The sequence below is a fragment of the Maribacter sp. 2-571 genome (assembly GCF_050589625.1).
Taxonomy (GTDB): domain Bacteria; phylum Bacteroidota; class Bacteroidia; order Flavobacteriales; family Flavobacteriaceae; genus Pelagihabitans.
The window spans coordinates 57,672-115,342 of record NZ_JBNGOP010000011.1 but is presented as its reverse complement, the minus strand read 5'-3'; the positions used below and the strand labels follow the sequence as shown (position 1 = coordinate 115,342).

The window sequence follows — 57,671 nt, the reverse complement described above, 5'->3', positions numbered from 1 at the left end:
ACCCAAATATGTTGCCACCTCAAGAATTTGGGACAATGACCATAAGGCCCGAATTGATCGGCACATTGCCGAAAGAGGCGAGCGGTGGCTATCCGTTACGGAAGAAAAAGTACTTTCAAAGGTTATCCATGAAGGAGAAACGGTAGTAATCGATTGTGTTACGCTTTGGCTCACCAATTTTTTTTCGGACACCAAAAATGATGTGGAAAAAACACTGGAACAAGCAAAGAAAGAATTTAAAAAACTACTTGATATTAACGCCACTACCATAATCATATCCAACGAGATAGGAATGGGAGTCCATGCCGAAACGGCTGTAGGAAGAAAATTTACGGAAGTGCAAGGTTGGATGAACCAGTACATTGCAAATTATGCTGAAAAAGCAATTTTAATGGTATCGGGAATACCGGTAACAATCAAAAAATAGGCCTCATATGGAGTTTAATATTTCACCGTTGAACCGATCTCTTGAGCAGAAGCTACAACATAAAATAGATCAAAAAACCAAGCCATCCGGCTCTTTGGGAGTACTGGAAAAGCTTGCGTTACAAATCGGACTGATCCAAAACACCGTTACACCAAGGATAGAAAACCCCAGCATATTGATTTTTGCCGGGGACCATGGCATTGCAAAAGAAGGCAAAGTGAATCCCTTTCCCCAGGCTGTCACTGCTCAAATGGTCTATAACTTTTTAGAAGGCGGAGCCGCGATAAACGTTTTTTGTAAACAAAACAACCTTGCGCTTCGGGTCGTAGATGCGGGTGTAAACCATTCCTTTTCAAATACAACGGGACTGATCGATGCCAAAATAGCGTTCGGAACAAAAAATTACCTCACACAAATGGCAATGACTTTGGCACAATGCAAGCAAGCTATTCAAAAGGGCGCGGACATCATGACCCAGTTGCATGCAGAAGGATGCAATACCATTGGTTTTGGCGAAATGGGAATAGGTAACACCAGTGCGGCGGCACTTCTTATGAGTTACTATACAAAAATGGATATCAAAGAATGTGTAGGTGCGGGCACGGGTCTTTCCAAAAAAGGTATTTTACAGAAGACACAACAACTCCAAAAAGCGATTGAAAAGCACCGACCCAACGAACCAATGGAAGCATTGGCAACCTTTGGCGGTTTTGAAATCGCTATGATGACGGGGGCCCTATTAAAAGCCGCTGCTCTACATTGTACCATTATCGTAGATGGTTTTATAGTAAGTGCCGCACTATTGGCCGCACATGCAACGGAAAAAAATATTTTGGACTATTGTATTTTTGCCCATTCTTCAGGAGAACAGGGACACTCAAAACTATTGGGGTTCCTTAAAAGGAAACCCTTATTGAACCTGCAATTACGTTCGGGAGAAGGTACAGGGGCAGCCTTGGCATTTCCTTTGGTACAATGCGCAACGGGCTTTTTAAACGACATGGCCAGTTTTGAGCAAGCAAAAGTGAGCAGTATATGAAAAAGGAAATCGACATTTTTTTTACCGCACTTATGTTTTTCACCAGAATTCCATGCCCAAAATGGATTACCCATGATCCGGGCTATCTGCAAAAAAGTGCCAAGTATTTCCCCCTTGTAGGAACGATTGTCGGAAGTATTGGTGCGCTGGTTTTCTATGGTTCATCTATGATCTGGTCCAAAGAAATTGCCCTATTATTGAGTATGGTCGCTACCATTTATACCACAGGAGCCTTTCACGAGGATGGCTTTGCCGATGTATGCGACGGTTTTGGTGGGGGGTGGACAAAAGAAAAAATACTGGTAATCATGAAAGATTCCCGTTTGGGCACCTATGGTGTCATAGGGATTACAATGGTCCTAGCGCTGAAATTCTTGGCCCTTTGTCAAATTTCCACTCCATTGGTACCTTTTGTATTGGTTGCGGGCCATTCGGCTAGTAGGTTCATTGCAACAACCCTTATTTTCACGCACCCATACGTTCGTGAAGAGGACGAAAGCAAAGCAAAGCCCGCAGCGCAAAACCTTACGGTCACCCTATTGCTGATATCCTGTTTTTTCGGTTGTTTGCCACTTCTTTTTTTTCAAACAGGTTGGGTGTTTTTGCTACTGATCCCCATGTATCTATCAAAATTATACCTTGGGCAGAAATTCGGCAAATGGATAGGTGGGCAAACCGGAGACTGCGCAGGAGCCGTACAACAACTCTCAGAACTTGTATTTTATCTTAGCGTTATTGTATTATGGAAATTTATTTAGTCCGACATACCACTCCCGCAATTGACAAAGGTATTTGCTATGGCCAGACCAATTTGGATGTTACCGATAGTTTTGAAACAGAATATAAAGCGGTTCACAAAAAAATATCGTTTGCTGAAGGCATGCAAGTATTCAGTAGTCCCTTAAAGCGATGTAAAAAACTAGCGAATACTTTTGACGAAGCGGTTGTGGAGGACGCCCGTTTGATGGAACTCAATTTTGGGCAATGGGAAATGAAAGCTTGGGACCACATTCCCTCGGAAGAAATAACCCCTTGGATGAACGATTTTGTTACCCTTCCGGCACCTAGTGGAGAATCCTATGTTACCTTACAAAAAAGAATGGTCTCTTTTTTGAACGAGCGTATTCTACCCGCTCAAAAATCTTTGATAATTGTGTCCCACGCCGGACCAATACGGGCGTTACTCGCATACATTAAGAAAATTCCGTTAAAAGATTCCTTTGCAATTCAACTTAATTACGGCCATGTCGTTCATTTGTCTTACAAAGACGCTACTTTTAATATTGAAAAAGGACTTCAAATAAAATGACCCATGAAAAGGAGTAAACGGATATTCTCGATTATTTTTTTATTTGCCCTTACCGCTATCTGTCATTCCTGCAAAAATGAGGTAAAAACAAGTCCATTAAAAGCTGTAAAAAAACATAGCAAAACTGCTATAGATCATGCCAAAGGCTTTACAATGGAAAAAATGGCCACCGGAGTAACGCTATTAAAAGTAAATTCCCCTTGGCCCAATGCGGAGGACACTTATACGTATGCGTTGGTCCCAAAAAGTAAGATGGCACACATCACTTTGAACGCCGACGCTTACGATGCCATCATATACACGCCGGTAGATCGAATCGTGGTTACGTCGACCACCCATATCCCGGCCCTGGACGCCTTAAATGTTCTTGATCATTTGGTAGGGTTTCCCAATACGGATTTTGTTTCCTCTAAAAAGGCCCGGTCTTTAATCGACAAGGGCACGATAAAAGATTTGGGTAACAACGAAACCCTTAACCCCGAAATGACCTTGGCACTGAAACCTGATGTAGTCATCGGTTTTGGGATCAACGACCAAAACAAAGGGTACAACACTTTGCAGCGGGCTCGTATACCTGTCGTGTACAATGGGGATTGGACGGAGCGAACGCCATTGGGAAAAGCCGAATGGATCAAGTTTTTTGCTGCCTTTTTTGATACCGAAAAAACTGCCGACAGTCTCTTTCGCGAAATTGAAACAAACTACGAACAAGCGAAAAATATGGTCAAAAATGTCAAAAAAACACCAACGGTACTTAGCGGTGGTCTCTATAAAGATGTTTGGTACGTGGCCGGTGGAAAAAGTTGGATGGCAGCCTTTCTAAACGATGCCAATACCAATTACCTATGGCGCGAAACCAAGGAAACGGGTAGCATTCCATTAAGTGTAGAAAACGTTTTGGAACGAGGTACAAATGCCGAATTTTGGTTGAACCCCTCCATGCATACCTCCTACTCCGAAATGAAGGCCGCCAACCGGCATTATGGTTGGTTTGACGCCTTTAAAAATGAAAAGGTATTTTCGAATGCAATAGCCAAAGGACCAACGGGAGGGTTACTTTTTTACGAATTGGCGCCCCAGCGGCCCGATTTGGTTTTAAAAGATTTGATCGCTATTTTCCATCCGACGGTATTGCCCGATCACCAATCGGTTTTTTTTAAGTCTTTACACTAAACGATGCGGACTACCAGCAACAGATATTCTTTCCTACTGCTTGGTACGGCTTTGCTTTGTAGCCTACTCCTAAACGTTAGCCTAGGATCGGTAAACATCCCTTTTAAAGCCCTCTTGAACATTCTTTCTGGGGAGGCATCTAACGAATCATGGTCCTATATTATTTGGGACTACCGCCTCCCCAAAGCCTTTACCGCCATATTGGTCGGAAGCGGTCTGGGCATCAGCGGTCTTCTAATGCAGACCTTATTTCGCAATCCCTTGGCCGGGCCTTTTGTTTTGGGGATAAGTTCCGGGGCCAGCTTAGGTGCGGCCTTATTGCTACTGGGCGGAACCTTGTTATCGGGGGGAACCGCTTTTTATTTGGTGAACGACCTAACGGTAATCCTTGCGGCAAGTATTGGAAGTTTTATTGTATTGTTCGCCGTAATCCTTGTGGCCACAAGAATTAGGGATACCATGGCCCTGCTGATCATTGGTTTGATGTTCGGCAGCATTACCGCGGCCATGGTAAGTGTACTTTCCTATTTTTCCAGTGCGGAACAGCTCCAACAATTCATTTTTTGGTCCTTTGGAAGCGTAGGGAACTTAAGCTGGAACCAAGTTGCACTGCTTTCGGGAATCGTTATATTGGGTACTTCTTTGGGCGTATTATCCATAAAGGCGTTGAATGCCTTATTGCTGGGGGAGCACTATGCCCAGAGTATGGGTATCCGGTTAAAAAAAACCAGATACCTGATACTAGCGGCAGCAGGGCTACTTGCAGGTGGGATTACGGCTTTTGCCGGTCCCATCGCCTTTGTCGGGCTTGCGGTTCCACACCTTGCCCGCCAACTCTTTAATACCAATGACCATAAAATTCTGATTCCGGCCGTGTTTCTTTATGGAGCGATTTTAATGTTACTTTGTGATGCCGTGGCACAATTGCCCGGTTCCGCATCAGTACTTCCGATAAATGCCATTACCAGTATCATTGGCGCGCCCGTTGTCATTTGGCTATTGCTCCGTAAACGTAACATAGTGTTTTAACGCATACCTGAAAAACCATCAAGACTAAAGAACAACATATTACTCTGAGTACTACAAAGCTGGCCATAGGTTACGGAGCGGAACCTATTATAGGCGACATTACATTGGACCTACGGGCAGGTGAGTTATCGGCAATGGTCGGCGGTAACGGTGTCGGAAAATCGACCTTGTTACGGACCCTGGGAAACATACACCCCTCGCTTTCTGGGGAAATTAAGATAAATGGTGTTCCGTTACCCCAATTAGCCTCTGAAAAGGTTGCTACCACTATAAGCCTGGTATTGACCGAACCTTTGGCCACAAAAAATTTAACCGTATCGGAATTAGTGGCCCTTGGCAGACAGCCCTATACCAACTGGATAGGAACACTGACCAAGAACGATACACAAAAAATAGCGGAGGCCATAAAAATGTTGGACCTAGGGGAACTTAGCCAAAAAAAGTGCCATACGTTAAGCGATGGACAATTGCAGCGCGTATTGATTGCAAGGGCTTTGGCGCAGGATACCGATATCATGTTGCTGGACGAGCCGACCACCCATTTGGATTTCTATCATAAGGTCGGTATCTTCAAACTTCTCAGAAGTATTGCCCATAAAACGAACAAGACCATTTTTTTTACCAGCCATGAGATAGAAATGTGCCTGCAGCTCTGTGATACCTTGCTTATCCTCAATGGAGCGGACAACCCTTTCGGAAAACCGTCCGAGCTTACGAAAAACGGACATCTTGATACCCTTTTTCCATCGGACACCGTAGTCTTCGATGCAAATACCAATAGCTTTCGCATACAAAAGTAAGCCTATGGACGTCTCACTTTTTCCGGGTGATCCCGTATCTTTACGGGAAACACCGCTCGTTGCAATGGACCCATATTTGATCTATACATTACTTACCCTTTTGTGCTTGGCATTAGGGTATCTATTAGGGGTTTACATCCAAAAACTAAAGACGCAGTCGCACCAAAGCGCATTGCACGAAAGGGAGCAACAGCTCCGTCAAAGCCTGACCGCTCTGGAAGATAGGCTGGCCGATTCGGAAGAACACAAAAATCGGCTACAGCAGGAAAAAGAAAATTTGGGCAACCAACTCGTCCGTACAGAAGCCGATATGGAAAACCTACGATTGAAAAATAGGGAGCAAAAAGAGGAGGTGGAGCAATTGCAAGAAAAATTCACCAAAGAATTTGAAAATTTGGCCAATAAGATATTGGAGGAAAAAAGCTTGAAGTTTACCGAAAGAAACGAAAAGAACATCAAGAACATTTTGACACCGCTAAACGAAAAAATACAACTTTTCGAAAAAAAGGTAGAAGAAAGTCAAAAGGAAAACATCAGCATCCATTCCGCCCTAAAAGAACAACTACTCAATTTACAGTCGCAAAACCTAAAGATTACACAGGAGGCCGAAAACCTGACCAAAGCCTTGAAAGGGGACAGTAAAATGCAGGGAAACTGGGGAGAACTGGTATTGGAACGGGTTTTGGAGAAGTCGGGACTGGAAAAAGATCGGGAATATTCCGTACAACAGCATTTTACTACGGCAGAAGGGAACCGTGTATTGCCCGATGTAATCATACACCTTCCCGATGGAAAAAAAATGGTCGTCGATTCAAAGGTTTCGCTTACCGATTATGAGCGCTATGTAAACGAGGAAGATGACGATTTGAGGGCCCGCCATTTGAAAGATCACATCAATTCCCTAAGAAGACATGTTGACCAACTTTCCGCAAAAAAGTATGAGGACCTTTATGAAATGGAAAGCCCGGACTTTGTACTCTTGTTCGTACCCATAGAACCCGCTTTTGCGATTGCCATCAATAATGACAACTTGTTGTACAATAAGGCATTTGAACAAAATATCGTTATTGTAACACCGTCTACCCTATTGGCGACCCTACGCACTATCGACAGCATGTGGAACAATGAAAAACAACAACGGAACGCCATAGAAATTGCACGGCAGGCGGGAGCGTTGTACGATAAGTTTGAAGGTTTTGTAACCGATTTGACCAAGGTGGGGAAAAAGATGGACGAGGCAAAATCGGAGTATAAAGGGGCCATGAACAAACTAGTGGAAGGTCGTGGTAACATCGTTATCAGTATCGAAAAGCTGAAAAAGATGGGGGCAAAGGCAAAAAAATCGATTCCCGACCCCATTTTAAAGCGGGCCCAGGAAGACGATTTTGAAGAAATAGGGAAGGTTTAGTGAGTGGTTAGTGGTTAGTGGTTAGTGGTTAGTGGTTAGTGGTTAGTGGTTAAAAAATAAAAATTAAAAAACTGGTTGAAAAATAGCAAATTTAAGTCATCTAACGGCCGTACCTCTTATATACAGCACTTCTTAACAAATTCCTAGGACACCGTAAAAACAATACATGAAGAAAATAATTACAATAGCAATTTTGGGCCTTATGGTCATATTGGCGGTATACTACGCCTTCATTTATTTTGTTCCCTATAGCGAAGGGGTACGCTCTGGCGAGCTGATAAAAATTAGTCACAAAGGGGTAGTAGTAAAAACTTGGGAAGGGGAAATTAGTCAAGGCGTTTCCGGGGCGCAAATTTTTACTTTTTCCGTACTCGACAAGGACGAACAAGTTATCGAAAAGCTTCAGGAATATCAGGGGAATTATGTAAAACTACATTATACAGAACGTTTTGCCACTTTCTTTTGGCTGGGCGATACCAAATATTTTGTAACCCAAGTTGAAAAAGAGCGGTCGCCACATTTGAGAAATTAAGGGTGTGCAATGAGCAGAAACTTTTGGTTTACTCATTTTCAGAGCGCAACAAAATCTTAAACAGATGAAAGAATACAAAACGGCCAGGGAGTCAAGGGTATCGATTACCGAATTGATGCTACCCTCCCACTCCAATTTTGGGGGCAAAATCCACGGTGGCCATATTTTAAGTTTAATGGATCAAATAGCGTTCGCCTGCGCCTCCAAACATTCCCAAAAATACTGTGTGACCGCATCGGTGAACCGGGTCGATTTTTTAAGTCCGGTAGAGGTCGGTGAACTGTTGACCCTTAAGGCATCTATCAACTATACCGGCCGTACCTCAATGGTTGTGGGTGTTCGCGTGGAATCGCAAAACGTGACCAGCGGAAAAAAAAGGCATTGCAACTCCTCCTACTTTACCATGGTCGCCAAAGATGACGAAGGAAACAGTACTCCCGTTCCGGGACTTTTAGTACAGGACGAACAGGGCATTCGCCGTTTTGCAAGGAGCAAGTTCCGAAAGGAGGCCGCTTTTAAAAGGGATACCAAATTTGACGAAAACAACTTTGACGCTTCCAAATACCAAAATGGATTGGCCGATGAAAATCTTAAGATAGCACTCAAGTAATACCATTTTAACATTGAAATTGTACGTATAGAAATAGAATTATTTTTTAGGTATTCAAGGCGAAAAATGGAAGCATAGTCGTAGCTACGGTTAGATTCCCAGTCAAGCTGGGGACAGGCTTTTTAAAGAAGAATAACTGAAAAAGAAACCATTTATTAGTGCTATTTCAAAGTTAAAATGTTTTAAGCCCTTGGGCCGCCTCAGCGTCCAAAAACCAGAGCAACTTCTGACTTTTTGGGGCTACCAAAGCTGCAGGGTATGCTTCGAACGAACCCTTTTTATGGATGATCTCCGCTACCTTTGGGGCCTTGTTTTTACCGGTGACCAAAAAAGCGACGATAACCGCATTATTGATTAGCTTGCCGGTAATGGTAATACGCTTTTGCCCGCTATCGGGATGTGTGGCCACTTCGCAGTACTTTTCAGATTGCCAAAGGGCGATTTCATGTGGAAAAATGGAAGCGGTATGCCCGTCATCCCCCATCCCCAATATGACCAGGTCAAATTGCGGAAGTCCGTCCACGGAAGGCAGATGGTCTTCCAACAGCGCGGCATAACGGGCCGCCTCTTTTTCAGGATCGTCCTCCCCAAGCACCCGATGTACGTTTTCTTTTGGAATCTTAATTTTGGACAACAGATGGGTCTCTGTCATCTTATAATTGCTTTGATCATCTTCCGGAGGAACACAGCGTTCGTCGCCCCAATACAAATGCACCTTGGACCAGTCGATATCGGCCTGAAAGTTGGCGGCCAGTTCATCAAAAACTACTTTGGGCGTACTACCGCCCGATAAAGCGATGTGCACCGTTTTTCTCGATGAAATCAAAATGGCCAAATAACGGGAAAAATCCACCGCAACATTTGCCTTGTCCGTTGCTATTTTTGTTTTCATTTACAAGTATTACCGAAACGTTTGTTACGCTTCACATTTACTATTCTACCGAAACTTTCTTTTGGGCCGTAAAAAGTATCGCCTTTTTTAAGTTTGTTCGGCCGTGCTAACAAATGACGCAGAATCCCGGATCATCCGCCAAATTTTTGCTCGGATTGCGCCATTCCCCTATTCCTTCGATCAGATCATGGCTGTTTTCAGGCCCCCATACCCCCGCAGAATACCCGTAGACCTTCTCGTCCGAATTTTTCCAATACTCCAAAATGGGATCTACAAATTCCCAAGCGGCCTCTACTTCATCTGCCCGTGCGTACAATGTAGCATCACCCTGCATGGCATCTAACAATAACCGCTCATAGGCTTCCATAACATGGGTCTCGGCCAAACTGGAATAGTAAAAATCGAGGTTTGCCCGTTCTACTTTAAACCCTTGACCGGGAACCTTTACCCCAAACTTGATCAAAATACCTTCATCGGGCTGTATGCGTATGACCAATTTATTGGCCTTGTCGTTAACCCCGGCATCCCTAAAAATTTGGTGGTGCGGCGATTTAAAATGGATGACCACCTCGGTTACTTTTGTCGGCATACGCTTGGCCGTACGTACGTAAAAGGGAACATCGGCCCATCGCCAATTGTCTACAAAAAACTTAATGGCGGCAAACGTTTCCGTGGTAGAATCGGGATCCACTCCTTCTTCTTCGCGATATCCGTTTACCCGCTCACCATCGATGGTCGAGCTGACATATTGTGCGCGTATGGTGTTTTCATGTAGTGTTTTGGCATCACGCATCACCCGTAAAGATTTCAAGGCCTTCACCTTTTCGTTTCTAATCTCCTCGGCATTTGCTCCTATAGGCGGTTCCATAACCACCAAGGATACTATCTGCAGTAGATGGTTTTGAAACATATCCCGCAAAGCGCCCGATTTATCATAATAGCCTCCCCTTTTTTCGACACCACCGCTTTCCGCATTGGTGATCTCCACATGGTGAATATAGTTTCGGTTCCAAAGCGGTTCAAAAATGCTATTGGCAAAACGGGTGACGAGCAGATTCTGTACGGTCTCCTTTCCCAAATAATGGTCGATTCTGTAAATCTGCGGTTCTTTAAAATACTTGTGAAGTCCGTCATTCAATTGCTTGGCGGTTTCCAAGCTATAGCCAAAAGGTTTTTCAACAATCAATCGTTTCCATCCCTTTTCCTCGGATGCTAATTGTTGTTCGCTGATATTTTTGGCAATCGCCTCATACAAGCTTGGCGGTGTTGAAAGGTAAAAGATATAGTTATGGTCCGTGCCGTGTTCGCTGTTCAAGGTCGTGATGCGTTCGGCCAACTGGGTGTACTCGGTATCATAATCGCTACCCAGGTCCGTATAAAAAATCTTGTTCGCAAACGCCTCGATCACATCGGCGGCGGCTTCCTTTAAATCGTTCTTTAAGTAGCTGCTTTCCAACACTACCCGTTTTCTAAAGTCTTCATCGGAGAGGTTGGACCTGCTTGCCCCAAGTACTACAAAGTTTTCGGGCAGGTGTCCCCCTTTGAACAAATTGTATATGGCAGGCACTAGTTTTCGTGCGGTGAGGTCGCCCGAGGCGCCAAAAATAACGAGCATTTGATTAGCTGTCTTCTTCATTTACTTGCTTCTATATAATATTCCGTAATGGGAGCCCCTCCCATTATTTAAATATAGCCAACCTGTCGGAGTTTCCAAGTCAATGGCGCTTAAAACTGAATATTTTCATTTAATTTTGAAACAAGCGACAGTAGCACTAACATATCCGTAAAAGAAATGAAAAAAGCATACGATTTTGGTTTGATAGGTCTTGGGGTAATGGGACGCAATTTTATATTGAACGTGGCCGATAACGGTTTTACGGCCTATGGTAATGATCTTGATGAGGAGAAGGTAAACGCTTTAAGGGAAGAAGGCGGCGATTTGGACAAGGTAAACGCTACTACCGACGTAGCCACCTTTGTAGCCGCGCTATCGAAACCCAGGAAAATCATGATGCTCGTTCCTGCAGGGAAGATCGTGGATGCGGTAATCGAAGGACTATTGCCACATATCGATGCGGGCGATATTTTGATTGACGGCGGTAACTCCTTTTTTACCGATACCGATCGGCGCGAGGCCTACCTTAGCGAAAAAGGAATCCACTTTTTTGGTGCGGGGGTCTCGGGAGGTGCAAAAGGAGCCCGCAAGGGACCCAGCATCATGCCCGGAGGCTCTAAAGAAGGGTATGCCGCCGTACAACCTATTTTTGAAGCGGTATCCGCGAAATACAAAGGAGAACCCTGTGTTGCGTATTTGGGACCAAAGTCTGCCGGAAACTATGTTAAAATGGTGCATAACGGCATCGAATATGGTTTGATGCAGCTTACCTCGGAAATTTACGACGTACTTAAAAAAGGTGGGGATTTTTCCAATGATGAACTGCATCGCACCTATAGCAACTGGAACGAAGGACGTTTACAGTCTTTTTTAGTAGAGATCACCTCTGAAATATTTGAACAGGAAGACCCACTTGGTGATGGAAGACTGGTCGATCAAATTCTGGACAAGGCCAAACAAAAAGGGACCGGAAAATGGACTTCACAAAACGCCATGGATCTTGGAATACCGGTACCATCCATTGATATTGCCGTTAGCATGCGCGAGATTTCCGCCCTAAAGGAAGAACGGGTACGGGCAGATGCGTTGTATGACAGGCCGCAGGTTAAAAAAATGGACAAGAAGGTGTTGGAAAAACTTTCGGAAGAAGCGCTGTATTTCGCCTTTATCATCACCTACGCCCAAGGGCTCCATCAATTGGCAGATGCCTCTAAAGAATATGGATATGATGTGGATATTGCCACCATTGCAAAAATCTGGCGTGCAGGTTGTATTATTCGGGCCGGGCTATTGGCCGATATTACCGAGGCATTCAAAGAAGATGCTTCCCTGCCAAACCTTTTGTTGTCACCATCCTTTATCGAAAAGGTAAGGAGTACCGTTGGTGCAGCACGAAAATTGGTCGCTTACGGTGCCGAAAATGGCATTCCGTTGCCAGCGCTATCAAACTCCCTTACCTATTTTGACGCCTATACCTCCTCCCGCTTGCCACTCAATGTTATTCAGGCACAACGCGATTATTTCGGGTCCCATACCTATGAGCGGCTCGACAGGGAAGGCATTTTCCATACCGAATGGGAGGCTTAACGGAATTCTGGAGTGAATTGCGATTATGGGGTATATAGCGGTTATTGGGCCATTCCGCACAACGGTTTTATACCATTTCTGGTGTTAGTAGGCTAAGCAATCTAAATCGTTTCCAAAAAATGCCAAAAACGAAATACAGCATTTATGTAATAGAACTTTCGAAACGGGTATTTACGGAAGACAGAAGGTTCCGCGAGGCCAATCCGCAGTTTAACGGGGTATTGCAATGCCTCTACGTAGGAATGACCAGCAAAACCCCTAAAGAACGTTTTGCGCAACATAAAAACGGATACGTTAACAAAAAGGGACACGGACTTGCCGCCAAAATCGTTCAAAAATATGGAATGTATTTGAGATCCAGTCTGTACCAACATATTTCCTCCATTGATTCAAGGGCGGAGGCATTAAAAATGGAAGCTACCTTGGCACTGGAGCTTCGACGCAAGGGATATGCGGTCTGGTATAATTGATATCATTTTAACTTTGAAACGGTATAAGGCGAATCAACAATGGTATGAAATGAGCAGAAACTTTTAGTTTCTTCATTTTCAGAAAACAGTAAAATTTTAAACAGATGAAAAAAGTATTGGTTCGGCTCGCTTCCCTCCTTTTTCCGAATAGGGTCGTAAAATTTGCCTTCAACCAACTGTCCAATCCGCAAGTACGAAAATTACGGGGCCATGAAGTAGCCGTTCTGGAAAAAAGTACCAAGGAAACCCTTGCCTTTAAAACCCATAGCATACAATGCTATCGATGGGGAGATGGTGCCGAGCGCGTTTTGCTCGTCCACGGCTGGGAGGGGCAAGCAGGAAATTTTTCGGACTTTATCGCCCCTTTGCTTTCCAAGGGTTATACGGTATATGCCTTTGACGCTCCCTCGCACGGGTATAGCAGCCGCGGCAACACCAACCTTTTTGAGTTCACGGAATTGGTAGGCCTTATGATACAAAAATACCGGGTAACCAAACTGATAAGCCATTCCTTTGGTGGCGTTGCCGTTACCTATGCGCTATACGAAAACCGGGATTTGTCTTTGAAGAAATATGTATTGCTTACCGTTCCGGATAAATTTAGCCAGCGTATCGACGACGTTTGCGAACAAATAGGAATTACCCCAAAAGTGAAGGCCAAATTGATACAACATATTGGCAATCAAACCCAATTGGACCTTACAACGACCAATGTGAGCTTTTTTGTTAAAAACATCAACGTTGACCATGCCTTGATCATTCATGATAAAAACGACAAGGTCATTCCTATCGAACGGTCAAAAAATGTACATCATCAATGGGCAAATTCTGAATTTCAAGAAATTACGGACACAGGGCACTTTCGCATTTTAAGAACACCAGCAGTAGTAGATCGGACCATAAACTTCTTAATTACCACCGCCTCAAACACCAACTGCTAATAAATACCATATTAAGTTTGAAATGGTATAATAGTTCAAAATCCCGTACAGGGACCGTATGACCATGTGCGGGATTTTCATTATTGTATTTCCAAGGATGTACGCTCCCCCTTTTCCTATCGGTCTTATTTAGATAAGTACATTTTTCTACGATGGTATAGGTCGTAAAACTGATCGTCCTTTAAGCTATCGATGAACAAAATACTCTCTCCGGTACTCTTCATCTCGGGGCCTAAATTTTTGTTCACGTTCGGAAACTTATTGAACGAGAAAACAGGCTGTTTAATGGCAAAGCCTTCCAGCTGTGGATCAAATGTAAAGTCCGTCACCTTGTTCTCCCCTAGCATCACCTTCGTTGCAAAATTCACATAAGGTTGTTTGTAGGCCTTTGCAATAAAAGGAACCGTTCGAGAGGCCCGTGGGTTCGCCTCGATGATATACACCTTGTCATCCTTGATCGCAAACTGAATGTTGATCAAACCTACCGTATTCAGTTCCAAGGCAATTTTCCGGGTATGGTCTTTTATTTGTTGCAGTACAAATTCTCCTAAGTTAAAAGGGGGCAACGTAGCATTGGAATCTCCGGAATGGATTCCGCAGGGCTCAATATGCTCCATAATACCGATAATCTGTACATTTTCGCCATCACATATGGCATCCGCTTCGGCTTCGATGGCACCGTCGAGGTAGTGGTCCAATAACAGTTTGTTGTTGGGTATCTTTCGCAACAGATCTACTACATGCGATTCCAGATCCTCCTTATTGATTACAATTTTCATACCCTGACCTCCCAAAACGTAAGAGGGACGAACCAATAGCGGGAATCCGAGTTCATCAGAAAGTTGCAGCGCCTCATCAGCGGTTTCCGCAGTGCCGAACCTTGGGTAGGGAATATTGTTTTCCTTGAGCAAGGTGGAAAAACTACCACGGTCCTCCGCCAAATCCAAGGATTCGAAACTTGTTCCGATAATTTTCACCCCGTATTTGGATAGTTTCTCGGCCAATTTCAAGGCGGTCTGCCCTCCCAATTGTACAATAACGCCCTCCGGTTTTTCGTGACGGATGATATCATAGATATGTTCCCAGAACACCGGTTCAAAATACAGTTTGTCAGCAGTGTCAAAATCGGTAGAAACCGTTTCTGGATTACAATTGATCATTATGGTCTCGTACCCACATTCGGCAGCTGCCAGCACACCGTGCACACAGCAATAATCGAACTCTATTCCCTGTCCGATCCTATTGGGTCCGGAACCGAGCACCACTATTTTCTTTTTATCGGTAACCACACTGTCGTTCTCTACATAGCGCTTACCGTCAGCAGTTTCGATCTCCGCCTCAAAGGTCGAATAATAATAGGGTGTCAAGGCCTTGAATTCCGCAGCACAGGTATCTACGAGCTTATACACCCTGTTAATGTTCAATTCGGTTCTTTTATTGTACACCTCGCTTTCATAACAATCGAGCATGTAGGCAATTTGCCGATCTGCAAATCCTTTTTGTTTGGCCTCCAAAAGCAACTCCCGCGATAAGGTGGCTATCGTATATTTTGAAATTTCCTTCTCTAAAAGGTGTAGTTCTTCATACTGCTTTAAGAACCACATGTCTATTTTGGTAATCTCATGGATGCGGCTCAACGGAATCCCAATTTGGATCGCATCATAAATGACGAATACCCGATCCCAACTGGGTACTGCCAGTTTTTCAAGAATCTGATCGTAATCCCGATATCCTTTGCCATCGGCACCAAGTCCGTTTCGTTTGATTTCCAACGATTGGGTCGCTTTGTGCAACGCTTCCTGAAAGGATCGGCCGATGCCCATCACCTCTCCTACCGATTTCATTTGTAGGCCCAAGGTACGGTCCGAACCTTCGAACTTATCAAAATTCCACCGTGGTATTTTTACGATAACATAATCCAAGGTAGGCTCGAACAAGGCCGAGGTGGAACGTGTAATCTGGTTTTCCAATTCGTCCAATGAATACCCGATGGCCAACTTGGTCGCGACCTTTGCTATGGGATATCCCGTGGCCTTCGATGCCAATGCGGAAGAACGGGAAACCCTTGGGTTGATTTCAATGGCAATGATGTCTTCGGCCTCATCGGGGCTCACGGCGAACTGTACGTTACAACCTCCTTCAAAGTCGCCGATACTGCGCATCATCTTAATGGCCATATCCCTCATTTTTTGAAAGGTACGGTCCGATAACGTCATTGCGGGAGCAACGGTAATTGAATCTCCGGTATGGATGCCCATGGGATCCATATTTTCAATAGTACAAATAATGACCACATTGTCATTTTTGTCCCGAAGCAATTCCAGTTCATATTCTTTCCAGCCCATTAAAGCCTTATCGATCATGACCTCATGAATCGGGGAAATCTCTAACCCACGACTCAACAGCTCATCAAAATCTTCTGGTTTATATACGATTGACGCTCCCGCACCGCCCAAGGTGTAGGATGCCCTGATGACCAAGGGGAAACCGAATTCCTGAGCGATCTCTTTTCCTTTTAAAAAGGAGGTAGCCGTTGCCTGTGGTGCCATACCGATACCGATCTTGAGCATCAGTTCGCGAAACTTTTCACGGTCTTCGGTAATATTAATGGCGTCGATATCGACCCCGATCAACTCTACCCCAAAATCTTCCCATATCCCTTTTTCGTCCGCTTCGATACAAAGGTTCAATGCCGTTTGCCCGCCCATAGTAGGTAACACAGCATCAATTTGTGGATGCGCTTTTAAGATCTCCACGATCGACTTGGTATTCAAAGGTTTCAAATACACATGATCGGCCATGGAAGGGTCGGTCATAATGGTAGCCGGGTTGCTATTGATCAAAATAGTTTCAATACCGTCTTCACGCAACGATCGTAACGACTGTGAACCTGCGTAGTCGAACTCACAGGCCTGACCTATTATTATAGGACCGGAACCAATAATCAAAATGGAGTTTAAATCTTTTCTTTTGGGCATTTTTGAGAGCGTATTTTATGTTAGTATTTCCTATTGTGCCGAAATATCAGCGCAAAAAAAAGGTGCTACTTTTAAAAAAGTAACACCATTTATATTTTAAAAATAATTTTGCATTATTTTTTGTGTCTCGGTTCTGAGGATACAGTGAGTTTCTTTCTTCCTTTGGCCCGTCGGCGCGCTAGCACCTTTCTGCCGTTGACAGAAGCCATACGTTCCCTAAACCCATGTTTATTCCTTCTTTTTCGTTTTGATGGCTGATATGTTCTTTTACTTCCGGGCATTTGCTATAGAATTGTGTTAAACCGAATTTACGTTGGCATTTCACATCCATACCGTAAAACTGGCCGCAAATATACAAAGAGTTTTTGCATTGCCAAACGCAATGCGCAAAATGTTTGTAAGAATTCCACTTTTTGTGACGCAATGCACAACTCGACTGGATGGCGATGACGATTAAGGTTTGTTATCATGTAAAATCCCTCCTAAAAAAGACCATCATACCCGTGAATATAGACCCCACAAGGGGAAAATTCGATTTGTTTTTATTACTTTTGCATGATTTTAAAAACCTATAGCATTACAAATGAAATTCGCCGTTACCACCTTTTTTATCTTGGTATTGGGAACCTTAGGGTTTTCCCAGACCACCCTTGGCTACGACTTAAAAAAAGACGAAGTATTTACCATTCAACAAGATGCTGAACAGGTGATTACCCAAAATATGGATGGCGCCGTACACGAAATAAGAAACAGTATCAATGGTGTCATAGAGTTTAAGGTAATCGGGGAAACGGACGGCAACTTTGAGATCGCCTTACGTTTTAAAGACCTCAATATGAAAATGACCTCCAGCATACAGGGAGAGCTAATGAACGTTAAGGCAAAGGAAGTTGAAGAAGGTGATATGCAATCGGAGATGTTCCATAGTCTTTTGGATATTCCCGTGACCATGACCTTATCCAAGACAGGCGCGATCATAGAGGTGATCGGCGGGGATAGTTTGGTTTTAAAAATGGCCGAGGCCTCCGGCATAGAGGACGAGTTTTCATTAAACATGATGAAGAAGTCGTTGGAAAAAGAATTTGGTTCGGAAGCGCTTTCCAACAGCTACGAGCAGATGACCTTTATTTATCCGTCAGAGGGAGTGCAGATCGGCGATACTTGGGAAAACGAATACGTTGGCAAATTGACGGCCAAAAACCTGTGGACGCTTACCGCAGTATCCGACACGGATGCGGAAATCAGTGGTTCGGCGGACGTGGTGATGGAAGTTTCCGAACCGACGACCTCAATGACCCTGAACGGTGAACAACAGACCACGGTGACCACCGACCGCAATTCGGGCTTCGTAAAAACGATGACCGTAGAAGGTTTGGCCGAAGGATCGGCCACCATGGCGCAATTGGGCGACCAGATCATACCCACAAAGATCAAATCGACCGTTACCTACCAATTAATCAACAACTAATACATGTTCAATAAAAATATTAAGTTGGTCATTGCGGCCTTGATCATTGGCTATGCAGTGTATCAATTTATAGAGGGAAACATCGGTAACGGTATTTTTTTGTTACTGCTTTCAGGTATTTTCATCTTTCTCTATTTCAGGAACGAGATGATTTTGTTGGCATTCCTAAGAATGCGAAAACAAGACCTTATCGGTACTCAAAAGTGGCTGGATAAGATCAACAAACCCGAGGCTGCCCTTACCGTCAAGCAACAGGGGTATTACAATTACCTTCACGGGATCATCCATTCCCAAAAGAACTTGACACAGGCCGAGAAATTCTTTAAAAAAGCCCTCAAACTGGGACTTACCATGGATTATGATGTGGCAATGGCCAAATTGAGCCTTGCAGGAATTGCGATGCAAAAAAGACGCAAACGTGAAGCTACTACCCTGCTGCAGGAAGCAAAAAAACTGGATAAAAACAATATGCTTACGGAGCAGATCAAAATGATGAAGGACCAAATGAAAAAAATATAGTGCTCCAGTAGATAACTTGAATTTCGGTCTTTTCCCGCTACTTATTTTCCAATCCATTTACGCATGCCAAGCGGCAACATAGGTACTGTATCCATAGCACTTTTTGACCGCGTGTTCGAAAGCGATTATGGCTTTACTTGCCATTGTTCATTTATACCATTTCTACCTTAAAATTACCCCTCAAAAATGGTATGAAAGTGTTCCGGTGTTCGGCTACTTGTAATAGCCTTTATTGGGAATTTGGATGGTGTACTTCTTTTTAGAGGCATTGTTCAAATGCGGCTGTCGTAACCACGGATTGTGCCTTTTTAACACTTTATAGCTGATCTCGTACTCCTTGGCAAAGTCCGCAAAACTAAAAACGGGTTCGTCCACTTCCACCTGAAAGGTCGGCACCGCATTGTACATGTCTTCCTCTTCTATTAAAAAACCATATTTTTCTGGACTATTCAAAATTTCCTTGATCGCCATAATGCGAAAAACGTACCTGCCGGTCTCTTGGCCCAGCAACAAATCGTAATAACTATCGGCTTTTTGTACACCCAAAAACTTATTGATCGATCCCGGTCCGGCATTGTACGAAGCCGCGGCAAGGGTCCAAGTACCAAAACGTTCCTTTGACTTTTTAAGATAACGACAGGCGACCTCGGTGGCCTTCTCCAAATGGTACCGTTCATCAACGTTACTATTGACCTCCAACCCGTACTCACGACCGGTCGCTTTCATAATTTGCCAAAAGCCGGTAGCACCCGCTGGCGACACCACATTCTGCAGACCACTCTCCGCGACGGCCAAATATTTAAAATCGTCCGGAATACCATTTTTTGCCAAAATCGGTTCAATAACAGGGAAGTATTTGTGTGCGCGTTTCATAAGCAATACCGCATTGGACTGCCAATAGGTGTTTACCAGAAACTCCCGGTCTACCCGTTCCAAAACCTCAGGGTCGTCCAAAGGAACCGTCTCCCCTGCAAAGTTGAGATCGGCAGGAATATCGATGGCCGTTATTTGATAAGCACCCGTATTTACCGTTGTATCCTTCTCGTCATCGTCATTTTCCACTGTGTCCTGTCTGCTTTCCTGAACGGCAAAAACAAGCGTACTGATGACGAAAAAAACGCCCAGTAGCATTAAAGTATTTTTTAAAAATTTCATCGCTATGTTTTAGAATTACCCAAAGGTATGTTACCCTTATAGTATTACAACTTTTTTATTCGGAAATAATTGTGGGCAAGTGGTCATTAAACCATTTGGCCCGGTGAATGATCATGGTATGCGTACCGTTTTTGACCCGGATACATTCAGAAATATTTGCAATGGGAAACACGGCATCCTTGTCGCCGTGGATATGAACAAGATTGTCGATAGGACTTTTATGCTTCCAATTTACAATTTGGTCAATGGACCAATCGATATAATATTTGTCCCTTATGGAAAGGTACTCCTCATACAGCGCAAGTCTTTTCGGTACGGTTTCGCCAAAGGCGTATTTTGCAAGCAGTTCTACGTTGTTCACCAAGCCGGTCGGCAATAACTTATGGACTTTGGTATATTTTGCGAACAGCATCCGTTTTGGAAGTTCCGACTCGTGTTTTACACTGGAAACGACGATAACTTTTTTAGGCTTAACAAAGGGTTCCATTTCCTGTACCAACAGCCCCCCGAAAGATACGCCGACCAAAACACAATTCTCATGTTCGACCTGTTGCGCCATTTCTTCGGCATATTCGGATAGTGTAGTTCCCTTTTTTGGTACGAACCACGAAAGCAAATGCTGGCGGTACCGATCTTTTGGCAGTCGAATATGCTTAAAAATCGAGGGGTTGGCCGCCATTCCGGGCATAAAATAGACATGGGTAATATCGGTCATTGCACTACAAAGCTTATGATTTTACTAGGAATTTAGCATTTTTTTAAGTACTTTTGCATTGAAAGTAAGATAATCCCTCAGTTTTAACTTTATTACAACATTTTCGAAATTACGATTGATCTGTCGTGATTTTTTTGTCTAAGACCAATTTTAAAATCACACTATATGAATGAAGTAGAAATTAAAGACAACAGTTTCTTGCGCCAATTTGAAACAAATGTTGATGGACATTTGGCTAAAATTGAGTATTCCTCTCAAGAACGTAAGGTCTTTTTAACAAAGCTGGTGATTCCTGAGGAAATCCAAAGAGAATCCTTTAAGGAAGATTTTATCAAATCGGTTTTACATCATATCCAGGACCAAAATTTAAGAGTGGTTCCCACAAGTCCGCAAATTGCTGGATTTCTAAGAAAAAATAGGCAGTATAAGGAAATGTTGCCAGTGGGCATCCGCATCTAAGGACCTGATGAACGATTTTAAAAAAACCTCCAACGTGGAGGTTTTTTTATTGGCACCTATTTGCGATTTACTCCACTACGGCGGCCATCCACCCAAAACGGACAAGCCCATCCTCATCGATCCGCAAAAGCTTCACCTCATGTAATGTATTCACCAAGTCGGGATTCCAAGGGGCCTTTACCTTTACATAGTTCTCCGTAAACCCATGAATGTACCCTTCCTTGTTTTCCCCTTCAAAAAGCACGGTACGCGTCGTACCCAATTGCCCCTCATAAAAAGCCCTTCTTTTTTTTACGGAAAGTCCCCGTAGCATTTTACTACGCTTCCGGCGGATTTCCGGTGCTACTGGCTCGCTCATCTCTGCGGCAACGGTATTGTCGCGTTCGGAATATGTAAATACGTGGAGGTAGGAAATCTCCAGGTCATTGAGAAAATGATAGGTTTCCAAAAACTGTTCGTCCGTTTCGCCGGGAAAACCAACGATTACATCCACGCCGATACAGGCATGGGGCATAACGTGCTTAATCCGATGTACCCTATCGACATACAGCTCGGTAAGGTATCTTCTCCGCATCTGTTTTAAAATAGCATCGTTACCGCTCTGCAAAGGAATATGAAAATGGGGTACAAATGCCTCGCTCTTGGCTACAAAATCGATGGTTTCGTTGCGGAGCAGGTTCGGTTCTATAGAAGAAATGCGCAAACGCTTTATGCCCGCTACCCGATCTAAGGCCTTGACCAGATCTAAAAACGTATGTTCGTGTTTTTTGTTCCCGAACTCTCCCTTGCCATAATCCCCTATGTTTACACCGGTCAATACAATTTCCTTAATTCCCTGGCTTGAAATCTCGGCTGCATTCTGCAGCACATTCTGTAAGGTATCGCTACGCGATATGCCCCTGGCCAAGGGTATGGTGCAATAGGTACATTTATAGTCGCAACCGTCCTGCACCTTCAAAAACGCGCGCGTACGATCGCCGATCGCATAACTGCCCACATAAAAATCCGCTTCCTGAATTTCGCAGGAATGCACTTCACCAAAGTCATTTTTACTCAGGTCGTTGATATAATCGGTGATCTTAAATTTTTCGGTAGCGCCCAAAACTAGATCTACACCGTCCACTGCCGCCAATTCGTTCGGTTTTAACTGGGCATAACACCCTACCGCCGCAACAAAAGCCATGGGATTAGCTTTTTGGGCCTGTTTTACGATAGTCTTAAAGCGTTTGTCCGCATTTTCCGTAACCGAACAGGTATTGATCACATACATATCGGCAGGTTGGTCAAATGCAACCCGATCAAAACCTTCCTGTTCAAAACCTCTGGCGATTGTAGAGGTTTCCGAAAAATTGAGCTTACAACCCAAGGTATAGAATGCGACTTTCTTTTTCATTATATCAACAAAAGGGTTTCAATATTGCGATTCGCTAAAGTCCCGATACCGCTTACTACGACAGCGGATTGCCAAAAAACAAATAGATCAGTTGTCATAGTTTCTCCATTTACGGGTTTCATCAAAAACATGCTCCAAAATTCTGGCCTCAACGGCATCGAACTCCACTGCCCTTCGGGCCATCATTACCTTTGCGGTATCAAAAGCCTTGTTCGTAGGATAGGTACTAAAGCCAGAGGCACCGCCCCAACTAAAACTGGGAATAAAATTTCTTGGGAATCCGGGAACATATACATTACAGTTTACCCCTATTACCGTACCGGTATTGAACATAGTATTGATGGCAGTTTTACTATGGTCGCCCATCATCAGACCACAAAATTGTAGCCCGGTGTGCTCAAATTTCTCGGTAGCGTAGTTCCATAAACGCACTTTGGCGTAATTATTCTTTAGGTTGGAGTTGTTGCTATCCGCACCAATATTGCACCACTCCCCCAATACCGCATTTCCCAGGTATCCTTCGTGTCCCTTGCTCGAATAGCCGAACAATACGGAATTACTGATCTCGCCACATACTTTCCCAAACGGACCGATGGTCGTGGCACCATAAATTTTGGCCCCCATTTTTACCGTTGCGTTGTCGCAAAGCGCCAAAGCACCGCGAATAAGGCTCCCTTCCCACACTTGAGCGTCCTTTCCAATATATATAGGACCTTCCGTTGCGTTCAAAATACTATGCTCCACGCTGGCACCTTCTTCCAAAAAAATCTGGTCGGGATTGATAAGGCTATTGGTCGGGGAAATGGGCGCGCTTTTTCGGTCTTTGGTAATCATATCGAAATCGGCCTGGAGCGCATCTTCATTTTTGGAAAAAATATCCCAGGTATGCATAATTCGCAAGGGTACTTCGTTAACGGCGATACAGTTAAAGTCCGTCAAAACAAAGGAATCGTTTACCGATTCCGTTCGATAGGCCACCACCACTCCATCCCAAAGCAAAGCCTCTTTTTCCTTCAAGGCGTTTACCTGACGGATAAGATCGGGATTCGGCAAAAACGATGCATTGATCATCGTATTGGTACGCCCCGCCTTTAAGGGATATTTCTCGGAGAGATAGTCCTCCGTTTTTGTACTGATCGCTTGCCCAAGATAACGCTCCCATTTTTCGCGTATGGTCAATATTCCAACACGAATATCGGCAACGGGCCGGGTAAAGGTAAACGGTAATAGGTTGTTTCGCACTTCCCCATCAAAAAGGACGTAATTCATAAGTATCAAATGTTTGCGACAAAAATAGTAAAGCTGCTCTGGAAAATGGCAACATCAAGCCCTTACCGAACATAAGTGCGTTTCGCTAAATGGCGTATTATACAATTTTAAATGAAAAATGGTATAACATACAAAATCATGACCGGAACAATCTTTCTGAAACATACAAAAAACGCCTTCGAATTTCGAAGGCGTTTTACTGTAAAATGTGTCAAAAATATTATTTACCCTCTTCCTTTGGAGCTTCCTCCTCCACTTTGGCAGGTTTCTTTTTAAACTTTTCGTATTTGCTTTTGAACTTGTCGATTCGTCCGGCAGTATCCAAGAATTTCGCTTTTCCAGTATAAAATGGATGCGATGTTCGTGAAATTTCGAGTTTTATCAACGGATAATCAACGCCGTCCACCGTTAAGGTTTCCTTCGTTTCAGCTGTTGATTTTGTAATGAACACATCGTCGTTGGACATGTCTTTGAAAGCGACCAAACGATAGCTTTCCGGGTGTATCCCTTTTTTCATTGTAGTAACATTTATCGCGCCCATTCCGACAGGCACTATTTTTGGACTGCAAATTTAGTTAATTTTCAGAAACACGCAATACAATAGCCAAAAAGAAAAACCAAAATTTAAGCCGTTATTTGTAACCGAAGATCCTTTTTTGATACTAATGCCTTGAAACAACAACTATAAAAATGGAAACAACACCACCAAAAACCGGGAAATTCGGACTTGTATACGGGCTTATATTGTCCGCAATAAGCGTCGCCTTAGGCCTTATCCTCTATTCTCAAAACCTTCACTATGAGCGTGGATGGGCCGTAAATTTAGTAAGCGTTATCATCATGATCAGTGTGATATCCATAGGAATCTATCAATTTAAAAAAGCAAATGCCGGTTTTCTTAGTTTGGGACAGGCTATGAAAGTAGGATTGGGCATCGCCGTCATTGCCGGTATTGTAGGGGTGTTGTGGCAAATGGTTTTCATGAACGTAATCGAACCGGACTTTATGGAGAACGTTGTAGAAAGGAGCAAAGTAGAAATGATACAACAAAACCCCACCTTGACCGATGAACAAATCGCCCAAGGTGAAAAAACGATACGCATGTTCACAAAACCCTCTGTAATGGCCGTTATGGGGCTGGTGGCCAGCTTGTTTTTTGGCTCCATCATATCTTTAATTGCGGGGCTTATCATGAAAAAACAAAACGTACAAGATTAAGTTCAAAATCGTATTTTTGAAGCGATATTTGAAAATACGGTATACTGCAGGTGCACATTATTGCTATTTTGTTTACGCAGACCGTTGTAGTCATTATACCCGTCAGTTATACTGAATGAACCTATCCGTTGTAATTCCCTTATTGAACGAGGACGAGTCCCTTACAGAACTTCACAAATGGATCGTGAACGTCATGCAGGAGCATCGCTTCTCCTATGAAATTCTTTTTATAGATGACGGGAGCTCCGACAATTCGTGGAATATCATATCCGAGCTTTCCCGGAAAGATCCTTCGGTCAGGGGAATACGATTTCTAAGGAACTTTGGAAAATCACAAGCATTGCATGCAGGCTTTAAAGCGGCCATGGGCGATGTTGTTATTACCATGGATGCGGACCTCCAGGACAATCCCGAAGAAATTCCGGAATTGTACGACATGATCGTAACTGGAAAATACGATTTGGTTTCGGGCTGGAAAAAAAAACGTTTCGACTCCATTCTTTTCAAAAACCTCCCTTCCAAACTGTTCAATTGGGCGGCCCGAAAAACCTCGGGAGTACAACTGAACGATTTTAATTGTGGACTAAAGGCCTATCGAAAAGAAGTTATAAAAACCATTGAAGTCTCGGGAGAAATGCACCGTTATATCCCTGTACTTGCCAAAAATGCCGGTTTTGGGGTAATCGGCGAAAAAGTGGTACAACACCAGGCCCGTAAATATGGGAAAACCAAATTTGGCATGGAACGGTTCATTAACGGTTTTCTAGATTTGATCACCATTTGGTTCGTTTCCAAATTTGGTAAACGGCCCATGCACCTGTTCGGGGCTTGGGGGGTGGTCATGTTCATTATCGGATTCGGATTTTCGGTGTATTTGGGAATAGACAAACTCTTCATCAATAAAACCGGAAGATTGATTACCGATAGGCCCCAGTTTTTTATTGCGCTTACGGCCATGCTCCTCGGTACACAGCTTTTTTTGGCAGGATTTTTAGGGGAAATCGTTATCCGTTCCAAAACCAACGGTAACCGCTATAGTATCGCCGAAGAAATTGAACCGCTCCAAACCGCGCGCTAAAATTCTTTGTATTTTTGAAGAATAACCTTGTTGCAAAACGATGATGAATACAATTTTAGATACCGCCAAAAGCTGGCTTACCGACTTTTTTGACGCCGACACCAAAAAAGAAATCTCCGCACTGATCGAAAATGACACCGAAGAATTACAGGATCGTTTTTATAAAAACATGGAATTTGGTACCGGTGGTATGCGTGGCATCATGGGGGTTGGCACTAACCGTATTAATAAATACACGCTAGGAAAAAGCACCCAAGGCCTGAGCAACTATTTAAAAAAAACATACACGGATACCGACATACAAGTCGTTATAGCCTACGATTGTCGTCACAACAGTGATACGCTTGCGCGGACCGTGGCCGAAGTGTTCTCCGCCAATGGAATCAAGGTCTTTCTGTTCTCGGAATTGCGCACCACCCCGGAACTATCTTTTGCGGTCAGGCATTTAAAATGTCAAGCCGGTATTGTATTGACGGCCTCGCACAATCCTCCGGAATACAATGGCTATAAAGTGTATTGGACCGATGGCGGACAAATTGTACCGCCACAGGATGGGGCCATTATCGAAGAAATTAATGCGTTGTCCTATGAGGATGTGAACTTCAAGGCCAACGAACAACTTATTTCCTTAATCGACAAGGAAGTGGACGAAGCCTTTATTACCGCCTCAGTCGCCAATGGCAGCTTTAATGCGGACGGAAAAGATAATTTTAAAATAGTGTTCACCTCCTTGCACGGTACCTCCATAACCGCAATACCTGAAGTTTTAAAAAGAGCGGGGTATAAGAACGTTACCATTATCGAGGAGCAGGCCGAACCCGACGGAAACTTCCCTACCGTTGACTCTCCCAACCCAGAGGAAACGGAGGCCCTTTCCATGGCCATAGCAAAGGCTGAAGCGATAGGTGCCGATATGGTAGTGGGTACCGACCCTGACAGCGACCGCCTAGGAATTGCGGTACGCAACCTGGACGGTAAAATGGAAATTTTAAATGGAAATCAGACCATGGTACTGATGACGGACTTCCTGCTGAAAAAAAGAAAAAACAAAGGGTTCAAAGGCAATGAATTTATCGCGACCACCATTGTATCCACCCCAATGATGGAGGCCATGGCAAAATCGTACGGCGTTGAATTCAAAACCGCGTTGACCGGTTTCAAATGGATCGGTAAAATGATCAAGGATTTTCCCGAGTCGGAATTTTTAGGAGGTGGAGAAGAGAGTTTCGGGTATATGGTCGGTGATTTTGTACGTGACAAGGATGCCGTGACCGCTACCCTACTGGCATGTGAAATCGCAACACGGGCAAAAGCCAACGGCAGCTCTTTTTTCGAAGACCTGATATCCTGTTATGTTGCTTATGGTTTTTACAAGGAAAAACTGATATCGTTGACAAAAAAAGGAATCAGTGGCGCCGAAGAAATAAAGCAAATGCTTATCGATTTCAAGGAAAACCCCGTGGTATCGGTCGCCGGTTCAAAAGTTAAGTGGATCGAAGACTACAATACGGGCATTGCCAAAAATGTGCTTAGCGGTGAAGAAAAAACCATGGATATCCCCAATAGCAATGTATTGATATACGAAACGGAAGATGGTACCCGAATCGCGGCAAGGCCGAGCGGTACGGAACCAAAAGTGAAGTTCTACATCAGTACCAACACGGTTATGGAAAATGCTTCGGAATTTAAGGCAACGGACGGCGAGCTCAACGATAAAATAGCACGCATCGTTGCCGAACTCAATTTGGGTTAATGAACTATTTTAAAAAGATCCTTCGCTTTGCGAAGCCTTACCGGAAGTACGGTTACCTGAATATTTTCTTTAACGTGCTATATGCATTGTTTAGTGCGCTTTCTTTCGCTGCATTGATTCCCATGTTGGATGTGCTTTTCGATAAAAGCAAAAAAGTGAATACGGCCCCTGTCTATAAAGGTTTTCGTTTTATCAAAGACTATATTCAAGATTATATGAATTACTGGGTAACCCAGTATTCCGGTGATGATGAAATGAAGGGGCTCATTCTTGTAATCGGGCTCGTTCTTGTTCTTTTTCTTTTCAAAAATGTTTTCAATTATTTGGCAATGTACTTTATTACATTCCTTAGGAATGGGGTTTTAAAGGACATTCGAAATAAAATGTACAAGAAGATCACGGATCTTCCAATCTCCTATTATTCCGAAAAAAGAAAAGGGGATGTAATCGCTAGGATAACATCCGACGTGCTTGAAATCCAACATTCCTTCCTTTCTGTTTTAGAACTTATCGTGAGAGAACCGTTGACCATTGTGTTCACCATATTGATTATGTTTGGAATAAGCGGAAAGTTAACCTTGTTCGTATTTATTTTTATTCCCGTAGCTGGAAGTATTATATCGAGAATAGGAAAATCCCTAAAGAAGAAATCCGATAATGTTCAAAAAGAGCAAGGAGAGTTTCTATCCGTAGTAGAAGAAACACTTGGTGGTCTTAGAGTGATTAAATCTTTTAATTCCGAATCTAGATTCTACAAGGTTTTTAGTGGTTCTACCAAACGCTTTTTTAAATATTCGAACAGTTTGCTCAACCGTCAAAACCTGGCATCCCCGACCGGGGAGTTTTTAGGGATATTGGTTATTGGCGTGCTGCTTTGGTTTGGCGGAAAAATGGTGCTGGTAGACGAAACATTGGACGCCTCATCTTTTATAGCCTATATGGGATTGGCCTACAATATCCTTACTCCTGCCAAGGCCATCAGTAAAGCCTCCTATGGGGTTAAAAAAGGGAATGCGGCCGCTGAAAGGGTACTGGAAATATTGGAGACCGAAAACCCGATTTCCGAAGTGCCCGATGCGCTTGAAAAAGAACATTTTGAGACGGGAATCACCCTTACCGATGTGTCCTTTAAATATGAAGATGAATTTGTATTGCGGCATTTCGACCTGCAGGTACCAAAAGGGCATACCGTGGCCCTGGTCGGGCAGTCGGGAAGCGGCAAAAGCACCATTGCCAATTTAGTGACCCGCTTTTACGATGTCAATGAGGGAAGCATCGCAATAGATGGCACCGATATCAAACAGCTTACAAAAAAGTCGTTAAGAGGCCTGCTCGGGTTGGTGACCCAGGACTCTATACTGTTCAATGACACGGTGGCCAAAAACATAGGACTTGGAAAAGAAAATGCTACCCAAGAAGAAATCATGGAAGCCGCTAAAATTGCGAATGCCCATGATTTTATAAACGAACTTCCTAAGGGATACGACACCAATATCGGAGATAGCGGCAATAAACTCAGCGGCGGACAAAAGCAGCGGCTTTCCATAGCCCGTGCGGTATTGAAAAACCCACCGATCATGATTTTGGACGAGGCCACATCCGCCCTGGATACCGAAAGTGAACGTTTGGTACAGGATGCCCTGGAAAAAATGATGCGCAACCGAACTTCCATCGTAATCGCGCACCGGCTATCGACAATTCAAAACGCCGACACTATCGTAGTCCTTCAAAAAGGGGAAATTGTGGAACAAGGCACCCACGAAGCATTGGTTGCGGCCAATGGCACCTATAAAAAATTGGTGACCATGCAATCGTTAGGCGCCTAATACCACGGTGAACACCATATTATTCCGATGAATTGCCCAAAACATTCTTTTAATCAGGGCCTTATTAAACCTTTTTATTAAATTCAAGTCTAAAAGTAGAATTCAAGCAAACAACCGTTGTTGGCCGAAAAACAATTAATAGCAGCCTTAACTGACGAACAGACCCGATCAAAGGCCTTTGGACAGTTGGTGCAGACCTATCAAAAAAGACTGTACTGGCATATCCGGCGTATTGTATTGAACCATGAAGATGCCGATGATGTATTGCAGAACACCTTTATTAAGATTTATAAAAATATTGGAAGTTTTAAACAAGAAAGTAAACTCTATTCCTGGATGTATCGCATCGCCACCAACGAGGCGTTGAGTTTTATAAAAAGTAAATCAAAAAAATTGGGATTGAGCGATGGACAGTTGCAGGAGCAAATGATAGCCAATCTTCAGGCAGATGTTTATTTTGAAGGGGAAGCCATTCAGCTTAAACTTCAAAAGGCCATTGCCACATTACCGGAAAAACAAAAATTGGTGTTCAACATGAAATACTTTCAGGAATTGAAATATGAGGAGATTTCGGAAATTCTGGAAACATCGGTCGGAGGGTTAAAAGCCTCCTATCATTTGGCGGCAAAAAAAATAGAGGCGTTTTTAAAAACCACCTCGTAACGAAACGAATAAAAAGACATGTTCGATAATGGACGAATTGGAAGATAAAAAGGAAGGCTTTGCCGTTCCCGAAGGTTACTTTGATAATTTTCAGGAACGTTTGATGCACCGGATCGAGGCGGTATCGGAAGAACACGACCTGCCCAAGGAAGATGGGTTCGTGGTCCCTGAGGACTATTTTGACCAGCTGCAACAACAGCTATCGCAAAAAATAAGCGAACCGGAAAGCAAGGTAATTCCATTGCGCCCTTACCGCAAGTACTACCTTGCCGCAGCTGCCATTGCGGCCATTATTGTGGCCGTTGTCGGATTGAATTGGGAAAGCCAGGAACCGTTAACCTTTCAGGACATTGCCAGCTCTGACATCGACATCTATTTTGAAAACCACGATGTTGGCCTTAGCCCCTCTGAAATTGCGGAGGTATTGCCCTTGGAGGATGTGGACATGGACGATTTTATGAAAGCGTCCTTGGAAGAAGAAAATATCGTTGACTATATCGACGAAAACATAGATGATTTTGAAGAATTAAATTTAGAAGATGATGAAATCTATTAAAACAATACTGGCGCTGGCGCTGCTGCTGTGCTGTACCGTAGGCTTCGCCCAAAATCGGCCGGTAAGGGATAAGATAAAATCCCTGAAGGTCGCTTTTATCACCGAGCGGTTGAATTTGACCAGTAAGGAAGCCCAAGCCTTTTGGCCCATTTATAACGAGCATGAAAAGGTAATGGAAGACCTTAGAGTGGCCGAACGCACCCAAATTAGGGCAAAACTTAGGAACTTGGACGGAGTATCGGAAGCCGAAGCGGACAAACTCCTCGAAAAACACCTGGATCTTGAAGCGGAAAAGCACGAGGAACAGGAAAAACTGATACGAAAAGTAAAAGGCCTGTTGTCCCCAAAGAAGACTTTTGCACTTTTAAAGGCCGAAGAAGACTTTAAACGGGAATTGATCAAAAGGTATCGACAGAATCGTGAAGGCGGCAATTGATCGGTAACTTCGAATAATACTGAACTCGTTTGACCCAAGGGAAATCAATATTGATTTCCCTTTTTTTGATTCCTCGCAAAATGCATTATTCCAATACCATCGGCAACATATAATCGGGGCGAAAAATTGCCAAAAGGACCAGTTTTATACCATTTTTGCTTTTACCAAAGGAAGGTCAAAGCTTTTTGGTATTTGAAGTCACCTACTACCGCTTTTGAAAAAAGAAAGAATACCTTTGCACTCTTATTTTTGGAAGATGAAACTACATAGAAACCTTGTTTTTGCGGTTATAGATGCCCTCAACCTTATTTTTAACGAAGGGGAATATGCCGACAAAGTGGTACAAAAGGTATTAAAGTACGACAAACGCTGGGGTGTTAGGGACCGAGGTTTTATTGCCGAAACTACTTATGAAATGGTTCGTTATAAAAGGTTATATACCGAAATAGCCGAAGTAAAAGCGCCTTTTGGTCGACCGGACTTGTTCCGTATGTGGGCCGTTTGGGCCGTTTTAAAAGGCATATCCCTACCCGATTGGAAACAGATCGAACCCACCCCGGAAAGAAGGATAAAGGGCAGGTTCGACGAACTTTCCAAAATTAGAAAGTTCAAGGAGGCGGTACCCGATTGGATCGATGCGCTAGGCGTATCGGCCCTGGGCGAAAAAAAATGGACTGCCGAGCTTACGGCTCTCAACAAAAAAGCCGAGGTCATCCTACGCACCAATCCTTTAAAGACCACCAAAAGCGATTTGCAAAAGGCATTGCAAAACGAAAACATAACAACGGAGTCCATCAAGGGATATCCTTTGGCCCTGCGCTTACCGGAACGTACCAATGTATTTGTAACAAAAGCATTTAAAGATGGGTGGTTCGAAGTACAAGATGCCAGTTCCCAGCTTGTAGCGGCTTTATTGGATGTAAAAGCCGGGCAACGTGTAGTGGACGCTTGTGCCGGAGCCGGTGGAAAGACCCTTCATTTGGCCGGTCTTATGGAAAACAAAGGGCAGCTCATCGCCATGGATATCTATGGTAGCAAACTAAAGGAACTCAAGCGCCGTGCCCGAAGAAATGGTGCCCACAATATTGAACCTAGGGAAATTACATCGAGTAAGGTCATTAAGAAATTGCATGGGAAGGCCGACCGGCTCTTGTTGGATGCACCCTGTACAGGGCTTGGCGTTATCAGAAGAAATCCCGATACCAAATGGAAACTACAACCGGAATTTCTGGAAAAAATAACCAAAGTTCAGCAAGACATTCTTCAGAACTACAGTAAAATGGTAAAGCCCGAAGGAAAAATGGTTTACGCTACCTGTTCCATCTTACCTCAAGAGAATCAAGACCAGGTAAAGGCATTTTTAGCATCGGAGGCCGGAAGTGCGTTTTCCTTAACAGCAGAAAAAAAGATTTCCGCCGCTACCAGTGGTTTTGATGGCTTCTACATGGCCTTGTTGGAAAAGAAGTGACCGGCAAACCGTTCCCACATCAAAATGGTGGATAAATTGGCTATCTAAAGTACGCTAACAGAATACCCTTATAAAGAAAAGGGAACATTGGTCCGACAAGAGCCATTTCAGCGTGTTTTGGCCGCTCCGTAGTGCAAAAGGTGTTCGGCTGCATCGCATCCGGCCCATGTATCTGTAGGTCGCATTCCTGTGATGCGATATCCCTTGAGCAGCGAAGTAATGAACAATTCGTTCTGAAAACTGTTGATTTCTCATCGGAATCCCTTCTGCATTTCAACATCTAATTTCTAGCAAATACCGTAAATTTGGCTTTTCTAAAACCCAACAATCCCAGCACTCAATGATTCACTTTTTCGGAGAGGTAAAAAATAAGGTTTTTGCTGTAGCCACGGCACAAGAACTTTCACAAGAAAACATCGATAAATTAACTTGGTTGTTCGGAAACCGACCAAAAATAAACACGGCGTCACTAGACGCCTTTTTTATTGGCCCCCGAGCGGCAATGGTTACGCCTTGGAGTACCAATGCTACCGAAATCACTCAAAATATGGGTATCGAGGGTATACTGCGTATCGAAGAGTTTTATAAGGTAGCCGCCGATTTTAACGATTTTGATCCCATGCTCTCTCAAAAGTTTGACGGTTTGGACCAGGATATCTTTACCATTGATATCGTTCCCGAACCGGTACTGGACATCACGGACATCGCCGCTTTTAACGATCAGGAAGGTTTGGCATTGAGCACTGAGGAAGTAGACTACCTGGAAGCTCTCGCTTCAAAACTGGGCAGACCTTTGACCGATTCGGAAGTTTTTGGGTTCAGTCAGGTAAATTCCGAACATTGCCGTCATAAAATATTCAACGGTACCTTTGTAATCGATGGAGCGGAAAAACCGGGTTCCCTATTCAAACTGATAAAACAAACTTCTAAGGAAAACCCCAACGGAATCGTTTCCGCGTACAAGGACAATGTGGCCTTTGTAAAAGGTCCCGAAGTCGTACAATTTGCTCCAAAAAGTGCGGACAAACCTGATTTTTATCAAGAATCGACTTTTGATTCCGTGATTTCCCTAAAGGCGGAGACCCATAACTTTCCGACCACCGTGGAGCCATTCAATGGGGCAGCAACGGGATCCGGAGGCGAAATTCGCGACCGGTTGGCCGGTGGAAAGGGTTCTTTGCCACTTGCCGGGACCGCGGTATATATGACCGCCTATTCGCGATTGGAAAAGGATCGTGTTTGGGAACAGGCAATGCCCGCTAGAAAATGGCTATACCAAACCCCTATCGATATTTTGATAAAGGCGTCCAACGGGGCTTCCGACTTTGGCAACAAGTTTGGACAACCGTTGATAAGTGGTTCGGTACTGACCTTTGAACATGATGAAAGCACCTCATCCAACGAAGGAAAGCCTCGCAAATTGGCTTATGATAAAGTGATCATGCAAGCAGGCGGTATCGGCTATGGTAAGGCCGAACAAGCCTTAAAGGCAACCCCTGAAAATGGTGATGAAATCATTATTTTGGGCGGTGACAACTACCGCATCGGTATGGGAGGTGCCGCCGTTTCCAGTGCGGACACCGGGGCTTTCAGCTCCTCCATCGAGTTGAACGCTGTACAGCGGTCGAATCCCGAAATGCAAAAACGGGCCGCCAACGCCATCAGGGGAATGGTCGAGAGCGATCACAATACCATTGTATCCATACATGACCATGGGGCCGGGGGACATTTGAACTGTCTTTCCGAATTGGTGGAAGAGACCGGTGGTGCCATAGACTTAGATCGACTACCGGTAGGGGATCCCACCCTTTCGGCCAAAGAAATTATCGGCAACGAATCGCAAGAGCGTATGGGTCTGGTCATCGGAAAAAACGATGCCGCCCTTTTGGAACGTATTGCCGAACGGGAACGTTCCCCGCTCTATAAAGTGGGAACGGTTACGGGCGATGACAGGTTTACCTTTGCATCGGCGACCAGTGGTGAAAAACCAATGGATATGGACTTGGAGGACATGTTCGGCAGTTCGCCCAAAACCGTCATGAACGATGTTACGGTGCAGCGGAACTATGCAGATGCGGAATATTCCCTAGAATTTTTTCACGATTATCTCGATCAGGTGTTGCAATTGGAAGCCGTGGGTTGTAAAGATTGGCTCACCAATAAGGTAGACCGTTGCGTGGGTGGCAAGGTGGCCAAACAACAATGTGCTGGACCCTTACAGCTACCGCTAAACAATTTGGGCGTGATGGCATTGGATTTCAAGGGAAAGGAAGGAATCGCCACAAGTATTGGCCATTCCCCAATTTCAGGATTGATCGATCCATCGGCCGGAAGCAAAAACAGTATCGGCGAGGCATTGACCAACATCGTTTGGGCTCCGCTTAAAAATGGACTAAGCTCCGTCTCCCTCTCCGCAAATTGGATGTGGCCCTGTAAAAACGAAGGCGAAGACGCCCGTTTGTACCAAGCGGTGAAAGCCGTTTCGGACTTTTCCATAAAACTGGGCATCAATGTACCCACCGGCAAGGACTCCCTGTCCATGAAACAACGCTACCCTGAAGAAGATGTTATTTCCCCAGGTACCGTAATCATCTCCGCCGCCGCACATTGCGAAAACATTACACAGGTGGTGGAACCCGTACTGCAAAAAGATGCGGGAAGTATTTACCATATCAATCTAAGTAGGGACGCATATCGTTTGGGCGGTTCCTCTTTTGGGCAGGTACGCAATGCTATCGGGCAAGAGGCACCGACCATCATGGATGCGGATTACTTCAAAAAAGCCTTTGATACCATGCAATACTGCATTAAGGAAGGCCGTATTGCCGCAGGCCACGATATTGCATCGGGAGGGCTGATCGTTACTTTATTGGAGCTCTGCTTTGCGGATACCGATTTGGGTGCCGAATTGGACCTATCGGCCTTAGGGGAAGCCGATACCATTAAACTACTGTTCTCGGAAAACATTGGTATTGTTTTTCAGGCCAAGGACGACGCCGTTGAAAGCCTGTTCCTTGAAGCGGGAATAGAAGTGAACAAGATAGGTAAGGTCACCGAAACACCTACCCTACTGATCAGAAACGGCGGTATGGAAATGGGGCTTAACATCGAGACCATAAGGGATACTTGGTACAAAACCTCTTTCCTTTTAGATCAAAAACAAACCGCTAATGGATTGGCGGCAGCACGTTTTGAAAATTATAAGCATCAGAAATTGACCTTTCGTTTCCCCGATTCGTGGACGCAGGCCATACCGCAACACGGGCCGGCCCAAAGACCAAAAGCGGCGATTTTGCGGGAAAAGGGAAGCAATAGTGAACGGGAAATGGCAAACGCCATGTACCTGGCAGGTTTTGATGTTAAGGACGTTCATATGACCGATCTGATCAGTGGCCGGGAAACGTTAGAGGAAATTCAATTTATAGGGGCCGTCGGAGGTTTTTCCAATTCCGATGTGTTGGGCAGCGCCAAAGGATGGGCCGGAGCGTTCAAATACAATGAGAAAGCAAATAGGGCCTTAAAAAACTTTTTTGCCCGACCGGATACCTTGTCTATCGGCATCTGTAATGGATGTCAACTTTTTATGGAACTCGACCTGATCAATCCGGAACACGCCGTTCACGGTAAGATGACCTATAACGATTCCCAAAAACACGAAAGTAGTTTTACATCGGTCACCATTGAGGAAAATAATTCGGTAATGCTATCTTCTTTGGCCGGCACCACTTTAGGTGTTTGGATATCGCACGGAGAAGGAAAGTTCAGCCTTACGGAAGCGGAACAACACTATCAAATAGTGGCCAAGTATGGGTATGACGGGTATCCGGCAAACCCGAATGGAAGTGATTTCAATACGGCAATGCTCTGCGATAAAACCGGTAGGCACTTGGTGACCATGCCCCATATCGAACGTTCCATTTTTCCTTGGAATTGGGCCTACTACCCCGCTTCGAGAAAGGAAGATACCGTATCGCCATGGCTAGAGGCCTTCTTAAACGCCAAGAAATGGCTGAACGATATGGCCAAAAAATGACATGTTTATGAAATTCTGGCGGTTCGATAATTTAAAAATAATTAAAACCGATTGACGCACATGACGATACGACCTGCCGAATTAAACGACCTGCCCTATATCGTCCAACTATTGGCCAACGATGCCTTGGGCGCCCAACGTGAACGTTATGAACAACCGCTTCCCAATAGCTACCATGAGGCATTTGTCCGTATCCAAAAAGACACGAACCAAGAGTTGACCGTATTGGAAAACAAGGACCAAAAAATCATCGGCACCTTACAACTCAGTTTTATCCCATACCTCACCTACCGGGGAGGAACGCGTGCCCAAATAGAAGCGGTCCGAATTCATGAAGACCATCGGGGTACGGGTATCGGACAACTACTTTTTGAATGGGCGATCGCTCGTGCAAAAACGAAAGGAGCGCATGTAGTACAGCTCACAACGGACAAAAAGCGCCCGAAAGCGCTTTTATTTTATCAAAAATTAGGTTTTGCTGCAAGCCACGAAGGCATGAAGTTACATCTATGATCTGCTACGAAAATACCGTAACATTATGTATCGTTACCTTACCATAAGTTTACCGCTCCACGTTTTTTCGTTGCTACTTTGCAATTTGTAGAGGTAGATCCCCGAAGGAAGTCCTCCCCTTTCCAAGGTAAATTGATTTTGACCGGGCCGGCTCTCCCCGGCATAACGATGCGAGGGTACTATTTTCCCGTTCATCGTATACAGCTCAAAAGTATAGGTAGCGGCCGTATCCTCATAAAAATAAAGGATACTGGACCGGCTCATCGGATTTGGCATCAAAATCGACTTTTTGGTATCGGCCAAAATAAAGTCATTGGTAGTATCAAAGTTGGCAAATTCCACATCTTCAAGCATTATTTTCTTTTCCTCATCCGTACCGTTTTTGGCGTGAAGTTCGAACGATATTACTTTCAAGTCCTTAAAATCCGCTATCTCATTGGCGTCCGACTTGAACAATTCCGCCGAAAGGGTATATACCTTTTTCGCATCGGATAGTTGAACCGTGGTACGGTAGGCCATTCCGTTACCCTTAAGCAGTTTTACCTGTAGTTGTCCCGTTCCGGAAGCTTCAAAAACCAAATGTTGAAAAGCGGATAGGTCTACTGGAGCAAAACGTGGACTCAAGGCGCGGTATACCCCCAAGTAATCGTTGGTGGTCCCTTCTAAATGAACGTTCCGTTCTACACGATACCCATCGCCCCGATACGCCTCATCGTTTGGCAGTATCTCAAAAATCTTTGCGGTGCTGGTATTATAGGATGCGTCCAGTCCCCAAGGGGCATCGGCCACAAAAAGGTCGTCCGGGGTGTCCCCTTTTTCATTTTGGATGCGAAAGCCAAAATCGAACAATGCGCCGGTATCAATGCGTACCGAATCCAGATAGCCTTCTAACGACTTTTCAAAACGGATGGTCTCCGCAGTACTGGTTTCCGTCAGTTTGATACCGCCCTCCATGCGAATCGCATTACTCTTATTGGTATTGACCAACTCCATTTCAATACTACCGTTACGATACCGTGCCGACTTTACGAACACCGGTGGCGGTGTGGAAGCCTTGTAATCGGTTATCGGGGCATTTACGGCCAAAAGGGCCAAAATTTCTTCGCCCAGCGTCACTAGGTCATCCACGGAATTGGCCCATACCTGAAAATTGTAAAAAGCCGCGCCTTTCTCATAGGCATCGATGTTCCAGTGCGATTCCACCACAAACTGATTGTCCCCGTTCAAACGGGCGGAGAGCATCAGTACGTATTCTATACTGCCATCGGCTTGTTTGATAATGGATTTGATAAAAGAATGCTCTTGAATGTTGATCGTGGAGACCGATAAAAGTTCCGCTCCCAGAAAACGATCACAGATGAACTTACTATGCTCGTATACCCCATTTTCGGTCTTGATCACCATAAGAGCACCCTTTGTTTCTTTATTTTTCAAATAATCGACAGTATAAATTTCCGATGCATTGGTAAGGTTCAATAAATCGGTCGGTGTGGATTCCACCGTTTCCGTTTCACCAATTACGCCAAGCGGCACCAGTGTAGCTAGCGGTATATTGTTTTTTGAATATTTCCCCGCTTTTTTGTACGATTTGCTTCTTCTGACCTGTTTTGCCGTCAGGTTATCAAAACGATATCCTCTTTTGGCCCGTTGATAATTTCTTCTTCCGATGACTCCGGCCAAACGATCGTTGCTTTCCAAACCTCCGTTATTACCACTGGAAGTAGGGGTAATTACCGGGCAACTACTTACACCGGAACAGGAAGGGTCGTCACAGTCGACCAATCCGTCACCATCATCGTCCAAACCGTTGATACAATCTTCTTGGGGAACGGGTGCGGTAGGGCAGCGCGCACCATCGTTCAACGAACTAGAAGGACCAAAAGCAAAAATGTTCGAACTGATACCGTTCACCACCGCGTTTTGTACGTTGGAAATGATATAGACCGAACCAGTCTGGTTCGCGGATACATAAAAGTTACCGTCCGCGTCGAAATATACCGCCCCATAGGTATAGTTAAGTCCCGACAAAATGGGAACTTCTCCCAAATCCTCCACATCACCGGTATCCGCAGTAATCCGGTACAAGTGGTTGGTATTTTTTTCAACAGTGTAAAGTTTACCGTCCACAGCATTAAAGGCCCAATCGTGAACACTGATACTCTTGTTGAGTACATGACTGTTCAAAAACTCCAGGTAGGTATTGGATTCTGGATTTAAATCAATGGAATAATAGGTGGAAGAGCCCGATCTTAGGTAATATATACCGTCGATACTGACATCGCCTACATATTTGTTGTTGGAATCGGGAAGTTCCGGAATATTGTACGATTCGGTCTGAAAGTTTTTCCCGATCCGTACAATGGTCTTTGCAGGGGTGGAAAGATATCCCCAGATATAACCGTCCGCGCTATTATAAGCCGCTGCATTTACGTTTCCGCTCGTGATATCCTCGGCCACCAAGTAGGCACTGCCGGAAGCAAGATCTAGAGCATAAATGTCGTTGTACTGGAACAGGTATGCATTGTAATCGCACTGAAAAGGTTCCGATTGGGCATACGCGCCCAAACCGATACCGCAGCACAACAATGTGAAAAGTTTCGACTGTCGAAACCAAAGCAATAATGGAGTATAGGTCAGCTTCATAAAGTAAGATTTAGGGTTATTTGTGCTAACATAGGAAATATTTTATAGGTTTTTTCCTACATTTAGTCAAACTGCATTTAGAACACGATAAATGACGTTTTATTGTGGACGAGCTGAAAAAACCCGAAATGTAACGTGGTTTTCTATCAAAAAAAGCTTGGTCTATTCACAATTTGACGATTTGAGATATAAATTTTTCATAGATCCGTAACAAATCCAACCTTCTTTTCCTATTTTGCAATAACCTATCAGAAACTAAGTATGCAAAATATCACCAGACTTTTCGATTTTCCCTATTACGCCTTGGAGCAATACAACCTCAATGAAGCATTGGTTACGAAGTATAACGGCGAATGGGTAGCGACCTCTAATCAGGAGTATCTAAACAAAGCTAATACCATTAGTAGGGCACTACTTCGTATGGGCGTGAAAGCGAACGACAAAATCGCACTGATTTCCATGACCAACCGAACCGAATGGAACATTATGGACATCGGTATTTTGCAAATCGGTGCCCAGAACGTTCCCATATACCCGACCATTTCGGAAGACGACTATGCCTACGTGCTGAACCATTCGGAATCGACACATTGTTTTGTCTCTTGCCAAGAAGTATATCGGAAGGTAAAAGCGGTACAGGACAAGGTTCCATCATTGAAAGCGGTCTATTCTTTTGACCAACTTCCTGATTGCCCAAACTGGGAGGAAGTATTGGCTTTGGGCGAAGACCAGTCGAACCAGGAGGAAGTGGAACAACGAAAGGCGGCCGTAAAACCGGAAGATTTGGCCACGTTGATCTACACCTCGGGAACCACAGGGCGGCCCAAGGGCGTTATGCTTTCGCATAACAATGTGGTCTCCAACGCCATTGAAAGTGCCAAACGTTTGGCCATAAACTACGGAAAAACAAAATGTTTGAGTTTTCTACCGGTATGCCATATCTATGAACGGATGATGGTCTATCTCTATCAATATGCCGGGGTAACCATTTATTATGCCGAGTCGATGGACAAGATCAGCGACAATCTAAAGGAGACCGAACCCCATGTAATGACGGCAGTTCCAAGGCTTCTGGAAAAAGTATATGACAAAATAATAGCAAAGGGTACGGCCTTGACCGGTATCAAAAAGAAACTGTTCTTCTGGGCGGTCGACCTCGGATTAAAATATGAACCGTATGGAAAAAACGGATGGTGGTACGAACGAAAATTGGGACTTGCCAGGAAACTGATCTTCAGTAAATGGAAAGAAGGATTGGGTGGTAACTTGTCACTGATATCCTCGGGAAGTGCCGCCTTGCAACCGCGTTTGGCCCGTATTTTTAATGCAGCGGAGTTTGGGGTCATGGAAGGCTATGGGCTTACCGAGACTTCCCCGGTATTGTCCGTAAACGATATCCGTAACAACGGAATGCGTATCGGAACCGTTGGAAAGTTGTTGGACCGAACGGAAATAAAAATTGCGGATGACGGGGAAATCTGTGCAAAAGGGCCACAGGTGATGATGGGCTACTACAAAGACCCTGAAAAAACGGCAGAGGTCATGATCGACGGGTATTTCCATACGGGAGACATTGGAGAAATCGATTCGGACGGCTTCCTTAAAATTACGGACCGTAAAAAAGAAATGTTCAAGACTTCCGGAGGAAAGTACGTGGCGCCCCAATTATTGGAAAACAGGTTCAAGCAGTCCCGTTTTATCGAACAACTTATGGTTGTCGGTGAAGGGGAAAAAATGCCTGCAGCGCTCATACAGCCCGATTTTGAATATCTTTTTGAATGGGCAAAAGACAACAATATTACCATCAGTGAAAACTCCGATATCATCCTGAACGAAAATGTACTCAACAAATTTCAGGAGGAGGTAGATCTGGCAAATGCAGATTTTGCCAAATGGGAAAAAGTAAAACAATTCCGATTGACCCCGGACGTATGGAGCATCGCCGAAGGCCATTTGACCCCTACCATGAAGCTTCGCAGAAAAATAATCAAGGAAAAATACATGTCGCTCTATAACGATATCTACGGACATTGATTTACAACAAGCTATCGGTTGCGGCACCCATTTGGGACCACCGACAGCAAAAGATGTTCGGTAACCTTAAAAAACGGCAGACCGCCCAGTGCGACTGCCGACTTGTTAAACATTTGTAGCTCCGAGTACCCTCAAGAAAGGTTTGCACTGAAGTGAGTCCTTTCCGTTAACGATGGTGACCAATGAGAATTACATTCAAGTACCGTACAACGGAACAGCATAAAAAAGGAACTACCCTACTATTGGTGATGAGCTTATTTGCTCTAGTTTTAATGTTGGGTATTTTAGGCTTTTGCTTTTATGGTTTGGAAACCGACGACCAAAACACACCCTTAATTTTTATGGTTCCCACGGTGCTAGGGCCCTTGAGTATTTTTCCGGCATTGATCGCAGCGCTATTTCAAGCCGAGATCAAACGCCGTAGGGAGTAGCACAAGACTTTTAGCCATCAAAACGATTTCTTCACCTCAAGGGAATCGGTTCTCCCCTTCTTACAAGAATATTTCGTTTTCATTTTATCGGATTTTCAAAAATTTATTATGCATGCATAATAAATTTTTGCTATATTTGGACTTCCACAACGAATATGATGAAAGATATAACGATTGATTATGCCCTTAGGGCTACGTGGCAAGCAGTGGCCAGAATGTACAATGAAGAGGCCAAAGGATTCGGTTCTACAATGGCGGTAGGATTTACCTTATTGAGTATCGATCCCAAAACAGGGACCCCTTCAACGGCCTTGGGGCCTAAAATGGGAATGGAAGCGACCAGCCTTTCCCGTATATTGAAAAGTATGGAGGAGAAAGGCCTTATACAGCGCAAACCGAATCCAAAAGATGGTCGGGGCGTACTGATCCACCTTACCGAGTTTGGTTTGGAGAAAAGAAAGGACTCAAAAGATGTTGTACTTCGGTTTAATGAAGTCGTAAGAAATAATATCACCGAGGAACAGCTACATTGCTTTTTTGAAGTAATGGAAACGATCAACACTTTGGTAATAGAAAAAAAGATACATATCACGGAAACAACTAATTAATCTTAACACATTAGATGAACAAGCATATCAAAAAAGTAGCGATCATTGGTTCCGGAATTATGGGAAGCGGTATCGCTTGCCATTTTGCCAATATCGGCGTAGAAGTTTTACTGTTGGATATCGTTCCAAGAGCGTTAAGTGACAAGGAAAAGGCAAAAGGGTTGACCTTGGAGGATAAAGCGGTACGCAACCGTCTGGTAAACGATGCGTTGACGGCGGCCTTAAAATCGAAACCCTCCCCTATTTACCATAAGAACTTTGCCCACAGGATCACTACCGGAAATTTAGAGGATGATATTGCCAAGGTAGCCAAGGTAGACTGGATCATAGAAGTGGTGGTTGAACGGTTGGATATCAAAAAGACCGTTTTTGAAAATCTTGAAAAACACCGTACCCCGGGAACCCTAATTACATCCAACACCTCTGGTATTCCGATCAAATTTATGAGCGAGGGCCGTAGTGATGATTTCCAGAAACATTTCTGCGGAACGCACTTCTTCAACCCTGCCCGATACCTAAAACTATTCGAAATAATACCTGGACCACAAACAGCGCCGGAAGTACTTGATTTTCTGAATGGCTATGGAGAACAATTCTTGGGAAAAACATCGGTCGTTGCCAAGGACACTCCGGCATTTATCGGAAATCGCATCGGTATTTTCAGTATCCAAAGCCTTTTTCACATGATTAAGGATATGGGCATGACCGTAGAAGAGGTCGATAAATTGACCGGACCGGTAATCGGCCGTCCCAAATCGGCCACCTTTAGGACCGTGGACGTGGTCGGTTTGGATACTTTGGTGCACGTAGCCAATGGTATTGCCGAAAATTGTAAGGATGACGAGCAACACGCGCTGTTCCAACTGCCCGATTTCATCAACACCTTAATGGAAAACAAATGGTTGGGCAGTAAGTCGGGCCAAGGCTTTTATAAAAAGTCAAAAGGAGCCAATGGGAAAACCGAAATCCTTACGCTCGATTTGGACACCATGGACTATCGTTCCAAGAAAAGTGCGAAGTTTGCGACCCTCGAACTGACCAAGACCATTGATAACGTGGTGGACCGGTTCAAGGTACTTGTCGGAGGAAAGGACAAAGCGGGAGCATTTTACAGAAAAAGTTTTGCGGCGCTGTTTGCCTATGTTTCGCACAGGATTCCCGAAATCACCGATGAGCTTTACAAAATAGACGACGCCATGAAGGCCGGCTTTGGTTGGGAACATGGTCCGTTTCAAATTTGGGACGCTATCGGCGTAGAAGAAGGTTTGGCGATAATGAAAGCCGAAAATGCGGAAGCCGCTCCTTGGGTGGCCGAAATGTTGGCTTCGGGCCAAAAGTCATTTTATGCAGTAAAAGAAGGCGCTACCTACTACTACGACATACCCAAGAAAGCAGTAGAAAAAATCCCTGGACAGGATGCGTTCATCATTCTTGACAATATTCGAAAGTCGAACGAAGTCTTTAAAAACAGCGGAGTGGTCATCGAAGATATCGGTGATGGCATTTTGAACGTTGAATTCCAATCCAAAATGAATACCATCGGCGGGGATGTACTTGCCGGTTTGAACAAGGCCATTGACTTGGCCGAGAAAGATCATCAAGGATTGGTGGTAGGGAACCAAGCCGCTAATTTTTCGGTAGGCGCCAACATCGGAATGATCTTTATGATGGCCGTTGAGCAGGAGTATGACGAGTTGAATATGGCCATTAAAATGTTCCAGGATACCATGATGCGCATGCGCTACTCTTCAATTCCCACCGTATCGGCACCCCATGGGATGACCCTTGGCGGTGGTTGTGAACTATCCTTGCATGCGGATAAAGTAGTAGCCGCAGCGGAGACCTACATTGGTTTGGTCGAATTTGGTGTTGGGGTCATCCCCGGTGGTGGTGGATCTAAAGAATTCGCAGTTCGCGCTCAGGACACCTTTAAGAAAAACGATGTTGAGCTAAACGTATTGCAAGAGTATTTCTTGACCATCGGTATGGCCAAGGTATCCACATCCGCTTACGAAGCATTTGATCTTGGAATCTTACAGCCCGGTAAGGATATCGTGGTAGTGAACAAGGACCGTCAAATTGCTACGGCCAAAGCACATGCCAAGTTGATGGCGGAAGCGGGCTACACCCAACCACCAAAACGAAAGGATATCAAAGTACTTGGAAAACAGGCTTTGGGCATGTTCTTGGTAGGGACCGATTCCATGGAAGCGAGCCATTACATCAGCGAGCACGATAAGAAAATTGCCAACAAATTGGCCTACGTAATGGCTGGGGGCGATTTATCGGAGCCTACTCGTGTAAACGAGCAATATTTACTAGATCTGGAACGGGAAGCCTTTTTATCGCTTTGTAGCGAAAAGAAAACACTGGAACGTATTCAGCATATGTTGAAGACGGGGAAACCGTTAAGAAACTAGTAAAATCGACTAAAAGACGAAAAGAGTAAGGACAAAATGACTCATAATTTCAGAAAACTAAAAATTTGGGAAGAAGGGATGTTATTGGTTCAAAGTTCTTACGGAATTACAAGAACGTTTCCAAAATTTGAGAGGTATGGATTAAGTAGTCAAATGAACCGATGTGCAGTATCGATTCCTTCAAATATTGCAGAAGGAAGTAGCAAAAGTACCGATAAACATTTTAGCCAGTTTCTAGAAAGCAGTCTCGGGTCCGCATTTGAATGGGAGACGCAGCTTATTATTGCTTACCAGGCTGGATATGTTAAAAAGGATTCGTTCAAAGATTTTGAAATTAAAATACAACGCTTACAAAAAATGATATCACGATTTCGAAGAAGTTTAAACAATTAGTCCTTATTCTTTCTTCTTTTCGTCTTTACATCCAAAAATACAGATATGAAAACAGCCTATATAGTAAAAGCATACAGAACAGCGGTGGGAAAAGCGCCCAAGGGAGTATTTCGTTTCAAGAGAACCGATGAGCTCGCAGCGGAAACCATTGAATACATGATGAAAGAACTGCCCAATTTCGACAAAAAGCGAATCGACGATGTCATTGTCGGCAATGCCATGCCGGAAGGATCCCAAGGGTTGAACATGGCCCGTTTAATTTCATTGATGGGACTCGATATTGTCGATGTCCCCGGAGTTACCGTCAACCGTTTTTGTTCGTCGGGAATAGAAACGATCGGCATTGCCACGGCCAAAATTCAGGCCGGTATGGCCGATTGTATCATCGCCGGGGGAGCCGAAAGTATGAGTTCCGTTCCCATGACGGGCTACAAGACCGAATTAAACTATGATTTGGTCAGTGAAGGGCATGAAGATTATTATTGGGGTATGGGAAATACTGCTGAAGCGGTCGCCAATGAGTATAAGGTTTCCCGTGAGGACCAGGACCAATTTGCCTACGATTCCCATATGAAGGCGTTAAAGGCACAGGCCGAAGACCGTTTTCAAAAACAGATCGTACCGATTGAAGTGGAGCAAACCTACATTGATGGTAATGGAAAAAGGGCTACCAAAACCTACACGGTAACCAAGGATGAAGGTCCTAGAAAAGGAACTTCAGTAGAAGTATTGAACAAGCTGCGCCCTGTTTTTGCCGCAGGAGGCAGCGTTACCGCCGGTAATTCTTCCCAGATGAGCGATGGTGCCGCGTTTGTAATGGTTATGAGCGAAGAGATGGTAAAAGAATTGAATTTGGAGCCCATTGCACGCTTGGTCAATTATGCCGCTGCAGGGGTACCGCCAAGAATAATGGGTATCGGCCCCGTAGCTGCCATTCCCAAAGCATTAAAACAAGCCGGACTCAAGCAAGATGCAATAGAATTGATCGAGCTGAACGAAGCCTTTGCCTCCCAGTCCCTTGCCGTAATTCGAGAACTGAACCTCAACCAAGATATCGTTAACGTGAACGGAGGAGCCATTGCATTGGGACACCCCCTAGGATGTACCGGGGCCAAACTCTCCGTACAACTTTTTGACGAAATGCGACAACGGAACATGCAGGGCAAATACGGAATGGTAACCATGTGCGTAGGAACCGGACAAGGTGCGGCAGGGATATTTGAATTTTTGAATTAATAGCTATCAGATGTTAGTATTGGGTACAAAGAATTTAATCAGATTCTCTCAATACTTTCTACTAAATACTTAATACTAGTTTATTATGAGCACAGAAACGATGCAAAAAGACATTCTTAGAGGTGGACAATTCCTCGTAAAAGAAACACAATGCGAAGATGTATTCACTTTGGAAGACCTTTCCGAAGAACAACAAATGATGCGCGAAAGTACCAAAGAGTTTGTAGACCGCGAACTTTGGGCGGAATGGGAACGTTTTGAAAACAAAGACTACGCCTTTACCGAAGAAACCATGCGAAAAGCTGGTGAATTGGGACTCTTGGGCATCGCCGTTCCGGAGGCCTACGGTGGTTTGGGAATGGGATTTGTGTCTACGATGCTCGTATGCGACTATATTTCCGGTGCTACGGGATCTTTTAGCACGGCGTTCGGCGCCCATACGGGAATCGGTACCATGCCCATCACCCTGTACGGAAACGAAGCGCAAAAACAAAAGTACGTGCCAAAACTGGCGACCGGAGAGTGGTTCGGAGCCTACTGTTTGACGGAACCTGGAGCGGGTTCGGACGCAAACTCGGGTAAAACAAAGGCTGTCCTTTCAGAAGATGGTAAGCATTACTCCATTTCGGGACAAAAAATGTGGATATCCAATGCCGGTTTTTGTAACCTGTTCATTGTATTCGCACGGATTGGAGATGATAAGAATATTACCGGATTTATAGTCGAAAACGACCCTAGTAACGGTATTTCCTTAGGAGACGAGGAAAAAAAATTGGGAATCCACTCCTCCTCTACCCGACAGGTGTTTTTTAGTGACACCAAGGTACCGGTAGAAAACATGCTTTCCGAACGCGGAAATGGATTTAAAATAGCAATGAACGCCCTTAACGTAGGACGTATTAAACTGGCCGCTGCCTGTTTGGACGCGCAACGCCGTGTGATCACGGAAGCGGTAAAGTATGCCAACGAACGCGTGCAGTTCAAAACCCCGATCATTAATTTTGGGGCCATTAAGGCCAAAATTGCCACTATGGCGACCAACGCCTATGTTGGGGAATCGGCAAGTTACCGTGCCGCGAAAAATATCGAAGACCGTATTGCGATTCGAGAAGCGGAAGGAAATTCACATCAAGAAGCGGAACTGAAAGGCGTTGAGGAATATGCTATCGAGTGTTCCATTTTAAAAGTGGCGGTTTCCGAAGACTGCCAGACGACCACGGACGAGGGAATTCAGGTTTTTGGCGGAATGGGCTTCAGTGCCGATACTCCAATGGAATCGGCGTGGAGAGACTCGCGCATCGCCCGTATTTACGAAGGAACCAACGAAATCAATAGGATGTTGGCCGTAGGAATGTTGGTCAAAAAAGCGATGAAGGGCCATGTAGACCTATTGGGTCCGGCTACCGCGGTAGGAGAAGAATTGATGGGAATCCCATCATTCGATGCTCCGGATTTTTCCGAGCTTTTTGCGGAAGAAAAAGATTTGGCAGCACGTTTGAAAAAAGTGTTCCTGATGGTCGCAGGTAGCGCCGTTCAAAAGTTTGGTCCGGAACTTGAAAAGCATCAGCAGCTGATGATGGCCGCCTCCGATATTTTAATTGAAGTCTATATGGCCGAATCCGCCATTCTTAGAACCGAGAAAAACGCCAAGCGCTTTGGGGAAGCGTCCCAAGCCACACAAATTGCAATGGCAAAACTGTACCTTTACGAAGCTACGGACATCGTAATTCGCAAGGGAAAAGAAGCCATAGTTTCCTTTTCCGAAGGCGATGAACAACGCATGATGCTCATGGGCCTCAAGCGGTTCACAAAATACACCAATAACCCGAACGTAGTAGCCTTGCGCACTCAAATTGCCGACAAGGTAGCTGCGGACAACGGGTATACCTTTGACTAATTCGGATTGAATTCTGTTTGAATCGGAAGGAAAGGCCGCTCCAACATTGGGGCGGTTTTTTTTATCCCTATCCCTATTTTAGGGGAGTACTTTTTAACCACAAACAGTAGTCCCATATACGGCACGGGATGTACCTTTGGAGCGAAAAATAAACCAATATAGCAACACTTATGAAAATCATCCGTTTTGGTATCGTGGCTACAGTTTTAATGGGCACGATATCCTGTAAAGAAACACCAAAATCATCTGCGACATCCACCGAGGAAATCCTAAGCGAAACAGGTGCCGATTCCAGACAGACCTATATCAATAAATACAACGAATATATCGCCGTTTGGAACAACATTAGCCCAAGGGTGGAAGAAGCGTACACCCGAGTTACCGACTTGCACGACCCTGCAACTGGAAAACCCAAAAAAAAGCAAGACCGTTATTACGTGCCCGCAGTAAACGGTGACTCCTATATCGACCGTTTGGAGTCGATGCTAAAGAAAGAGCCCGCCATTTCCGAATTGGATGGGTTGGGGAAAAAATTGGTCGCTTCGTACAATGCGCTAAAAGGACCTTTGGAAAAACTGTCGGATTACTATAAGCTGCAGTCCTATCTTGAGGACGATTTTGAAACATCTTCAAAATTGTACCCCCAGGTAAACGAGCACCTAAAAGAATATTTGGACGCTAGCGACCAATTGGGTAACGCACTCCAAAAAATAGATGCAAAGCTATTCAGCGAGGAAATGGCTTCCTATAAGGAAGAAGGACTTGATCTTTTATATGCCCGTGGGATGTTGTTGGCGAGCATAAAACAACATACCGCACCATTATATGAACTGCCCTATGACGGATATGAAAATATCGACTTCGAGGCGTATGACAAATCATTGGCCGCGGTTATCGAACACTATAACGCCTTTAAAGAACTATCAAAAGACCCAAAAAGGTTAAAAGCTGAAATGAACATCAGCAGGCCCGCTCCCTTTGTCATTTTTTATTCCAACTTGGATACCTATATCCGAGAAAGTAGAAATCTAAAGGAAATGGTGAAAACACCAAAGGATTATAACCAAATGAAGTCGACGGTGAGTAGCATGGGCATTCAATTTGCAAGCTCCAGCCATGCCAAAGTAATCAATGCCGCAGAAAGTGTGATTACCACTTCGAACAGTTTGAACTAAGCAACGTATCCGCTATTATTCGAATAGTACTACCATTTTCCATACAAGTACCAAAAAATCACTCTTTTCCAGGGTGGTGTTTTTACGGAAATCCGGGGTGTTTTTAGTTGTGGAAATCTACTATACTAACACCTATGACCACACAACGAAAAGATCCGACCATTAGAGTACTCACCATTGGAACCATACTGATCTGTATCGGCAGTTTGGTATATTATCTTTACAATTTGCATGTATCCCGACCAAAAGTTACTTTAACCGAAAACACTGTTCCGGTTTATATGGATTACGGTACTGTGGAGGGTATGGAATACTGTAACGATTTTTTTGCGTTCCGCTTATCGGTTCCAAAAGGGCATAACGCTACCTACAAAAGGTACGATTACCTAAAAACCGGCTTTCAAATAACGGATTCCGTCAATGCGGTTCCACAAAAAGCGAGTACGATCGAAGACCTCACTTTAGTGATTATTGAACCTAAACTGGAAAAAATTGATTTTATGAAGTCGTTCAAGGAAACCAATTCCATAGCGGAGTGGAACGCATATCATAGTGAAAGATCAAAAAGGGAGCGCTTCGGCGCGGACTACCAACTAAGTATTCGTGTGCATAATTTAGCGGGAGCTTCGGCCGCTGCCTATGAAGAACAATTCCAAAACCTCCACCATCCCGGGTACCGTTCCCCAACAATTAAGGAAATATCCGGTGTTTCTTTTCGGGAATACCATGGTATGGAAAGCTTTGGCGGGCCAGAACAGCAAACGATGTTCATATTAATGGGCGGAAAGAACAAAAACATTATTACGTATTTTACCGAAATCAATGGGTTTTCCTTAAGTATCGACATGTTTTACTATACCGAAGCCCAAAAAGCGTTATTACAGAACATGCTCGATGAACTCCATTTTTTTCACTTCCTTAACTGACCGATTACCTTTGTAATAGTAGAAATCGTCGATTTCACAGAACCTATTTTGTGGACTTCAAGTCCCTATCATGAACGACTTTCAAAGATAGTTTTCCGAGCCGACCCTTTGGGGTTATATTGACTTTCTTTCCCTTGGGCGCGTTATAGCGCAAGTGCAATTCATCGTTTACAACGGTCCATGATACCGTAACGGGACCTGCCGGGTGCATCACCGTACCTTTGGCCCATTCCAAATGTGAGGATTGTGGTGAGATTTGGATGATCTCCCGATCTAGGTTTTGATACCAGCCCAATTGCACTCCCAATGCGGCGGTCGCCAAAAAATAGGTCGGATGGCCGCTCCAGGCGTGGCTAGAAGTACCTTGATTTCCTTGGATGTCAAAATTTTCCCAGGTGGTCGGTCTAGAGGAATGCTCCGCCATAGGCGCCCAATGGCGTTTTAAAAAAGCTTCGGCCGTAGCGATTTCCCCATGCCGGTATAGCAAGGCAAACAAATAAAAAGAGCTGTACGGAGTAATCTTTCTTTTTCGGGATACCGTTCCGATCGTGCCCAACTCTTTCTTGAGGTTGCTTAAAATAGCCGTTATCTGTGCGGTATCGGCGACCTCAAAAAACGCAGGCCAGATACTACTGGTTAAATGATGATCTACAATCTTGTTATTATTTTTCACCCCATCGATATACATCCCTTTATCCGCATCCCATAAATGTGTGTTGATGGCCGTCGTCAACATATCGGCTTCCTTATTAAAAAAACGCGCATCCGAAACCTTGCCGAGTTCACTTGCCCAGTTCGCAATCGTTCTTAAGCTCTTTACCAAAAGTGCCTGGAATGCCGTCATATAGGCATCTTCTTTATTCAAATCGGTCCACTCGATAAAAACCCGATCGGCATGTACGAGTCCCCAAGTACCTTTTCGAGCCAAATGCTGCTTTAAAAGCGAAGCGTAGTTTTCATAGTAATCTTTGGCCAAGGTACTATCCCCGGTGTATTGCTTCAGGTAGTCCGCCGTCAACAGGGTTATCAAGGGAAAGTCGTTATGCCGGTTCTGTTTGCCGTCGCGCATCTCTTCTTTGTACATGTCCTGAAAAACGGCCAAGGAGTGTTTGGCAAGGCGCATATCACCGCTCATGGCCATAGTTATTGCCAGTTCGGGAAGCATATCGCCGGCATATAGCCCACGTTCGCGAAAAGGGGTATCGGTATAGGAATCTTCGGCACAAAGCTGTAACGTTCTCCAACCTGCGCCATAAATTTTATTGACTACGGAATCGTTACATTCAAAACGCCCTATCGTTTGAAAAGGATATACCTGCCGTACCATTCCTACCTTCTCGACCGACACCGCATTTTCGGGGCCATAGAGATTCAGTTGAAGGTACTTGGCACCATAGGGTTTAAACGATTCGTATCGTCGGGCGACGCCATCGGCTATGATACGTAACCCTGCCGCTACTTGAAAACGTTTGTATAACCATGGGCCCCCATCCACATGCTTTTCTTCGCTAAAACCAATATCGATTACCGTTCCCTTGGGAAAATCGCCCTCCACAAAAAAACGGCCCAACTGTGTCTCTTCCATCTCATATTGTAGTCCCGTTCCTTGCGCGGCAAGTTTAAAACTCCGTGCTTGGTCTTTTTCGACAATTGAATCCATACTTTTCCTCTTCCCAGGTGTTTTCCATACCATGTCCCGCACCGGATGGTTTGCGGTAATACTTTTGGGGTGGTCAATAAACTCCGTATTGAACGCTTCTTCTAGGGATAGCTCCTTTTTGGTAAGGTCGACCGCATCATAAACACGTTGATTTTTACTATTTTGTGGTAAAAAGGTCTTGAACCAATTCGTCCCCGCTTTCTTTCTTTCCGCTGATACCGTTATCCGTTCCTTTTTTGGGACGGCCAAATAAAAATCCCAAGACCCCCAAATGATGCTATATTTTACGACCAACAGGTTCCATCCCTTATGAAGTTGCCCAGTATGGTTTCGCCTGTAGGTAGCCTCCTCGGCGAGATTATTTGGGGGTAACGGTTTTCCGTTCAAATAGTAGTCGCCCCACCACAGCCCTAAATTCACCTTTTTTTCCGTTTCGCTGAACAAATAAGTGTATCCGATAGCTTTTTGTGATGTATTGTATTCCAACCCATTCCTGTCAGGAGTAGGAATTCTGAAGGAATAAAGGTCTTCGGTATCCAATAACGGAAAAGGTCCGCGGACGGCCTCCGCTACAATTTCGGTCTGGGTGAGTTTTGGTATGGGCCGGGCCTGAAAAACACCCCATTTTTTTGGTCCGACCACAACCGGCGTTTGCCAATTACCATCTTTAGAGTTGCAATGGTCCCAACCCATATCCTTGGAGGTGTCCCAGTTCTCTATGGCCCCGGTGGCAAAAGAAAAACGGGGCATATCTTTTTGAAATCCCTCGGAAGTACGACAGCGCCATTCTAAAGAACTCAGGTCTATTTTTCGATTTTGCCGCGTCTTTATTTCCCCCCATGCAGCAAACCCACCATGATAATCAAATAGTTGGTAGGTTTCCAATCCATTGTTCAGCGCTTTTACCACCAAACAATTTTCCCCTTTGCGCAACAATGGAGCTAAATCATAGCTGTCATAATAGGGATGTTCATGAAAAGATCGTACCGGGCCAAAGTTGACATAGGTGCCATTGACATACAGTGCATATCGAGAGTCGGCATAAAGATACAGGTTCGCTGTTATAGGTGTTTCTTCCAGCATAACCGATTTCTGAAAAAACACCAATTCGTTGCGATCGCCACCATCTTTCCGGGTCCATACCACAGTAGGACTTTGCCCTAGAACCTGATAGCAAAAAAAAATAAAAAAAAGGAAACACCTTAACTTCAAAACTTCGTTCGTTTCGTTGAATTGAATTGAATTACAATTCGCCCCATAAGATAGCTAGAAGTTCTGTAGTGGATGTTACCCAAAACGTCAAAAACCCAACCGTTTTGATCAGGCTGCGATCAAACTTGTGTTACAAGATACAAGCAACTATTTTTAACACATGAAAGAGCAAGGTTTGAAAAACGTATATGATTCGGAAAAATTTCGAGAAAGGGGACACCGCTTGATCGACCAATTGGCCGATCATTTGGAAGATAAGACAACGGAAAAGTCGCACCGTGCCATCCATTGGAATACCCCGGACGAAGAACTCCGTTTTTGGAAGGATTTTCTGAAAAACGGCGAAGTGGATAGTATGTTCTCGAATATGATAGCGCGCACGACATATGTTCACCATCCCCACTATATTGGGCATCAGGTCAGTCCTACGGCCCCGCTTACCGCTCTGAGCGGTATGATCAGTTCGCTTTTGAATAATGGAATGGCCATTTATGAAATGGGAATGGCACCATCGGCCATAGAACGGGTGGTAACCGATATTCTATGTAAAAAAATAGGTTTTGATACAAATGCAAGGGGATTTTTAACCTCTGGAGGCACCTTGGCCAACCTCACCGCCCTTTTGTCCGCACGAAAGGCAAAAATATCCCATGATGTATGGAACGAAGGAAACTCCCAACAACTGGGTATTCTCGTAAGCGAAGAAGCACATTACTGTGTCGATAGGGCCGCAAAAATAATGGGACTGGGAGAACAAGGGATTATAAAGATCCCGGCGACGGACGGCTATGAAATGGACGTTTCGCAGTTGGAAAGCTCCTACCGAAACGCCTTAAAAAAAGGGATTCATGTTTTTGCTATTGTTGGAAGCGCCCCTTCCACCGCTACCGGGGTCTATGACGATTTAGACGCCATTGCCGCCTTTTCGGAAAAATATGATCTATGGTTCCATGTTGACGGTGCCCATGGCGGAGCGGCCATTTTTTCCGAAAAATACGTGCATACGGTTTCGGGAATCGACCAGGCCGATTCCGTAGTGATCGATGGCCATAAAATGATGATGATGCCAACGATTACCACCGCCCTTCTCATGAGGGAAGGTAAAAACGCAAATGCCACCTTTAGTCAAAAGGCCGATTACCTCCTGACCCAGGAAGATCATGAAGATTGGTATAACTCCGGAAAGCGTACGTTCGAATGTACCAAAAACATGATGAGCATTCACTGGTACAGTATGCTAAAGCTATATGGGGAATCCATTTTCGACGATTATCTTACCCATTTGTATGATATGGGAGGGTTATTTGGAGAAATGATCGAAAAGGAAACGGATTTTGAATTGGCGGTCACGCCCGTTTCGAACATTGTCTGTTTTCGGTATATCGACCCTGTAATGGAAATGCAAGACCTGAATGCACTAAACGAGAAAATACGTCAAAAACTACTGGAAGATGGTACATTTTATATTGTTCAGACCAAACTTAGAACAGTGCATTATTTAAGGACTACTATCATGAATCCCCTTACTACGTATGCCCACCTGTCCCTGCTATTGGAAACCATCCGTAAGTTGGCGACCACGATTTTAAAGGAATGATGGGGATTCGGCCACGATATACGACCGGAATCCCCATCAAATAGCTAATCAATACTATTCCTTTATCACTTTAAAACGTTTCTTTCCCGTTTGAACGATATAAATACCTTGGCTCAGCTTACTAAGATCGATACGCGTTACATTGCCCTCTGCAAAGGTACCTGTTACCATAAGTTTCCCGTTCAAATCATAGATTCCGTAAACTTTACCCACTGCATTTCCAGTGAGGTATAGCGTAGATCGTACCGGATTCGGAAAATAGGATATTTCCGGTTCTTCCGTTCCATTTGCTTGTTCAGATACATCTTCTACATTTGCCACGGCATTGATGGCATCGGGCCTAGCGTTTGCCGGTTCAAAAAGCCATCTGGTATGGTCGCCTCTCCACGTATCCGGCTTAAGTACCAAATCCCTATTGGTATTGGTCCGGGCCCGAACATGAAAACCGGTGGCCTGTCTATTGACCAGATATCCATAGGTATCATTTGGAATATCCACTAATGCCCATTGCACGGCCGTACCTTCCAAGAAACTTTGTTTTGCCTCCATTGCGGCGTTTACACTATAGCGTATGGCAGTGCCTTCGCCCCGATTATCCGCTACCGGACGAAACCGATGACCGGTTCCCTTATTCTCTAAAAAAAAGTATTCGGAGCTTCCCGGAACCGCTACCTTACGCCATAAAAAGAAATCACTGTCCGTTTTCGGCAACACGCGCATTTTAGCACCTACAAACCGACTTGCGGGCCGCAAATACTCCCCCGAAACTTTTTGTTGTATATAAAAATATTCCGACTCATTAGGAGGTACATCGCCGTCTCCCGTCAAACGTGCTATGCCAAAGCTGGAAGGATCCCGAAATGAGACATCGGTTATTGCGTTGAAGGAAACTTTGGTATCGCGGTCGCCACCATCATCATCGTCCTGGGCGTGTACATCAAAACCTAACAATGTTCCCTCTGCCACCGTAGCATTAAGGGAATTCCATGGTATGGAAAACTCGATTCGATAGCCATTGGCCGTTCGTACTTGAGATTTTTGAATGTTGGCAATGGGCAGCCCTTTCCCTATAACGACCTCATCGTCGTCATACCCAAATTGTATCTGGTAATCGTCCGGGCCATAAACCGCCAATTTATCATGTCCGATATCCAAATAGAGCTCGGCCCCATCGTCCTGAAACACTTGTTCGGAATCATTGATCAACGACTCGTCCGTAACCTCTATCAAATAATAAAGCGCCGTAGTATCCCAGGCGCTTTTGAAGCGTACCGCAAAGTCCGAACTTGACGTACTTCCACCTACCAGTACGTTGTTGAGGGCATATTCCGGCCTGGAGTTCCAAAGATCATCGATTTCACCATCGATAACCGGGGCCGTAGGAACCCTGGCAATATCGATCACCTCACCGATCTGTAAAGTAAACGCTTTTGAGACCCGGTCCCCAGTAGCATCCTGGACTTGAATCGTAAACGTAAAACTTCCCGTTTGGGTCGGTGTTCCCGAAATCGCTCCGGCGGAAATGGAAAGGCCATTGGGCAAACGCCCTGCTACGCGTTGTAGCGTAATCGGCAAATCTCCTCCCGAGACGCGAATGGCAGCATTGTATTCCTCCCCTATCAGGCCCACAGGCAGCGAACTTGTTGCGATTATCGGTTTACGGTCAAATGGGGTTCCATCGATAATATCGATCAATGCTTTATATTTGAATCCCCTGTTTAGGTCGGTAATGATATCGGTAGTTCCCCAAAAACCCGATTGGGTGTAAAACTTATGGGAGGCAAAATACATGAAGGCACCACCATTGTTGGCCTTGAAGCCATCATAGAAGTTTTTCTTGATGAGTTCCCCCATTTCTGCCGTTCGTTCCGCACGTACCCTGTTCAATAAATTTTTGGTAGCGTTCACGCGGTGGCCGGGAGCGCCCTCATAAACCGAAAATTCCAAGCCTTTTTCCAAGGCAAAGTCTCCAAAATCCTGATAATCCGAAGGAATGCCGGCTTCCGCCGCTTCAAGAATTTCGGCCACGCTCGACCCTTCGGGCAATGCATCGATAGTTGCCGCTCCAAAATAGCCCGTACGTGAAATCGATGAAATGTACTGATTT

Annotated in this window: 48 protein-coding genes (2 of these 48 cut by a window edge); 36 read left to right on the top strand and 12 right to left on the bottom strand. The window is 44.5% G+C overall.

Features of this window, described 5'->3' with window-relative positions; all coding sequences use genetic code 11:
• The 10 genes from ACRD7P_RS09935 to ACRD7P_RS09890 form a co-directional block, all read left to right on the top strand.
• Positions 1–427, top strand: partial view of a bifunctional adenosylcobinamide kinase/adenosylcobinamide-phosphate guanylyltransferase gene (locus ACRD7P_RS09935; protein WP_430907404.1) — the 3' portion only. Its footprint begins 80 nt before the window's first position; the window shows 427 of its 507 coding nt (coding positions 81–507); its start codon lies beyond the left edge, outside the window; it ends in the stop codon at positions 425–427.
• Positions 428–434: 7 nt separating this feature from the next.
• Complete coding sequence (cobT, locus tag ACRD7P_RS09930; RefSeq protein WP_430907403.1) at positions 435–1,466, top strand: nicotinate-nucleotide--dimethylbenzimidazole phosphoribosyltransferase; 1,032 nt, start codon at positions 435–437, stop codon at positions 1,464–1,466.
• The gene (locus ACRD7P_RS09925; RefSeq protein WP_430907402.1) at positions 1,463–2,224 is read left to right on the top strand and encodes an adenosylcobinamide-GDP ribazoletransferase; all 762 of its coding nucleotides are present in this window, start codon (positions 1,463–1,465) and stop codon (positions 2,222–2,224) included. Before cobT ends, ACRD7P_RS09925 begins: the two co-directional genes overlap by 4 nt.
• Positions 2,209–2,775, top strand: coding sequence for an alpha-ribazole phosphatase (gene cobC / locus ACRD7P_RS09920; protein WP_430907401.1), 567 nt, complete (start codon positions 2,209–2,211; stop codon positions 2,773–2,775). Before ACRD7P_RS09925 ends, cobC begins: the two co-directional genes overlap by 16 nt.
• Positions 2,776–2,778: 3 nt before the next feature.
• On the top strand, positions 2,779–3,948 hold the full coding sequence (locus ACRD7P_RS09915; protein ID WP_430907400.1) for an ABC transporter substrate-binding protein: 1,170 nt from the start codon (positions 2,779–2,781) through the stop codon (positions 3,946–3,948).
• A 3-nt stretch (positions 3,949–3,951) separates the two neighbouring features.
• A complete protein-coding gene (locus ACRD7P_RS09910; protein WP_430907399.1) occupies positions 3,952–4,977 on the top strand; it encodes an iron chelate uptake ABC transporter family permease subunit in 1,026 nt (341 codons plus the stop codon).
• A 104-nt stretch (positions 4,978–5,081) separates the two neighbouring features.
• Positions 5,082–5,777, top strand: a complete 696-nt coding sequence (locus ACRD7P_RS09905) for an ABC transporter ATP-binding protein (RefSeq protein ID WP_430907398.1) — start codon at positions 5,082–5,084, stop codon at positions 5,775–5,777.
• 64 nt (positions 5,778–5,841) lie between these two features.
• Positions 5,842–7,185 (top strand): DNA recombination protein RmuC, encoded by a 1,344-nt coding sequence (gene rmuC / locus ACRD7P_RS09900; protein WP_430907441.1) that lies wholly within the window; start codon positions 5,842–5,844, stop codon positions 7,183–7,185.
• 166 nt (positions 7,186–7,351) lie between these two features.
• Positions 7,352–7,717, top strand: coding sequence for a 6-phosphogluconate dehydrogenase (locus tag ACRD7P_RS09895; RefSeq protein ID WP_430907397.1), 366 nt, complete (start codon positions 7,352–7,354; stop codon positions 7,715–7,717).
• 64 nt (positions 7,718–7,781) lie between these two features.
• Positions 7,782–8,327 carry an acyl-CoA thioesterase gene (locus ACRD7P_RS09890; RefSeq protein ID WP_430907396.1) on the top strand — a complete coding sequence of 182 codons (546 nt, stop codon included), beginning with the start codon at positions 7,782–7,784 and terminating at the stop codon, positions 8,325–8,327.
• A gap of 172 nt (positions 8,328–8,499) precedes the next feature.
• Here ACRD7P_RS09890 and pgl read toward each other — a convergent pair whose 3' ends face one another.
• Together pgl and zwf are read right to left on the bottom strand one after the other, a co-directional pair.
• Positions 8,500–9,219 carry a 6-phosphogluconolactonase gene (gene pgl, locus ACRD7P_RS09885; RefSeq protein WP_430907395.1) on the bottom strand — a complete coding sequence of 240 codons (720 nt, stop codon included), beginning with the start codon at positions 9,217–9,219 and terminating at the stop codon, positions 8,500–8,502.
• A gap of 106 nt (positions 9,220–9,325) precedes the next feature.
• Positions 9,326–10,855: a glucose-6-phosphate dehydrogenase gene (zwf, locus tag ACRD7P_RS09880; protein WP_430907394.1), complete on the bottom strand. Its 1,530-nt coding sequence runs from the start codon at positions 10,853–10,855 to the stop codon at positions 9,326–9,328.
• 156 nt (positions 10,856–11,011) lie between these two features.
• Between zwf and gndA the strand changes: the two genes are divergently transcribed.
• The 3 genes from gndA (at position 11,012) to ACRD7P_RS09865 (ending at position 13,832) form a co-directional block, all read left to right on the top strand.
• Positions 11,012–12,421, top strand: a complete 1,410-nt coding sequence (gndA, locus tag ACRD7P_RS09875) for an NADP-dependent phosphogluconate dehydrogenase (RefSeq protein WP_430907393.1) — start codon at positions 11,012–11,014, stop codon at positions 12,419–12,421.
• 119 nt (positions 12,422–12,540) lie between these two features.
• On the top strand, positions 12,541–12,891 hold the full coding sequence (locus ACRD7P_RS09870; protein WP_430907392.1) for a GIY-YIG nuclease family protein: 351 nt from the start codon (positions 12,541–12,543) through the stop codon (positions 12,889–12,891).
• 104 nt (positions 12,892–12,995) lie between these two features.
• Positions 12,996–13,832, top strand: a complete 837-nt coding sequence (locus ACRD7P_RS09865; protein WP_430907391.1) for an alpha/beta fold hydrolase — start codon at positions 12,996–12,998, stop codon at positions 13,830–13,832.
• 125 nt (positions 13,833–13,957) lie between these two features.
• Here the strand turns inward: ACRD7P_RS09865 and carB are convergent, their stop codons facing one another.
• Together carB and rpmH are read right to left on the bottom strand one after the other, a co-directional pair.
• Positions 13,958–16,810, bottom strand: coding sequence for a carbamoyl-phosphate synthase large subunit (gene carB, locus ACRD7P_RS09860; protein WP_430907390.1), 2,853 nt, complete (start codon positions 16,808–16,810; stop codon positions 13,958–13,960).
• 113 nt (positions 16,811–16,923) lie between these two features.
• A complete protein-coding gene (gene rpmH / locus ACRD7P_RS09855) occupies positions 16,924–17,091 on the bottom strand; it encodes a 50S ribosomal protein L34 (protein ID WP_430907389.1) in 168 nt (55 codons plus the stop codon).
• A 302-nt stretch (positions 17,092–17,393) separates the two neighbouring features.
• Between rpmH and ACRD7P_RS09850 the strand changes: the two genes are divergently transcribed.
• Together ACRD7P_RS09850 and ACRD7P_RS09845 are read left to right on the top strand one after the other, a co-directional pair.
• A complete protein-coding gene (locus ACRD7P_RS09850) occupies positions 17,394–18,278 on the top strand; it encodes a DUF6263 family protein (RefSeq protein ID WP_430907388.1) in 885 nt (294 codons plus the stop codon).
• Between the two features lie 3 nt (positions 18,279–18,281).
• Positions 18,282–18,797 (top strand): DUF2892 domain-containing protein, encoded by a 516-nt coding sequence (locus ACRD7P_RS09845; RefSeq protein ID WP_430907387.1) that lies wholly within the window; start codon positions 18,282–18,284, stop codon positions 18,795–18,797.
• A 213-nt stretch (positions 18,798–19,010) separates the two neighbouring features.
• Here ACRD7P_RS09845 and ACRD7P_RS09840 read toward each other — a convergent pair whose 3' ends face one another.
• Together ACRD7P_RS09840 and ACRD7P_RS09835 are read right to left on the bottom strand one after the other, a co-directional pair.
• Positions 19,011–19,952 (bottom strand): transglycosylase SLT domain-containing protein, encoded by a 942-nt coding sequence (locus ACRD7P_RS09840; RefSeq protein ID WP_430907386.1) that lies wholly within the window; start codon positions 19,950–19,952, stop codon positions 19,011–19,013.
• 55 nt (positions 19,953–20,007) lie between these two features.
• Positions 20,008–20,667, bottom strand: coding sequence for an alpha/beta fold hydrolase (locus ACRD7P_RS09835; RefSeq protein WP_430907385.1), 660 nt, complete (start codon positions 20,665–20,667; stop codon positions 20,008–20,010).
• Between the two features lie 165 nt (positions 20,668–20,832).
• Here ACRD7P_RS09835 and ACRD7P_RS09830 point away from each other — a divergent pair, with 165 nt between their 5' ends.
• On the top strand, positions 20,833–21,126 hold the full coding sequence (locus ACRD7P_RS09830; protein ID WP_430907384.1) for a GNAT family N-acetyltransferase: 294 nt from the start codon (positions 20,833–20,835) through the stop codon (positions 21,124–21,126).
• A gap of 67 nt (positions 21,127–21,193) precedes the next feature.
• Here ACRD7P_RS09830 and mtaB read toward each other — a convergent pair whose 3' ends face one another.
• The 3 genes from mtaB to ACRD7P_RS09815 form a co-directional block, all read right to left on the bottom strand.
• Positions 21,194–22,519, bottom strand: a complete 1,326-nt coding sequence (gene mtaB / locus ACRD7P_RS09825; RefSeq protein ID WP_430907383.1) for a tRNA (N(6)-L-threonylcarbamoyladenosine(37)-C(2))-methylthiotransferase MtaB — start codon at positions 22,517–22,519, stop codon at positions 21,194–21,196.
• Positions 22,520–22,606: 87 nt separating this feature from the next.
• A complete protein-coding gene (locus ACRD7P_RS09820) occupies positions 22,607–23,788 on the bottom strand; it encodes a GlmU family protein (protein WP_430907381.1) in 1,182 nt (393 codons plus the stop codon).
• A gap of 220 nt (positions 23,789–24,008) precedes the next feature.
• Positions 24,009–24,305, bottom strand: a complete 297-nt coding sequence (locus tag ACRD7P_RS09815; protein ID WP_430907380.1) for a type B 50S ribosomal protein L31 — start codon at positions 24,303–24,305, stop codon at positions 24,009–24,011.
• A 173-nt stretch (positions 24,306–24,478) separates the two neighbouring features.
• On the opposite strand from ACRD7P_RS09815, the gene ACRD7P_RS09810 reads away from it, so the two are divergent.
• From ACRD7P_RS09810 to ACRD7P_RS09765, 10 genes are all read left to right on the top strand, one after another.
• The gene (locus ACRD7P_RS09810; RefSeq protein WP_430907379.1) at positions 24,479–25,006 is read left to right on the top strand and encodes a DUF4199 domain-containing protein; all 528 of its coding nucleotides are present in this window, start codon (positions 24,479–24,481) and stop codon (positions 25,004–25,006) included.
• 115 nt (positions 25,007–25,121) lie between these two features.
• Complete coding sequence (locus tag ACRD7P_RS09805; protein WP_430907378.1) at positions 25,122–26,084, top strand: glycosyltransferase family 2 protein; 963 nt, start codon at positions 25,122–25,124, stop codon at positions 26,082–26,084.
• 43 nt (positions 26,085–26,127) lie between these two features.
• Positions 26,128–27,837 (top strand): phospho-sugar mutase, encoded by a 1,710-nt coding sequence (locus tag ACRD7P_RS09800; RefSeq protein WP_430907377.1) that lies wholly within the window; start codon positions 26,128–26,130, stop codon positions 27,835–27,837.
• Positions 27,837–29,663, top strand: a complete 1,827-nt coding sequence (locus ACRD7P_RS09795; RefSeq protein ID WP_430907376.1) for an ABC transporter ATP-binding protein — start codon at positions 27,837–27,839, stop codon at positions 29,661–29,663. The genes ACRD7P_RS09800 and ACRD7P_RS09795 overlap by 1 nt, the downstream gene beginning before the upstream one ends.
• Positions 29,664–29,780: 117 nt before the next feature.
• Complete coding sequence (locus tag ACRD7P_RS09790; RefSeq protein WP_430907375.1) at positions 29,781–30,326, top strand: RNA polymerase sigma factor; 546 nt, start codon at positions 29,781–29,783, stop codon at positions 30,324–30,326.
• 28 nt (positions 30,327–30,354) lie between these two features.
• Positions 30,355–30,882 carry a hypothetical protein gene (locus tag ACRD7P_RS09785; RefSeq protein ID WP_430907374.1) on the top strand — a complete coding sequence of 176 codons (528 nt, stop codon included), beginning with the start codon at positions 30,355–30,357 and terminating at the stop codon, positions 30,880–30,882.
• Positions 30,866–31,318: a hypothetical protein gene (locus ACRD7P_RS09780; protein ID WP_430907373.1), complete on the top strand. Its 453-nt coding sequence runs from the start codon at positions 30,866–30,868 to the stop codon at positions 31,316–31,318. The genes ACRD7P_RS09785 and ACRD7P_RS09780 overlap by 17 nt, the downstream gene beginning before the upstream one ends.
• Before the next feature lie 256 nt (positions 31,319–31,574).
• Positions 31,575–32,786: an RsmB/NOP family class I SAM-dependent RNA methyltransferase gene (locus ACRD7P_RS09775; protein ID WP_430907372.1), complete on the top strand. Its 1,212-nt coding sequence runs from the start codon at positions 31,575–31,577 to the stop codon at positions 32,784–32,786.
• A 340-nt stretch (positions 32,787–33,126) separates the two neighbouring features.
• Positions 33,127–36,819, top strand: a complete 3,693-nt coding sequence (gene purL / locus ACRD7P_RS09770; RefSeq protein WP_430907371.1) for a phosphoribosylformylglycinamidine synthase — start codon at positions 33,127–33,129, stop codon at positions 36,817–36,819.
• Between the two features lie 60 nt (positions 36,820–36,879).
• Entirely contained in the window at positions 36,880–37,332 is a 453-nt protein-coding gene (locus tag ACRD7P_RS09765; protein WP_430907370.1) for a GNAT family N-acetyltransferase, read from the top strand.
• 33 nt (positions 37,333–37,365) lie between these two features.
• Here ACRD7P_RS09765 and ACRD7P_RS09760 read toward each other — a convergent pair whose 3' ends face one another.
• Complete coding sequence (locus tag ACRD7P_RS09760) at positions 37,366–39,975, bottom strand: DUF6923 family protein (protein WP_430907369.1); 2,610 nt, start codon at positions 39,973–39,975, stop codon at positions 37,366–37,368.
• Between the two features lie 261 nt (positions 39,976–40,236).
• Between ACRD7P_RS09760 and ACRD7P_RS09755 the strand changes: the two genes are divergently transcribed.
• The 9 genes from ACRD7P_RS09755 to ACRD7P_RS09715 all read left to right on the top strand — a co-directional run bounded on the left by ACRD7P_RS09755 (position 40,237) and on the right by ACRD7P_RS09715 (position 51,095).
• Complete coding sequence (locus tag ACRD7P_RS09755) at positions 40,237–42,009, top strand: AMP-dependent synthetase/ligase (protein WP_430907368.1); 1,773 nt, start codon at positions 40,237–40,239, stop codon at positions 42,007–42,009.
• A 182-nt stretch (positions 42,010–42,191) separates the two neighbouring features.
• A complete protein-coding gene (locus tag ACRD7P_RS09750; protein ID WP_430907367.1) occupies positions 42,192–42,440 on the top strand; it encodes a hypothetical protein in 249 nt (82 codons plus the stop codon).
• 158 nt (positions 42,441–42,598) lie between these two features.
• Complete coding sequence (locus tag ACRD7P_RS09745) at positions 42,599–43,048, top strand: MarR family winged helix-turn-helix transcriptional regulator (protein ID WP_430907440.1); 450 nt, start codon at positions 42,599–42,601, stop codon at positions 43,046–43,048.
• A gap of 14 nt (positions 43,049–43,062) precedes the next feature.
• Complete coding sequence (locus ACRD7P_RS09740) at positions 43,063–45,468, top strand: 3-hydroxyacyl-CoA dehydrogenase NAD-binding domain-containing protein (RefSeq protein WP_430907366.1); 2,406 nt, start codon at positions 43,063–43,065, stop codon at positions 45,466–45,468.
• 36 nt (positions 45,469–45,504) lie between these two features.
• On the top strand, positions 45,505–45,861 hold the full coding sequence (locus ACRD7P_RS09735; RefSeq protein WP_430907365.1) for a four helix bundle protein: 357 nt from the start codon (positions 45,505–45,507) through the stop codon (positions 45,859–45,861).
• 45 nt (positions 45,862–45,906) lie between these two features.
• Entirely contained in the window at positions 45,907–47,097 is a 1,191-nt protein-coding gene (locus ACRD7P_RS09730) for an acetyl-CoA C-acyltransferase (RefSeq protein ID WP_430907364.1), read from the top strand.
• Positions 47,098–47,182: 85 nt separating this feature from the next.
• A complete protein-coding gene (locus ACRD7P_RS09725; protein WP_430907363.1) occupies positions 47,183–48,994 on the top strand; it encodes an acyl-CoA dehydrogenase family protein in 1,812 nt (603 codons plus the stop codon).
• A 170-nt stretch (positions 48,995–49,164) separates the two neighbouring features.
• On the top strand, positions 49,165–50,169 hold the full coding sequence (locus tag ACRD7P_RS09720) for a DUF3829 domain-containing protein (RefSeq protein WP_430907362.1): 1,005 nt from the start codon (positions 49,165–49,167) through the stop codon (positions 50,167–50,169).
• A 134-nt stretch (positions 50,170–50,303) separates the two neighbouring features.
• Positions 50,304–51,095 carry a hypothetical protein gene (locus tag ACRD7P_RS09715; protein WP_430907361.1) on the top strand — a complete coding sequence of 264 codons (792 nt, stop codon included), beginning with the start codon at positions 50,304–50,306 and terminating at the stop codon, positions 51,093–51,095.
• A gap of 43 nt (positions 51,096–51,138) precedes the next feature.
• Here ACRD7P_RS09715 and ACRD7P_RS09710 read toward each other — a convergent pair whose 3' ends face one another.
• Positions 51,139–53,901 carry an MGH1-like glycoside hydrolase domain-containing protein gene (locus ACRD7P_RS09710; RefSeq protein WP_430907360.1) on the bottom strand — a complete coding sequence of 921 codons (2,763 nt, stop codon included), beginning with the start codon at positions 53,899–53,901 and terminating at the stop codon, positions 51,139–51,141.
• Positions 53,902–54,127: 226 nt separating this feature from the next.
• Here ACRD7P_RS09710 and ACRD7P_RS09705 point away from each other — a divergent pair, with 226 nt between their 5' ends.
• Positions 54,128–55,564: a pyridoxal phosphate-dependent decarboxylase family protein gene (locus tag ACRD7P_RS09705; protein ID WP_430907359.1), complete on the top strand. Its 1,437-nt coding sequence runs from the start codon at positions 54,128–54,130 to the stop codon at positions 55,562–55,564.
• A 54-nt stretch (positions 55,565–55,618) separates the two neighbouring features.
• Here the strand turns inward: ACRD7P_RS09705 and ACRD7P_RS09700 are convergent, their stop codons facing one another.
• Positions 55,619–57,671, bottom strand: the 3' portion of a protein-coding gene (locus ACRD7P_RS09700) for a sugar-binding protein (protein ID WP_430907358.1). The gene runs 1,250 nt beyond the window's last position; only the last 2,053 of its 3,303 coding nucleotides appear in the window; its start codon lies off the right edge, out of view — the gene reads right to left on this strand; it ends in the stop codon at positions 55,619–55,621.

What these genes read in the sequence shown, in the direction of transcription:
- ACRD7P_RS09870 (WP_430907392.1), top strand. Translation starts at nt 12,541, where the DNA reads ATGCCAAAAACGAAATACAGCATTTATGTAATAGAACTTTCGAAACGG.
- ACRD7P_RS09835 (WP_430907385.1), bottom strand. Translation starts at nt 20,667, where the DNA reads ATGACCGATATTACCCATGTCTATTTTATGCCCGGAATGGCGGCCAAC.
- ACRD7P_RS09910 (WP_430907399.1), top strand. Translation starts at nt 3,952, where the DNA reads ATGCGGACTACCAGCAACAGATATTCTTTCCTACTGCTTGGTACGGCT.
- ACRD7P_RS09890 (WP_430907396.1), top strand. Translation starts at nt 7,782, where the DNA reads ATGAAAGAATACAAAACGGCCAGGGAGTCAAGGGTATCGATTACCGAA.
- rmuC (WP_430907441.1), top strand. Translation starts at nt 5,842, where the DNA reads ATGGACCCATATTTGATCTATACATTACTTACCCTTTTGTGCTTGGCA.
- ACRD7P_RS09820 (WP_430907381.1), bottom strand. Translation starts at nt 23,788, where the DNA reads ATGAATTACGTCCTTTTTGATGGGGAAGTGCGAAACAACCTATTACCG.
- ACRD7P_RS09745 (WP_430907440.1), top strand. Translation starts at nt 42,599, where the DNA reads ATGAAAGATATAACGATTGATTATGCCCTTAGGGCTACGTGGCAAGCA.
- ACRD7P_RS09705 (WP_430907359.1), top strand. Translation starts at nt 54,128, where the DNA reads ATGAAAGAGCAAGGTTTGAAAAACGTATATGATTCGGAAAAATTTCGA.
- cobT (WP_430907403.1), top strand. Translation starts at nt 435, where the DNA reads ATGGAGTTTAATATTTCACCGTTGAACCGATCTCTTGAGCAGAAGCTA.
- ACRD7P_RS09850 (WP_430907388.1), top strand. Translation starts at nt 17,394, where the DNA reads ATGAAATTCGCCGTTACCACCTTTTTTATCTTGGTATTGGGAACCTTA.
- ACRD7P_RS09765 (WP_430907370.1), top strand. Translation starts at nt 36,880, where the DNA reads ATGACGATACGACCTGCCGAATTAAACGACCTGCCCTATATCGTCCAA.
- purL (WP_430907371.1), top strand. Translation starts at nt 33,127, where the DNA reads ATGATTCACTTTTTCGGAGAGGTAAAAAATAAGGTTTTTGCTGTAGCC.
- mtaB (WP_430907383.1), bottom strand. Translation starts at nt 22,519, where the DNA reads ATGAAAAAGAAAGTCGCATTCTATACCTTGGGTTGTAAGCTCAATTTT.
- ACRD7P_RS09830 (WP_430907384.1), top strand. Translation starts at nt 20,833, where the DNA reads ATGAATGAAGTAGAAATTAAAGACAACAGTTTCTTGCGCCAATTTGAA.
- ACRD7P_RS09760 (WP_430907369.1), bottom strand. Translation starts at nt 39,975, where the DNA reads ATGAAGCTGACCTATACTCCATTATTGCTTTGGTTTCGACAGTCGAAA.
- ACRD7P_RS09925 (WP_430907402.1), top strand. Translation starts at nt 1,463, where the DNA reads ATGAAAAAGGAAATCGACATTTTTTTTACCGCACTTATGTTTTTCACC.
- ACRD7P_RS09720 (WP_430907362.1), top strand. Translation starts at nt 49,165, where the DNA reads ATGAAAATCATCCGTTTTGGTATCGTGGCTACAGTTTTAATGGGCACG.
- ACRD7P_RS09895 (WP_430907397.1), top strand. Translation starts at nt 7,352, where the DNA reads ATGAAGAAAATAATTACAATAGCAATTTTGGGCCTTATGGTCATATTG.
- ACRD7P_RS09805 (WP_430907378.1), top strand. Translation starts at nt 25,122, where the DNA reads ATGAACCTATCCGTTGTAATTCCCTTATTGAACGAGGACGAGTCCCTT.
- ACRD7P_RS09780 (WP_430907373.1), top strand. Translation starts at nt 30,866, where the DNA reads ATGATGAAATCTATTAAAACAATACTGGCGCTGGCGCTGCTGCTGTGC.
- ACRD7P_RS09725 (WP_430907363.1), top strand. Translation starts at nt 47,183, where the DNA reads ATGAGCACAGAAACGATGCAAAAAGACATTCTTAGAGGTGGACAATTC.
- ACRD7P_RS09755 (WP_430907368.1), top strand. Translation starts at nt 40,237, where the DNA reads ATGCAAAATATCACCAGACTTTTCGATTTTCCCTATTACGCCTTGGAG.
- ACRD7P_RS09730 (WP_430907364.1), top strand. Translation starts at nt 45,907, where the DNA reads ATGAAAACAGCCTATATAGTAAAAGCATACAGAACAGCGGTGGGAAAA.
- ACRD7P_RS09800 (WP_430907377.1), top strand. Translation starts at nt 26,128, where the DNA reads ATGAATACAATTTTAGATACCGCCAAAAGCTGGCTTACCGACTTTTTT.
- ACRD7P_RS09740 (WP_430907366.1), top strand. Translation starts at nt 43,063, where the DNA reads ATGAACAAGCATATCAAAAAAGTAGCGATCATTGGTTCCGGAATTATG.
- ACRD7P_RS09840 (WP_430907386.1), bottom strand. Translation starts at nt 19,952, where the DNA reads ATGAAATTTTTAAAAAATACTTTAATGCTACTGGGCGTTTTTTTCGTC.
- pgl (WP_430907395.1), bottom strand. Translation starts at nt 9,219, where the DNA reads ATGAAAACAAAAATAGCAACGGACAAGGCAAATGTTGCGGTGGATTTT.
- ACRD7P_RS09845 (WP_430907387.1), top strand. Translation starts at nt 18,282, where the DNA reads ATGTTCAATAAAAATATTAAGTTGGTCATTGCGGCCTTGATCATTGGC.
- gndA (WP_430907393.1), top strand. Translation starts at nt 11,012, where the DNA reads ATGAAAAAAGCATACGATTTTGGTTTGATAGGTCTTGGGGTAATGGGA.
- ACRD7P_RS09795 (WP_430907376.1), top strand. Translation starts at nt 27,837, where the DNA reads ATGAACTATTTTAAAAAGATCCTTCGCTTTGCGAAGCCTTACCGGAAG.
- ACRD7P_RS09715 (WP_430907361.1), top strand. Translation starts at nt 50,304, where the DNA reads ATGACCACACAACGAAAAGATCCGACCATTAGAGTACTCACCATTGGA.
- ACRD7P_RS09750 (WP_430907367.1), top strand. Translation starts at nt 42,192, where the DNA reads ATGAGAATTACATTCAAGTACCGTACAACGGAACAGCATAAAAAAGGA.
- ACRD7P_RS09915 (WP_430907400.1), top strand. Translation starts at nt 2,779, where the DNA reads ATGAAAAGGAGTAAACGGATATTCTCGATTATTTTTTTATTTGCCCTT.
- cobC (WP_430907401.1), top strand. Translation starts at nt 2,209, where the DNA reads ATGGAAATTTATTTAGTCCGACATACCACTCCCGCAATTGACAAAGGT.
- ACRD7P_RS09810 (WP_430907379.1), top strand. Translation starts at nt 24,479, where the DNA reads ATGGAAACAACACCACCAAAAACCGGGAAATTCGGACTTGTATACGGG.
- carB (WP_430907390.1), bottom strand. Translation starts at nt 16,810, where the DNA reads ATGCCCAAAAGAAAAGATTTAAACTCCATTTTGATTATTGGTTCCGGT.
- rpmH (WP_430907389.1), bottom strand. Translation starts at nt 17,091, where the DNA reads ATGCCCGGAAGTAAAAGAACATATCAGCCATCAAAACGAAAAAGAAGG.
- zwf (WP_430907394.1), bottom strand. Translation starts at nt 10,855, where the DNA reads ATGAAGAAGACAGCTAATCAAATGCTCGTTATTTTTGGCGCCTCGGGC.
- ACRD7P_RS09865 (WP_430907391.1), top strand. Translation starts at nt 12,996, where the DNA reads ATGAAAAAAGTATTGGTTCGGCTCGCTTCCCTCCTTTTTCCGAATAGG.
- ACRD7P_RS09815 (WP_430907380.1), bottom strand. Translation starts at nt 24,305, where the DNA reads ATGAAAAAAGGGATACACCCGGAAAGCTATCGTTTGGTCGCTTTCAAA.
- ACRD7P_RS09735 (WP_430907365.1), top strand. Translation starts at nt 45,505, where the DNA reads ATGACTCATAATTTCAGAAAACTAAAAATTTGGGAAGAAGGGATGTTA.
- ACRD7P_RS09775 (WP_430907372.1), top strand. Translation starts at nt 31,575, where the DNA reads ATGAAACTACATAGAAACCTTGTTTTTGCGGTTATAGATGCCCTCAAC.
- ACRD7P_RS09785 (WP_430907374.1), top strand. Translation starts at nt 30,355, where the DNA reads ATGGACGAATTGGAAGATAAAAAGGAAGGCTTTGCCGTTCCCGAAGGT.